This is a genomic window from Kluyvera intermedia (assembly GCF_021440345.1).
Classification (GTDB): Bacteria; Pseudomonadota; Gammaproteobacteria; order Enterobacterales; family Enterobacteriaceae; genus Kluyvera; species Kluyvera intermedia_A.
In genome coordinates this window covers 1-46,894 of record NZ_JAKCNS010000002.1, presented here as the reverse complement: position 1 = coordinate 46,894, position 46,894 = coordinate 1, and the positions used below count along the sequence as shown (strand labels likewise).

Annotated in this window: 44 protein-coding genes; 13 read left to right on the top strand and 31 right to left on the bottom strand. The window is 54.9% G+C overall.

Going from position 1 to position 46,894, the window contains the following annotated elements:
- Positions 1-100: 100 nt before the first annotated feature.
- From hemG to pepQ, 4 genes are read right to left on the bottom strand one after another with little or no spacing between them, the layout of a single operon-like run.
- On the bottom strand, positions 101-634 hold the full coding sequence (hemG, locus tag LZ634_RS00430) for a menaquinone-dependent protoporphyrinogen IX dehydrogenase (protein ID WP_234501789.1): 534 nt from the start codon (positions 632-634) through the stop codon (positions 101-103).
- 12 nt (positions 635-646) lie between these two features.
- The gene (gene trkH, locus LZ634_RS00425) at positions 647-2,098 is read right to left on the bottom strand and encodes a Trk system potassium transporter TrkH (protein ID WP_052283979.1); all 1,452 of its coding nucleotides are present in this window, start codon (positions 2,096-2,098) and stop codon (positions 647-649) included.
- Positions 2,099-2,140: 42 nt separating this feature from the next.
- A complete protein-coding gene (locus LZ634_RS00420; protein ID WP_234501788.1) occupies positions 2,141-2,755 on the bottom strand; it encodes an IMPACT family protein in 615 nt (204 codons plus the stop codon).
- On the bottom strand, positions 2,755-4,086 hold the full coding sequence (gene pepQ, locus LZ634_RS00415; RefSeq protein ID WP_234501787.1) for a Xaa-Pro dipeptidase: 1,332 nt from the start codon (positions 4,084-4,086) through the stop codon (positions 2,755-2,757). Before pepQ ends, LZ634_RS00420 begins: the two co-directional genes overlap by 1 nt.
- A 191-nt stretch (positions 4,087-4,277) precedes the next feature.
- Here pepQ and fadB point away from each other — a divergent pair, with 191 nt between their 5' ends.
- Both fadB and fadA read left to right on the top strand, forming a co-directional pair.
- Positions 4,278-6,467, top strand: coding sequence for a fatty acid oxidation complex subunit alpha FadB (gene fadB / locus LZ634_RS00410; RefSeq protein WP_234501786.1), 2,190 nt, complete (start codon positions 4,278-4,280; stop codon positions 6,465-6,467).
- Between the two features lie 9 nt (positions 6,468-6,476).
- Complete coding sequence (gene fadA, locus LZ634_RS00405) at positions 6,477-7,640, top strand: acetyl-CoA C-acyltransferase FadA (RefSeq protein WP_234501785.1); 1,164 nt, start codon at positions 6,477-6,479, stop codon at positions 7,638-7,640.
- Positions 7,641-7,795: 155 nt separating this feature from the next.
- On the opposite strand, the gene fre is transcribed toward fadA, so the two are convergent.
- The gene (fre, locus tag LZ634_RS00400; RefSeq protein ID WP_234501784.1) at positions 7,796-8,497 is read right to left on the bottom strand and encodes an NAD(P)H-flavin reductase; all 702 of its coding nucleotides are present in this window, start codon (positions 8,495-8,497) and stop codon (positions 7,796-7,798) included.
- Between the two features lie 84 nt (positions 8,498-8,581).
- Positions 8,582-10,060, bottom strand: coding sequence for a 4-hydroxy-3-polyprenylbenzoate decarboxylase (gene ubiD / locus LZ634_RS00395; protein ID WP_234501783.1), 1,479 nt, complete (start codon positions 10,058-10,060; stop codon positions 8,582-8,584).
- Between the two features lie 163 nt (positions 10,061-10,223).
- On the opposite strand from ubiD, the gene rfaH reads away from it, so the two are divergent.
- On the top strand, positions 10,224-10,712 hold the full coding sequence (gene rfaH / locus LZ634_RS00390) for a transcription/translation regulatory transformer protein RfaH (protein WP_234501782.1): 489 nt from the start codon (positions 10,224-10,226) through the stop codon (positions 10,710-10,712).
- A 1-nt stretch (position 10,713) separates the two neighbouring features.
- Here the strand turns inward: rfaH and tatD are convergent, their stop codons facing one another.
- The 9 genes from tatD to udp form a co-directional block, all read right to left on the bottom strand.
- Positions 10,714-11,508, bottom strand: a complete 795-nt coding sequence (gene tatD / locus LZ634_RS00385) for a 3'-5' ssDNA/RNA exonuclease TatD (protein ID WP_234501781.1) — start codon at positions 11,506-11,508, stop codon at positions 10,714-10,716.
- 27 nt (positions 11,509-11,535) lie between these two features.
- Positions 11,536-12,300, bottom strand: coding sequence for a Sec-independent protein translocase subunit TatC (tatC, locus tag LZ634_RS00380; protein WP_234501780.1), 765 nt, complete (start codon positions 12,298-12,300; stop codon positions 11,536-11,538).
- Between the two features lie 2 nt (positions 12,301-12,302).
- Complete coding sequence (gene tatB / locus LZ634_RS00375) at positions 12,303-12,833, bottom strand: Sec-independent protein translocase protein TatB (protein WP_234501779.1); 531 nt, start codon at positions 12,831-12,833, stop codon at positions 12,303-12,305.
- A gap of 3 nt (positions 12,834-12,836) precedes the next feature.
- Complete coding sequence (gene tatA, locus LZ634_RS00370) at positions 12,837-13,091, bottom strand: Sec-independent protein translocase subunit TatA (protein WP_052283968.1); 255 nt, start codon at positions 13,089-13,091, stop codon at positions 12,837-12,839.
- A gap of 76 nt (positions 13,092-13,167) precedes the next feature.
- Positions 13,168-14,808, bottom strand: a complete 1,641-nt coding sequence (gene ubiB / locus LZ634_RS00365; protein WP_234501778.1) for a ubiquinone biosynthesis regulatory protein kinase UbiB — start codon at positions 14,806-14,808, stop codon at positions 13,168-13,170.
- Positions 14,805-15,410 (bottom strand): ubiquinone biosynthesis protein UbiJ, encoded by a 606-nt coding sequence (gene ubiJ / locus LZ634_RS00360; protein ID WP_234501777.1) that lies wholly within the window; start codon positions 15,408-15,410, stop codon positions 14,805-14,807. Before ubiJ ends, ubiB begins: the two co-directional genes overlap by 4 nt.
- Before the next feature lie 13 nt (positions 15,411-15,423).
- On the bottom strand, positions 15,424-16,179 hold the full coding sequence (gene ubiE / locus LZ634_RS00355) for a bifunctional demethylmenaquinone methyltransferase/2-methoxy-6-polyprenyl-1,4-benzoquinol methylase UbiE (RefSeq protein ID WP_234501776.1): 756 nt from the start codon (positions 16,177-16,179) through the stop codon (positions 15,424-15,426).
- A 100-nt stretch (positions 16,180-16,279) separates the two neighbouring features.
- Positions 16,280-17,689 carry a DNA recombination protein RmuC gene (rmuC, locus tag LZ634_RS00350; protein ID WP_234501775.1) on the bottom strand — a complete coding sequence of 470 codons (1,410 nt, stop codon included), beginning with the start codon at positions 17,687-17,689 and terminating at the stop codon, positions 16,280-16,282.
- A 141-nt stretch (positions 17,690-17,830) separates the two neighbouring features.
- Complete coding sequence (gene udp / locus LZ634_RS00345; protein WP_234501774.1) at positions 17,831-18,592, bottom strand: uridine phosphorylase; 762 nt, start codon at positions 18,590-18,592, stop codon at positions 17,831-17,833.
- 237 nt (positions 18,593-18,829) lie between these two features.
- Here udp and LZ634_RS00340 point away from each other — a divergent pair, with 237 nt between their 5' ends.
- A complete protein-coding gene (locus LZ634_RS00340) occupies positions 18,830-19,642 on the top strand; it encodes a dienelactone hydrolase family protein (RefSeq protein ID WP_234501773.1) in 813 nt (270 codons plus the stop codon).
- 43 nt (positions 19,643-19,685) lie between these two features.
- Here the strand turns inward: LZ634_RS00340 and metE are convergent, their stop codons facing one another.
- Positions 19,686-21,947: a 5-methyltetrahydropteroyltriglutamate--homocysteine S-methyltransferase gene (gene metE, locus LZ634_RS00335; RefSeq protein ID WP_234501791.1), complete on the bottom strand. Its 2,262-nt coding sequence runs from the start codon at positions 21,945-21,947 to the stop codon at positions 19,686-19,688.
- A gap of 117 nt (positions 21,948-22,064) precedes the next feature.
- Here metE and metR point away from each other — a divergent pair, with 117 nt between their 5' ends.
- Positions 22,065-23,018 (top strand): HTH-type transcriptional regulator MetR, encoded by a 954-nt coding sequence (metR, locus tag LZ634_RS00330; protein ID WP_234501772.1) that lies wholly within the window; start codon positions 22,065-22,067, stop codon positions 23,016-23,018.
- Here the strand turns inward: metR and LZ634_RS00325 are convergent.
- The 3 genes from LZ634_RS00325 to pldB all read right to left on the bottom strand — a co-directional run bounded on the left by LZ634_RS00325 (position 22,906) and on the right by pldB (position 25,725).
- On the bottom strand, positions 22,906-23,805 hold the full coding sequence (locus LZ634_RS00325) for a carboxylate/amino acid/amine transporter (RefSeq protein WP_234501771.1): 900 nt from the start codon (positions 23,803-23,805) through the stop codon (positions 22,906-22,908). The two genes, metR and LZ634_RS00325, sit on opposite strands and share 113 nt — an antisense overlap.
- Positions 23,806-23,890: 85 nt before the next feature.
- Positions 23,891-24,691 (bottom strand): sugar/pyridoxal phosphate phosphatase YigL, encoded by an 801-nt coding sequence (yigL, locus tag LZ634_RS00320; protein WP_234501770.1) that lies wholly within the window; start codon positions 24,689-24,691, stop codon positions 23,891-23,893.
- Between the two features lie 41 nt (positions 24,692-24,732).
- On the bottom strand, positions 24,733-25,725 hold the full coding sequence (gene pldB, locus LZ634_RS00315; RefSeq protein WP_234501769.1) for a lysophospholipase L2: 993 nt from the start codon (positions 25,723-25,725) through the stop codon (positions 24,733-24,735).
- Between the two features lie 109 nt (positions 25,726-25,834).
- On the opposite strand from pldB, the gene rhtB reads away from it, so the two are divergent.
- Complete coding sequence (gene rhtB, locus LZ634_RS00310) at positions 25,835-26,455, top strand: homoserine/homoserine lactone efflux protein (protein ID WP_234501768.1); 621 nt, start codon at positions 25,835-25,837, stop codon at positions 26,453-26,455.
- Positions 26,456-26,503: 48 nt separating this feature from the next.
- On the opposite strand, the gene rhtC is transcribed toward rhtB, so the two are convergent.
- The 3 genes from rhtC to pldA all read right to left on the bottom strand — a co-directional run bounded on the left by rhtC (position 26,504) and on the right by pldA (position 30,023).
- Positions 26,504-27,127 (bottom strand): threonine export protein RhtC, encoded by a 624-nt coding sequence (rhtC, locus tag LZ634_RS00305; protein WP_234501767.1) that lies wholly within the window; start codon positions 27,125-27,127, stop codon positions 26,504-26,506.
- Between the two features lie 81 nt (positions 27,128-27,208).
- Positions 27,209-29,038 carry an ATP-dependent DNA helicase RecQ gene (gene recQ / locus LZ634_RS00300; RefSeq protein WP_234501766.1) on the bottom strand — a complete coding sequence of 610 codons (1,830 nt, stop codon included), beginning with the start codon at positions 29,036-29,038 and terminating at the stop codon, positions 27,209-27,211.
- Between the two features lie 118 nt (positions 29,039-29,156).
- Positions 29,157-30,023, bottom strand: coding sequence for a phospholipase A (pldA, locus tag LZ634_RS00295; protein WP_234501765.1), 867 nt, complete (start codon positions 30,021-30,023; stop codon positions 29,157-29,159).
- Between the two features lie 160 nt (positions 30,024-30,183).
- On the opposite strand from pldA, the gene yigI reads away from it, so the two are divergent.
- Both yigI and rarD read left to right on the top strand, forming a co-directional pair.
- The gene (gene yigI, locus LZ634_RS00290; protein ID WP_234501764.1) at positions 30,184-30,651 is read left to right on the top strand and encodes an acyl-CoA thioesterase YigI; all 468 of its coding nucleotides are present in this window, start codon (positions 30,184-30,186) and stop codon (positions 30,649-30,651) included.
- Positions 30,652-30,701: 50 nt separating this feature from the next.
- Positions 30,702-31,595, top strand: coding sequence for an EamA family transporter RarD (gene rarD, locus LZ634_RS00285; protein ID WP_234501763.1), 894 nt, complete (start codon positions 30,702-30,704; stop codon positions 31,593-31,595).
- A gap of 75 nt (positions 31,596-31,670) precedes the next feature.
- Here rarD and corA read toward each other — a convergent pair whose 3' ends face one another.
- From corA to lptM, 8 genes are all read right to left on the bottom strand, one after another.
- Positions 31,671-32,621: a magnesium/cobalt transporter CorA gene (gene corA / locus LZ634_RS00280; RefSeq protein ID WP_234501762.1), complete on the bottom strand. Its 951-nt coding sequence runs from the start codon at positions 32,619-32,621 to the stop codon at positions 31,671-31,673.
- 151 nt (positions 32,622-32,772) lie between these two features.
- On the bottom strand, positions 32,773-32,829 hold the full coding sequence (gene ysgD, locus LZ634_RS00275; protein WP_218007475.1) for a YsgD/CorL family protein: 57 nt from the start codon (positions 32,827-32,829) through the stop codon (positions 32,773-32,775).
- Positions 32,830-32,976: 147 nt separating this feature from the next.
- Positions 32,977-35,139 carry a DNA helicase II gene (gene uvrD / locus LZ634_RS00270; RefSeq protein WP_234501761.1) on the bottom strand — a complete coding sequence of 721 codons (2,163 nt, stop codon included), beginning with the start codon at positions 35,137-35,139 and terminating at the stop codon, positions 32,977-32,979.
- 138 nt (positions 35,140-35,277) lie between these two features.
- On the bottom strand, positions 35,278-35,994 hold the full coding sequence (gene yigB, locus LZ634_RS00265; protein WP_234501760.1) for a 5-amino-6-(5-phospho-D-ribitylamino)uracil phosphatase YigB: 717 nt from the start codon (positions 35,992-35,994) through the stop codon (positions 35,278-35,280).
- Entirely contained in the window at positions 35,994-36,896 is a 903-nt protein-coding gene (gene xerC / locus LZ634_RS00260) for a tyrosine recombinase XerC (protein ID WP_234501759.1), read from the bottom strand. The genes yigB and xerC overlap by 1 nt, the downstream gene beginning before the upstream one ends.
- Positions 36,893-37,600 (bottom strand): DUF484 domain-containing protein, encoded by a 708-nt coding sequence (locus LZ634_RS00255; protein ID WP_234501758.1) that lies wholly within the window; start codon positions 37,598-37,600, stop codon positions 36,893-36,895. Before LZ634_RS00255 ends, xerC begins: the two co-directional genes overlap by 4 nt.
- Positions 37,597-38,421 (bottom strand): diaminopimelate epimerase, encoded by an 825-nt coding sequence (dapF, locus tag LZ634_RS00250; RefSeq protein WP_234501790.1) that lies wholly within the window; start codon positions 38,419-38,421, stop codon positions 37,597-37,599. The genes LZ634_RS00255 and dapF overlap by 4 nt, the downstream gene beginning before the upstream one ends.
- Positions 38,422-38,456: 35 nt before the next feature.
- Entirely contained in the window at positions 38,457-38,660 is a 204-nt protein-coding gene (lptM, locus tag LZ634_RS00245) for an LPS translocon maturation chaperone LptM (protein ID WP_234501757.1), read from the bottom strand.
- A gap of 138 nt (positions 38,661-38,798) precedes the next feature.
- Here lptM and cyaY point away from each other — a divergent pair, with 138 nt between their 5' ends.
- Positions 38,799-39,119: an iron donor protein CyaY gene (gene cyaY / locus LZ634_RS00240; RefSeq protein ID WP_234501756.1), complete on the top strand. Its 321-nt coding sequence runs from the start codon at positions 38,799-38,801 to the stop codon at positions 39,117-39,119.
- Positions 39,120-39,178: 59 nt separating this feature from the next.
- Here the strand turns inward: cyaY and cyaA are convergent, their stop codons facing one another.
- Positions 39,179-41,725 (bottom strand): class I adenylate cyclase, encoded by a 2,547-nt coding sequence (cyaA, locus tag LZ634_RS00235; protein WP_112202279.1) that lies wholly within the window; start codon positions 41,723-41,725, stop codon positions 39,179-39,181.
- Between the two features lie 408 nt (positions 41,726-42,133).
- On the opposite strand from cyaA, the gene hemC reads away from it, so the two are divergent.
- Genes hemC through hemY form a run of 4 tightly spaced genes read left to right on the top strand, consistent with a single transcriptional unit; the run spans position 42,134 to position 46,242 of the window.
- Positions 42,134-43,075: a hydroxymethylbilane synthase gene (gene hemC, locus LZ634_RS00230; protein WP_234501755.1), complete on the top strand. Its 942-nt coding sequence runs from the start codon at positions 42,134-42,136 to the stop codon at positions 43,073-43,075.
- Positions 43,072-43,812 (top strand): uroporphyrinogen-III synthase, encoded by a 741-nt coding sequence (gene hemD / locus LZ634_RS00225; protein ID WP_234501754.1) that lies wholly within the window; start codon positions 43,072-43,074, stop codon positions 43,810-43,812. The genes hemC and hemD overlap by 4 nt, the downstream gene beginning before the upstream one ends.
- Positions 43,813-43,833: 21 nt before the next feature.
- Positions 43,834-45,042, top strand: a complete 1,209-nt coding sequence (gene hemX, locus LZ634_RS00220) for a uroporphyrinogen-III C-methyltransferase (protein ID WP_234501753.1) — start codon at positions 43,834-43,836, stop codon at positions 45,040-45,042.
- Between the two features lie 3 nt (positions 45,043-45,045).
- Complete coding sequence (gene hemY / locus LZ634_RS00215; protein ID WP_234501752.1) at positions 45,046-46,242, top strand: protoheme IX biogenesis protein HemY; 1,197 nt, start codon at positions 45,046-45,048, stop codon at positions 46,240-46,242.
- Positions 46,243-46,894: the final 652 nt, after the last annotated feature.

The window sequence follows — 46,894 nt, the reverse complement described above, 5'->3', positions numbered from 1 at the left end:
AGTGGGGCCGCATTATAGGGGGAAATTGAGATCCCGCAAGCATAAATATGAAAAATGTTTTCGTTCGCTCACTTTCCAGGCGATCCGTCGAATTACCGCCCTATTTGCGTGAAAGTTGCGCTATTTCACGGGCGAAATCTGCGACCTGTTGCCAATCGGTATAAACCACCTCTTTACTGGTATCCGTTTCGCCACCGGTCATCTTCATAATAAGACGAATCATAAAGCGGTCGAACCATCCATAACGTGGATAACGTAAAGCTCCCGCAAACACCGCGCAGCTATCCGGTTGCCATGGAGAACGCAGCAAGAACTTGCGCGTGTAGCTATTAGTCTGTGGTGAACGCTTCTCAGGTTTACGTGCTACCAGGTTCACCGAGAAGAACGCACTGGGTACTGCCTGCAACGCCGCGGCATGCTTTTTCACAAAACGGTCGAGCACCGGGTGGAAATGGCCATAACGAATAGAAGCACCAATGATGATTCGATCATACAGCTGCCACTCAATATCATCCGTACGATTCAGATCAATCAGCGCCGTATCCGCACCCAGTTCATGGAGCTGAGAGCAAAGATAGGCGGCAATTTCGCGCGTCTGCCCATCACGGGTAGAAAATAGCATTAATGTTTTCAACGCGGACTCCTGTTATTCGCGCCAGAATGTTGGAGTAAAGAGCACCAACAACGTAAAGACCTCAAGACGACCGAATAGCATATTCGCAATCAGGATCCACTTCGCCACCGGATTCATACTGGCAAAGTTATCCGCCACCACGCCAAGCCCTGGGCCGAGGTTGTTGAGCGTTGCCACAACGGAAGCAAACGCCGAGAAGTCATCTACACCGGTCGCGATGATCGCCAACATACTAATAATAAAGACCAGCGCATAAGCAGAGAAGAATCCCCACACCGCTTCAAGAATTCGTTCCGGTAGCGCGCGGCTGCCCAGCTTAATGCTGTAGACCGCATTCGGGTGGACGAGGCGTTTGAGTTCGCGGTTCCCCTGTTTAAACAACAGCAGAATACGAATCACCTTCAGACCACCGCCCGTCGACCCCGCACAGCCACCGATAAATGCCGAACATAATAGAAGTACCGGCAGGAATAACGGCCAGCGCGCAATACTGTCGGTGGTGAAGCCCGCCGTAGTCGCCATCGAGACAACCTGGAAGAAGGCCTGATTTAGCGTCGTTACCGCAGATGCGTAGATATTGTGGAACCATAGGACCAACGTACAGATAACCACGAGCGTTAGCTGAACACCGATAAACATGCGGAATTCCGGGTCGCGCCAGTAAACCTTCAGGCTTCGCCCACTTAATAAAGAGAAGTGCAGACCGTAGTTACAGCCGGAGATCAGCAAGAAGATAGCAATGATGGTGTTGATGGTCGGGCTATTAAAGAAGCCGACGCTGGCGTCGTGCGTTGAGAAACCGCCGATAGCGATTGTCGCAAAACTGTGGCCGATAGCATCAAACGCCGGCATCCCGGCAAACCATAGCGCCAGCGCGCACGCCACAGTCAGTAGCACATAGATAAGCCATAGCGTTTTGGCCGTTTCGGCGATACGCGGCCGCATTTTGTTGTCTTTCAGCGGCCCTGGCATCTCCGCACGATAAAGCTGCATCCCACCAACGCCGAGGATTGGCAGAATCGCCACTGCCAGCACAATGATCCCCATACCGCCAAACCACTGCAGCATTTGTCGATAAAAGAGGATAGCGTGAGGTAACGAGTCCAGCCCCACCAGCGTCGTCGCCCCAGTGGTGGTTAACCCCGAGAATGACTCAAAGAACGCATCGGTCACCGTCAGGTTCGGTTGCTCGGAGAAGATAAACGGCAGCGCACCCACGCTCCCCAGCACCGTCCAGAACAGGACGACGATCAGGAACCCTTCGCGCGATTTCAGCTCGCCCTTTTCCCGACGGTTCGGCCACCACAGCAGCGAACCAATCGCCAGTGCGACAAAAAAGGTCTGGGTAAATGCGCGCCCGGCGCCATCGCGGTAAATCAAAGCCACCAATCCCGGCAGGATCATTGTCCCCGAGAATAAGATGACCAGAAGTCCAACAATTCGAGTAATGGCACGAAAATGCATTTCCGGCGCGTCCTTTGATATTCAAAAAAGTCAGGAGGGGGATTATTCGTCAATCGCTAATAAATGCAATGAACCACGACTAAAATCGGCCAGTCTTGTGGAAAAATCAGACACCTTAGCCTGAGGAAGCGCCACGCGAAGCTGCACCGCTGCTTGATAATCGCTGGCAACAATGAGGCCCGCATGCTGTTCAACCAACGCTTCGACACCCGCCAACTGTCCGTATTCACATAACAGAGTATATTCCGTTAGCGGTGTCTTAACCTGCGTCGTCAATAGATTGAGCGCCTGCTGCACTCCGCCACCGTAGGCCTTCACCAGACCACCGGTCCCCAATAGAATACCGCCGTAGTAGCGCACCACTACGGCGGTGATTTCGCCGATACCGCTGCCCATCAGCTGGGCAAGCATCGGTTTTCCGGCCGTGCCCGCCGGTTCACCATCGTCCGAGAAGCCAAGCTGTTGTGAATCGTCAGGCCTACCCGCAACCCACGCCACGCAGTGGTGGCGGGCATCAGGGTGTTCCGCACGAACCGACTCAACAAACGCCTTTGCCGCCTCTACCCCGTCGGTATGCGCCAACAGGGTAATAAAACGGCTTTTTTTGATCTCTTCAACAAAGGTGACCGACTCGGCCGGTATTCGCCAGCTATCCATTACGCCAGTTTCAGATCACGCGTCATGTTTTCGATATTGTTCTCGTGGATAACTACGTTATCTTCAATACGAATGCCACCGAACGGCTTCAGCGCTTCAATTTTCTGCCAGTTGAAGTGTTTGCTGAACTGACCTTCACGCCACGGCGCGAGCAGAGACTCAATAAAGTAGATGCCCGGCTCAATGGTCAGGACCATACGCGGCTCCAGCATACGGGTGCAGCGCAGGTACGGATATTTGGACGGAGCCGCCAGATGCGTACCGGTATCATCCTGCATAAAGCCCGCAACATCGTGAACCTGCAGACCCAGCGGATGGCCGATACCGTGCGGCATAAACGGCCCGGTCAGGTCGTTTTCCACCATCGCCTCTTCGCTCATGTCGGTCACGATCTGATGCTTACGCAGCAGTTTGGCAATCCGCTGATGGAACTGAATGTGATAGTCCACATAGCTGGTGCCCGCCTTCATAGTGGCGATAAGCGCCAGCTGTTCGGTGTTCACATCTTTAATCAAATGCGCATAGTCGTTGTCGCTGTGCGCCGCCCAAGTGCGGGTGAGGTCAGCGGCATAACCGTTGTACTCCGCTCCGGCATCAAGCAGGAAGCTGCGAATTTCAGACGGCGCACGGTGATCGAGTTTAGTGTAGTGCAGCACGGAAGCGTGCTCGTTCAGCGCCACGATGTTGCCATAAGGCACATCGGTATCGCGGTGGCCGGTAGCAGTCAGGTAAGCGAGGTTGATGTCAAACTCGCTCATTCCAGAACGGAAGGCTTCTTCCGCCGCGCGATGCCCGTTAACCGCCATCTTCTGCGCTTCACGCATACAGGCCAGTTCATAATCGGTTTTATAGGCGCGATAGTAGTGCAGGTAATCAATCGCTGCTTTCGGGTTGATGTTGTTGGCGGCGATGCCGAGACCCAGCGCACGCTCCGGAACCGGACCGATATAACCGATATTGCCACGGTCAGCCGGCAGCAGGCTGCCAATACCGTCAGCCTTTGGCAGGGCAATGACTTCAACATCTTCCGTCCAGAACGAAGTCGGTAGCGGTTCAACGTTGTGCCAGTAATCGACCGGCAGGTAGAACCACAGCTTAGGTTTATTCACCCCATCAACCAACAGCCAGCAGTTAGGTACCTGAGTCACCGGCACCCAGGCTTTAAACTGTGGGTTGACCTTGAACGGGTACGCGTGGTCATCCAGAAAAACATTCATCAGCTCGCCAGAGTGGATAAGCAGCGCATCAAGCTTAGAACGCTCGAGTGCGTTACGCGCCCGCTCTTGTAAGGTAAGGATATGATTTTTATAAAGTGCGGCCAGTGATTCCATTATTTACCCTTCTGAATTTTTTGCCCTCAAGTCCCCGCATATTAGCACACCTCATTCAGCCTGCGTGATTTACACCGGACGTGATCCGACCAGCAAATATTTAAAGACTCATTTGCATTTATTTAACACAAAATACACACTCGACTTTATCTGGTACGACCAGATCACCTTGCTGGATTCAGGAGACTGACATGCTCTACAAAGGCGACACCCTATATCTCAACTGGCTGGAAGATGGCATTGCCGAACTGGTGTTCGATGCCCCCGGCTCCGTGAACAAACTTGATACCGCGACCGTCGCCAGCCTCGGCCAGGCGCTCGACGTCCTCGAAAAACAAAAAGAGCTGAAAGGGCTGCTGCTGCGCTCTGAAAAAGCGGCCTTTATTGTCGGCGCGGATATCACCGAATTCCTTTCGCTGTTCCTGGTACCTGAAGAACAGTTCAGCCAGTGGCTGCATTTCGCCAATAGCGTCTTTAACCGTCTGGAAGATTTACCGGTCCCAACCCTTTCTGCCATCAATGGCTATGCGCTGGGCGGCGGCTGCGAATGCGTGCTGGCCACCGATTTCCGTCTGGCGACACCGGACCTGCGTATCGGCCTGCCGGAAACAAAACTAGGCATCATGCCAGGCTTTGGCGGCTCCGTGCGTCTGCCACGTCTGCTCGGAGCGGATAGCGCACTGGAAATTATCGCCGCGGGCAAAGATGTTGGCGCCGAACAAGCGTTGAAACTGGGTCTGGTTGACGGTGTAGTTAAGCCGGAGAAACTGTTTGATGGCGCGCTGGCTGTTCTGCGCCAGGCGATTAACGGCGATCTCGACTGGAAAGCCAAGCGTCAACCTAAGCTGGAGCCGCTGAAGCTCAGCAAGATTGAAGCGACCATGAGTTTCACTATCGCTAAAGGCATGGTGATGCAGACGGCGGGTAAACACTACCCGGCGCCGATCACGGCGGTGAAGACCATCGAAGCCGCGGCCCGTTTCGGCCGTGAAGAAGCACTGAATCTGGAAAATAAAAGTTTTGTCCCACTGGCCCATTCTAATGAAGCCCGTGCGCTGGTCGGCATTTTCCTCAACGACCAATTCGTAAAAAGTCAGGCGAAGAAACTGACCAAAAACACCGAACCACCGAAACATGCCGCTGTACTTGGCGCCGGCATCATGGGTGGCGGGATCGCTTACCAGTCCGCCTGGAAAGGCGTGCCGGTTATCATGAAGGATATTAACGAGAAGTCGCTAACGCTTGGCATGAACGAAGCCAGCAAACTGCTCAACAAACAGCTGGAGCGCGGAAAGATTGACGGTCTGAAGCTGGCGGGGGTTATCTCCACCATTCAACCGACCCTCGACTATGCAGGTTTTGACCGCGTTGACGTTGTCGTTGAAGCCGTCGTCGAAAATCCGAAAGTCAAAAAAGCGGTGCTGGCCGAGACCGAACAAAAGGTTCGCCCGGATACTGTGCTGGCCTCCAACACTTCGACTATTCCTATTGGTGAGCTGGCCGATGCGCTTGAACGTCCAGAAAACTTCTGCGGGATGCACTTCTTCAACCCGGTGCACCGTATGCCGCTGGTTGAAATCATCCGCGGTAAGAAGACCTCCGACAGCACCATTGCGAAAGTGGTCAGTTGGGCGAGCAAAATGGGTAAAACCCCGATTGTGGTTAACGACTGCCCAGGCTTCTTCGTCAACCGCGTGCTGTTCCCTTACTTTGCCGGTTTTAGCCAGCTGCTGCGCGATGGCGCCGACTTCCGCAAAGTCGATAAAGTGATGGAAAAAGTCTTCGGCTGGCCAATGGGCCCTGCTTACCTGCTGGATGTGGTCGGTATTGATACCGCGCACCACGCGCAGGCCGTTATGGCCGCTGGCTTCCCACAGCGAATGCACAAAGATTACCGCGATGCTATCGATGCGCTGTTCGATGCCAGCCGCTACGGGCAGAAAAATGGTCTGGGCTTCTGGCGCTATAAAGAAGACAGCAAAGGTAAGCCGAAGAAAGAAGAAGACCCGGCGGTGGACAGCCTGCTGGCCGACGTCAGCCAACCAAAACGTGACTTCAGCGAAGAAGAGATCATCGCCCGTATGATGATCCCGATGGTCAACGAAGTGGTACGTTGTCTGGAAGAAGGCATTATCGCAACCCCAGCTGAAGCCGATATGGCGCTGGTTTACGGTCTCGGCTTCCCTCCGTTCCACGGCGGCGCGTTCCGCTGGCTGGATACGCTCGGCAGCGCGAAGTACCTCGACATGGCGCAGCAGTATCAGCATCTCGGCCCGTTGTATGAAGTTCCGGCCGGTCTGCGCGACAAAGCCCGCCACAACGAAGCGTACTATCCCCCGGTTGAGCCAGCCCGCCCGGTTGGTGAGCTGAAAACGGCTTAAGGAGTCACGATGGAACAGGTTGTTATTGTTGATGCAATTCGTACCCCAATGGGCCGTTCAAAGGGCGGCGCGTTCCGCAACGTGCGCGCGGAGGATCTCTCTGCTCATCTGATGCGTAGCCTGCTGGCGCGTAATCCGGCGCTGGAAGCCGCGGCTATCGACGACATCTATTGGGGCTGCGTGCAGCAGACGCTGGAGCAGGGCTTCAATATTGCTCGTAACGCCTCGCTGCTGGCGGAAATTCCTCATTCGGTTCCGGCGAATACCGTCAACCGTCTGTGTGGTTCTTCCATGCAGGCTCTGCACGACGCGGCGCGAATGATCATGACCGGCGATGCGCAGGTTTGTATGGTCGGCGGCGTTGAACACATGGGCCACGTGCCGATGAGCCATGGCGTCGATTTCCACCCGGGCATGAGCCGTACCGTCGCAAAAGCGGCAGGTATGATGGGCCTCACGGCAGAAATGCTCTCCCGCATGCACGGTATCAGCCGTGAAATGCAGGACGCGTTCGCTGCTCGCTCCCATGCACGTGCCTGGGCTGCGACTCAATCCGGTGCTTTTAAGAATGAAATCATTCCTACCGGCGGCCATGACGCAGACGGCGTGCTGAAACAGTTTAACTACGACGAGGTTATCCGCCCGGAGACCACCGTTGAAGCGCTGTCCACTCTGCGCCCGGCGTTTGATCCGGTCACCGGTACCGTTACGGCAGGTTCTTCTTCTGCCCTCTCCGACGGCGCCTCCGCGATGCTGGTGATGAGCGAAAGCCGCGCGCGCGCGCTGGGCTTAACGCCACACGCCCGTATCCGTTCAATGGCGGTTGTCGGCTGCGACCCTTCGATTATGGGTTACGGCCCGGTTCCGGCGTCAAAGCTGGCGCTGAAAAAAGCGGGGCTTTCGGCAAGCGATATTGATCTGTTTGAGATGAATGAAGCATTTGCCGCGCAGATCCTGCCGTGCATCAAAGATCTGGGGCTGATGGAGCAGATTGACGAGAAGATCAACCTCAACGGCGGTGCGATTGCGCTGGGCCATCCGCTAGGGTGCTCCGGTACGCGTATCACCACCACCTTGCTGAACCTGATGGAACGCAAAGACGCGCAGTTTGGTCTGGCGACTATGTGCATCGGTTTAGGCCAGGGCATCGCGACGGTTATCGAGCGGGTATAAAAAACATGCCCCGGTACCGCATAACGGGACCGGGGCAAGCAATGTGATCGTCCGGATAGAACGCGCCAGCGTCGCTACCCGGCAAGCAACCTTATTACAAAAAAGTTTAGTTGCCGTTCTTCCCGCCTGTCAGGGGCGGGTTTTTTATCCACGTATCAGATAAACGCGAAAGCATCACCAAACAAACGATCTTCACGCGCCTGGCGTTCGTTACAGAACAGGTCACGGGCAATTTTCGCCATTTCAAAGCGGCCAGCGATATAGATATCGTGGTTTGCCAGCGTACCGTAATCCTGCAACACCGCCGTCAGCACGGTACCAGAACGTCCGCGCCAGCCCTCTTCCGGTTGTTCAACCACCGGTTCGACGCGCAGATTTGGATGGTTCACCGATAGCGCTTCCAGCTCGGAGAGATCGTACAGATGCTTCTCTTCACGACCACCCCAGTAAATCGTAACATCGCGATTCGGGTTACGCGCCAGCGCGGTCAGCAAAATAGAACGCACATACGAGAAGCCGGTACCGCCGGCAATCAGCACCAGAGGACGTTCGTCCTCATCGCGCAGCCAGGCTTCGCCGTGTGGGATATCAACAACCACTTCGCGCTCTTTGAGAATTCTGTCCATCACGGCCATCGCATACAGATTCAGCTCTGAGGCGCCGATGTGCAGCTCAATAAACGCTTTTTCGTCCGGCGTAGAGGCCATGGAGAACGGGCGTTTATCGCGCTCATCCATCACCACCATCAGATACTGGCCGGCACGAAATGAGAAGGCAGCTTCGGGTTCTAAACGAACGCGATATACCGTATCGGTAATCGCATCCACCGAGGTCACTTTACAGCTTAAGGTTGTCATGCGCTCCCTCTGTCGGGTCTTCTCCCCCATCATCATCGGCGATACCAGGACGTATGCTCCACTGATGATTTAGGGGGATATTTATCATTTATCGTCGGAAAAAATGGCCAGCTCATCCCAGATTTCATCGATACGCGCCGTAACGGCAGGATCTTTCTTAATCGGGCGGCCCCACTCGCGCTGGGTTTCCCCAGGCCACTTGTTGGTGGCATCCAGCCCCATTTTCGACCCCAACCCGGAAACCGGCGAGGCGAAATCAAGATAATCAATCGGCGTGTTTTCTACCAGCACGGTATCCCTTGCAGGATCCATACGGGTGGTAATCGCCCATATCACATCGTTCCAGTCACGTGCGTTCACGTCATCATCGCAGACAATCACGAACTTTGTGTACATAAATTGCCGTAAAAACGACCATACGCCCATCATCACGCGTTTTGCATGTCCCGCGTACTGTTTTTTCATGGTGACGACGGCAAGGCGATAGGAGCACCCTTCCGGCGGCAGATAGAAATCAACAATCTCCGGGAACTGTTTTTGCAGAATCGGCACGAACACTTCGTTCAGCGCCACGCCCAGCACCGCCGGTTCATCCGGTGGACGACCGGTATAGGTCGAGTGATAAATCGCATCTTCACGCTGGGTAATGTGGGTCACGGTAAAGACCGGGAAGTTATCCACTTCGTTGTAGTAACCGGTATGGTCACCATACGGGCCTTCCGGCGCCATCTCACCGGGCTCAATGTAGCCTTCAAGCACAATCTCGGCGCTGGCCGGAACTTCCAGATCGTTCGAAAGACACTTCACCACTTCGGTTTTGGTACCGCGCAGCAGGCCAGCAAAGGCATACTCGGAAAGGGTGTCCGGTACCGGCGTCACCGCCCCCAGAATAGTGGCAGGATCGGCGCCTAGCGCGACAGACACCGGGAAGCGTTCACCCGGATGCGCCGCGCACCACTCCTGAAAATCAAGCGCGCCGCCGCGATGCGACAGCCAGCGCATAATCAATTTGTTTTTACCAATCACCTGTTGGCGATAAATCCCCAGGTTCTGCCGCTCTTTGTGCGGCCCACGGGTCACCGTCAATCCCCAGGTAATCAGCGGAGCCGCATCTTCTGGCCAGCAGGTCATCACCGGGATACGGGACAGATCGACGTCATCCCCGGAGATAATTTTTTGCTGGCAAGGCGCGCCGCGCAGACGTTTCGTCGGCATGTTTAACACCTGCTTGAACTGCGGCAGCTTATCAAACAGATCGCGAAAGCCCTTCGGCGGCTCAGGCTCTTTCAAAAAGGCTAATAATTTACCCACTTCGCGCAGTGCGCTGACATCTTCCTGCCCCATCCCCATCGCCACACGCTTCGGGGTACCGAACAGGTTACACAGCACCGGCATGGAATAACCAATAGGATTTTCAAACAGTAACGCGGGACCACCGGCACGTAGAGTGCGATCGGCAATTTCGGTAATTTCCAGATGGGGATCAACCGGGAGGCTAATACGCTTAAGCTCACCCTGCTGCTCAAGCTGTGTCAGAAAGTCGCGTAGGTCTTGGTATTTCATGGGGTAATTATTGGCCTCCTGGTAAGCGCCTCATTATACGGCGAATGGTTCCGTGATGCTGTAATTTTGTTAAATTAGCGTAAATTAAAGCAGTAATAATCAACATCGCGATTTGACTGCACTTTTGTTATGCTTTCACGCTAAAGAGCGGAAATGAGTCATTATGCAAGCCTGGTATTTACTGTACTGCAAACGTGGGCAACTTCAGCGCGCCCAGGAACATCTTGAACGACAGGCGGTCAATTGCCTGACGCCGATGATCGCCCTGGAAAAAATGGTGCGCGGTAAACGTACTACCGTCAACGAGCCATTGTTCCCGAACTACCTGTTTGTGGAATTTGACCCGGAAGTGATTCACACTACCACCATTAACGCGACCCGCGGCGTCAGTCATTTTGTCCGCTTTGGCATCCATCCCGCAACGGTTCCGTCTTCAGTCATTCACCAGCTTTCCATCTATCAGCCGGAAGACATCACCGACCCGGAAACCCCTTACCCTGGTGACAGCGTCGTCATCACCGAAGGCGCGTTCGAAGGGTTACAGGCTATCTTTGCTGAACCTGACGGCGAAGCGCGTTCAATGCTGCTGCTCAACCTGCTCAACCAGCAGATCAAGCAGAGCGTTAAAAACACCGACTTCCGTAAAGCCTGAGTTAAAAGTCGATATTAAACAACTGTCTGACGTTGTTGTCTGTGACGCCTTCCAGCCATTGCGCTTCTTCGCCTCGCCATTCGGCGACGCGCGCCAGAATATGCGGAACAAACGCCGGCTCATTGCGTCGTGACGCCGGTTTCGGTGTCATATCACGCGGTAATAAATACGGCGCATCCGTCTCCAGTAACAGGCGTTCTGCCGGGATCATCGGCAGCAACTCGCGCAGCTCAAGCCCCCGGCGTTCATCGCACACCCAGCCAGTAATACCGATAAACAGCCCGTGATCCAGGCACGCCTGCAGTTCGTCCCGCGTGCCGGTAAAACAGTGCAGCACGGCACCCGGCAGATGATCAAGCCAGGGCTCCAGTAGCGCGAAGAAGCGATCGTGCGCATCGCGACAGTGCAGGAATACCGGCATTCCCAGCTCAGCGGCCATTGCCAACTGGGCGCTAAAAGCCGTTTCCTGCTCCGCGGGTGTGGAGAAGTTGCGGTTAAAGTCCAGGCCGCATTCACCCACCGCCACCACTTCCGGTTTATTCACCAACGTATAGATTGCTTCGGCCACTTCCGGTGACCAACTGCTGCTATCGTGCGGATGAACACCTGCGGTAGACCAGCAGCGTTCAAAACGCTCTGCCAGCCGTTGCGCTTCCTCGCTTTCATGACGATTGGTTCCGGTCAACAGCATACCGTGTACGCCTGCCGCACGGGCACGCGCGACAACCTCGTCGCGATCGCGGGAAAACTGCGAGCTGGTGAGATTAACTCCGATATCAAACATCATGGCTCCCATATGACAACCGCCCTGACGGGCGGTTGGTTATTCTTCAGATTCTTCGGCTTCCGCGTCTTCATCACGCGTCGCTCGCTTCCCGGCGTAGAAGCGGGAGAAAAACAGCCCCACTTCAAACAGACAGTACATCGGGATGGCCAGCAGCGTTTGCGAAAACACATCCGGCGGAGTCAGCAGCATGCCAACCACGAAGGCACCCACCAGCACGTACGGACGCTTCTTGCGAAGATCATCCGGCGTGGTCACGCCCACCCAGCACAGCAGCACGATAGCGACCGGCACTTCAAACGACACACCAAACGCGATGAACAACGACATCACGAAATCGAGATAACTCTTGATATCCGTGGATACCAGCACCCCAGCCGGGGCCGCATGCGTCAGGAATCCAAACGCCAGCGGGAACACCACAAAGTAGGCAAACGCCATACCGGTGTAAAACAGCAGGGTGCTGGAGACCAGCAGCGGCATCACCAGGCGACGTTCATGCTTATACAGCGCAGGGGCGACAAACGCCCATACCTGATACAGAATGACCGGCGCGGAGAGGATAAGCGACACCATAAAGGTCAGCTTGATCGGCGTGAAAAACGGCGATGCGACGTCGGTCGCGATCATCGTCGCCCCGTGCGGCAGCTGTTTAATCAGCGGCGCTGACACCAGTTGGTAAATGTCGTTGGCGAAGTAGACCAACGCCAGAAAAATACCGATGACCGCGATGATGCTGTTAAGCAGACGCTTACGCAGCTCAATCAAATGAGCGATCAATGGTTGAGTATCTTCTACGCTCATGTTTACGATTTATCACTCGATGCGGGGGATGAATCAGGAACCGCGGCCGCAGAAATTTTCTCTTTCTCTACCGGTTTGACCGCCTCAGCGGCTGGCGCCGGAGCTTCTACCGGTGGCGAAACGGGTTCGTCAGCATGCACCACCTGCGGATCGGCAGTGGTCGGCTGCGCGGCTTCCTTATCCTTCACCACAGGGTTATGGATAGTATTGGCCTCATCGCTCGCCTTTTCAGGATCGTGCGCAGAGTAAGAACGCTTCATCGACTCAGCCGCTTCGCGCAGCTCGTCCATCGAAGCCTTCAGCTCAGGCGTCAGGCTATCCAGACTCGCTTTCTCCACTTTCTTCAGGCTGTCCTGAAATTCCTGGAGTTTAAGCTCCTGCGTCAGCTCATTTTGTACGGTTGTCGCCAGCGAGCGCAGCGCCCGGATCCAGCCAACAACCGTCTTCACTGCAACCGGTAGACGTTTTGGCCCTAATACGACAAGGCCAATCACAAATACCAGCAGCAGTTCACTGAAACCAATATCAAACACGAATTACACCTGCTCGTTGTCGTGGCGTTTCGCTTCGTCTTTCTTCGCACTTTCCTGCTTATCAGTAATTGATTGCGCAGTGAAATCTGCATCCTGGCTCGGTTTATCTTTCTTCTCGTCTTCATCACCCATGGCTTTCTTAAAGCCTTTGATGGACGCGCCTAAATCCGACCCAAGCGAGCTCAGCTTTTTAGTCCCAAAAAGCAGAACCACGATAACGACGATAATCAGCAACTGCCAAATACTAATACCACCCATACATGTTCCTCTGATAGATGATGAAATAATCAGCGCGCATTATACGTTATGCAGCGCCCTGTTAGCGACGCAAAAATCAGCGCGTCTTTCGCCAGCCTGCGAGCCATACCACCAATCCTCCGGCCATAAGCCATGCGGGTGTCAGGCCCCATTCCGGGCGGTAAACCAGTAATACTGTACCGCTCAGGAGTAAAACCGCGCCTATACCAAAGAGATAACGCGACTGCCCCTGACGAGTGTGATGCGTTGCCATATCCTGCGAAATCTTTGCAAGACTGGCCTGCATCTGCTTGCTTTGGCGCAGGCTGTCGTAAACCAGCTCCGGTAATTCCGGCATTTTTTCAATCCAGAACGGCGCTTTGTCTTTCAATGCACGGAACAGCGCCGGCACACCCACCTGATCCTTAATCCAGGACTCCAGGAACGGTTTTGCCGTCTTCCATAAATCTAACTGAGGATAGAGCTGTCGTCCTACCCCTTCTACGTAAAGTAATGTCTTTTGCAGTAACACCAGCTGTGGCTGAACTTCCATATTGAAGCGGCGCGCGGTGTTAAACAGGTTCAGCAGCACGTGGCCAAACGAGATTTCTGCCAGTGGTTTTTCGAAGATAGGTTCACACACGGTACGAATAGCGAACTCAAACTCTTCGACGTTGGTATCCGCGGGCACCCAACCGGAATCAACGTGCAGCTCAGCCACTTTGCGATAATCGCGGTTGAAGAAAGCGATGAAGTTTTCCGCCAGATAGCGCTTATCGTCTTTATTCAGCGAGCCGACAATACCGCAATCAATCCCGATGTACTGCGGATCATCCGGATGCTCGTAGCTGACAAAGATATTGCCGGGGTGCATGTCAGCATGGAAGAAACTGTCGCGGAATACCTGGGTAAAGAACACCTGTACGCCACGTTCAGCCAGCAGTTGCATGTTGGTATTCTGCTTTTCCAGCGTCTCAATATCGGATACGGGAATACCGTAGATGCGCTCCATCACCAGCATATCGACGCGGCAGTAGTCGGAATACACTTCCGGTACATACAGCATCGGGCTGTTTTCGAAGTTGCGCCGCAGCTGGATGGCATTAGCCGCTTCACGCAGCAGGTTCAGTTCGTCGAGCAGCGTTTTTTCGTAGTCGCGTACCACTTCCAAAGGACGCAGACGACGTCCATCCGGCAACAGGCGAGGCACCCAGCGCGCCAGGCGGTAGATAAGCTTCATATCCGCTTTGATGACCGGCAGGATATCCGGGCGGATGACCTTGATAACCACTTCCTGGCCGTTTTCTTTCAGGCGCGCAGTGTGTACCTGGGCAATCGATGCGGAAGCCAGCGGCTCAATGTCGAAATCATCGAACCAGCTTTCGACAGGAATATCGCCCATCGATTTTTCAATTTGCTGTTTTGCCAGCTTGCCATCAAACGGGGCGACGCGATCCTGCAGCATCACCAGCTGATCGGCGATATTCGGCGGGAAAAGGTCACGGCGGGTGGAAAGCATCTGCCCGAACTTGATCCACACTGGGCCAAGCTCCTGCAAGGCCAGACGCAGGCGTTCACCCAGCGGTTTATTTTTGTGGCGATTTGGCATCCAGAACAGCAGCCGACGCCCGATACGCAGCGGCAGCGTGATTCGCATTTTGGGAATGAGCTCATCAAGCCCGTAGCTCAAAAAGGTGCGGATGATAAAGTACAGGCGCCGTAATTCTCCTGGCGTCATTTCCCCTCCAGTTTTTCCAACCGTTTGGTCAGTGCGGCAAGCTCGCGCTCTACGGCCATTGCTTCTTCAGCAAACCAGGCGATTTCCAATGCACCCGGTGCCAGCCGCCACTCTTCGGTCAGCGTTTCCGCAACATAACGCTGCTGACGAGCCAGCCCATGCTGTACAAACTTCGCCCCGCCGCGCAGCAGTTTACTCACGCCCTCCGCGGCAATATCACCGGTGTAAGGCGCCAGCAGTTCCGCAGGATCAAACTCCGCAAGATCGGCAAGCGACACCAGGTTTTGAACCACCTGGAGATCGCCCTGCACTTCGAGATCGTTATTGCGGATAAGCGCCGTCAGTTGCTGGCGGTTACGCAGCTGCGGTAATACGCTGACGCGAGTGATAACGGTGCAGTCTGCCTCGCCTTCCCACGCACCCAGCACATCAACCTGACGTTCACTGAAAACCAACACCAGCGGCGAGGAGAACTCTTTGAGTTCAATGCGCAGCACTTTGCCAATAAGACGTTGGCGCGCAGGCTTTAAAGCCTTCTCACGCCAAAGCAGCGTATTAATGGCGGTTTCAATGCTGCCGGTTACTAAGGGTTTTAAAGGCATAGCTGCACCTCAATCAGAATTTATAACCGCGATGCAGCGCGACGATCCCGGCCGTCAGGTTGAAGTACTCAACGTTTTCCAGACCAGCATCCTGCATCATCTCTTTCAGGGTGTCCTGATTCGGGTGCATGCGGATGGACTCCGCCAGATAGCGGTAGCTGTCGGCGTCGTTTGCCACCATTTCACCGATACGCGGCAAAATGTGGAATGAATAGGCATCGTAGGCTTTGCTCAGCGGCTCGATAATCGGTTTGGAGAATTCGAGCACCAGCAGACGGCCACCCGGTTTCAGCACGCGGTACATGGAGCGCAGCGCTTTATCTTTGTCGGTGACGTTACGCAGGCCAAAGGAGATGGTGATACAGTCAAAAGTGTTATCAGGGAATGGCAGCGCTTCTGCGTTCGCCTGCACGTATTCAACATTACCAACGACGCCGATGTTACGCAGCTTTTCACGCCCCATCTTCAGCATGGAATCGTTGATATCGGCCAACACCACGCGCCCGGTTTCACCCACCATACGCGAGAATTTCGCCGTCAGGTCGCCGGTGCCGCCCGCCAGATCGAGAACTGTCTGTCCACGGCGCACGCCGCTGCAATCAATGGTAAAACGCTTCCAGAGACGATGAATACCGAATGACATCAGGTCATTCATAACATCGTATTTTGCGGCGACAGAATGGAATACATGCGCCACCATGTCTACCTTCTGATCTTTGGCAATTGTTTGGAAGCCAAAGTGCGTCGTTTCTTGTGAATCCTCAACCATCTCTATGCCTGCTTATCAAGAAAATGTTCATGGAGTGTAACAGATTGGGCTCGATTGCCCTACGATTCCACCCCGTTACGAAATCCGTCCCGTCGCTGGATCAGTGACGCTCTGCCGCCAACGGATTGCCATCATTCAGCTCTTCATCATCGCGCAGCCGGAACTCATCATCCTGCGACGTGGCCTGCTCGACGAGATCTGGATTAATCTCGCGCTTCACCTCAACGCCGAGATGGCGGAATGCTTCCGCCTGCGCCAACAGATTCCCGCGCCCGGAGGTGAGTTTTTTCATCGCCTGGCGGTAGTTATCCTGCGCTTTATCGAGGCTCTGTCCGATCGACGACATATCATCAACGAACAGGCGCATTTTGTCATATAAGCGGCTGGCACGTTCAGCAATATGTTGCGCATTGCGGCTTTGATGCTCATAGCGCCACAGGTTGGCAATGGTGCGTAGCGCCACCAGCAGGGTCGTTGGGCTCACCAGCATAATATTATTTTTTAGCGCTTCGCTTATTAGCTCTGGCTGCCTATCCAGCGCCAGTAAAAAAGCAGGTTCAACAGGGATAAACATCAAAACATAGTCCAGAGAACGCAGCCCCGGCAGCTGCTGGTAGTCTTTACGCCCCAGCAGGCGGATATGGTTACGTACCGCCGCAATGTGCTCCTGCAGCGCCGCTTCGCGGGTATAGTCATCCTCCGCATTGAAATAGCGCTCGTAGGCCACCAGCGTCATTTTGGCATCGACCACCACATCTTTGCGATGCGGCAGACGGACGATAACATCCGGCTGCATACGGGAATTAGCATCCGTATTGATGCTGACCTGGGTTTCGTACTCGTGCCCTTCACGTAGCCCGGAAGCCTCCAGCACACGCGTCAGAACCACTTCACCCCAGTTGCCCTGGGTTTTATTATCGCCTTTCAGCGCCCGGGTCAGGTTGACCGCCTCCTGCGCCATCTGGGCATTCAACTGCTGTAAGTTGCGAATTTCATGCGCCAGAGTATGCCGTTCACGCGCCTCCTGGCCAAAACTGTCCTGAACCTGGCGGCGGAAGCCGTCCAACTGCTCACGCAGCGGCGTCAGAAGACCCTGCAAGCTCTGACGATTCTGCTCATCAACGCGGCGATTACTCTGCTCAAAGATGCGGTTAGCCAGATTTTCAAACTGCTCGCTCAGGCGCTGCTCGCTATTGAGCATCAGGCGATATTTTTCGTCACCGTGCTGGCGGGTGGTTTCCAGCAGCGTCGTCACTTCCCGGAGATCGACCTCCAGAGAGGAGTTGAGTTCCCGCAGGCCGCGCAGCTCGTTATTGAGCAATTCACACTCTTCACGCCAATGGGCATTCTGGGCAATTTGCTGCTTCGCTGCGCTCAGTTCGCCGTACACATCGCGTTCTTCCGCAAGCTGTTCGGCCCGCTGCTGCGCTACGCGATAGCTTGCCGCCAGCCAGCCAATCGCCATGCCTGCCAGCGCTACCAACGCATAAATCACCACGGCAATATCCACAACGCCCCCCGCTTATATCCGTTATCTGCACAAAAATAGAATTGTGCTGTATAAACGTCCAGTTTTAAAGCAGTTTCCTGCGAGGTGCTACGCAAAAAGAAAAAGGCCGAACAAGTCGGCCTTTTACACAAGGAGGGGAAACTACAGCAGACGACGCGCCGCTTCCACCACGATTTTCACCGCATGACTTTCGGTTTTCTTCATGGTTTCAGCGTTAGGAATTTCCTGCTGGGTACGGTTGACGATAACGCCAGCGACCATACCCGCACGCAGACCCTGGCTTGAGCACATGGTCAGCAGGGTGGCAGATTCCATTTCGTAGTTCATCACGCCCATTGACTGCCACTCTTCCATGGAGCCTTTGAAGTTACGCACGACGCGACCAGAGAAGGTGTCATAGCGTTCCTGGCCCGGGTAGAAGGTGTCAGAAGAGGCGGTCACACCCACGTGAGTGGTTGCACCGACGGCTTTCGCCGCTTCCACCAGCGCAGTGGTACAGGCAAAGTCGGCCACCGCTGGATATTCCATCGGCGCAAAGTGCAGGCTCGCACCGTCAAGACGGACGGATGCCGTTGTCACCAGTACGTCGCCAACGTTGATGTTTGGCTGAATTGCGCCAGTGGTACCGACACGCAGGAACGTGCGGATACCCAGCTGCGCCAGTTCTTCCACAGCAATGGAAGTTGATGGGCCACCGATACCGGTTGAGCAGACGATCACTGACTTGCCATCAAGCTCAGCACGCCAGGAGGTGAATTCACGATGAGATGCCAGTTTTACCGGCTTTTCCATCAGCGCGGCGATCTTTTCCACACGCTCCGGGTCACCGGGGACGATAGCCAGCGTAGCCCCTTGTAAATCGTTTTTAGTGAGGCCGAGATGAAAAACATCAGACTTGGACATAAAGAACTCCTCTGTGGTTCAGTTTTGTCAGAAGAAGCAAAAATGTACTTTATAGAAGACCACGACTCTTTTTCGTGATTGCCATCACTAAGGAATAAAAATATTACATTAAATTCCACGCAATTAGTGATTCACATCACATTAACAAGTTATTGTGAATCTCAGCTGCACAAAAATACGCCGTATTGAGGCACTGTGATTCAGCTATGAGTTCATTTCAAGGGTACGGAGAATGCCATGACAATCAACAAACAACCTGGATTTGCACCTGCTGCTTCACCTCATGCCTTGACCACCGTCCATACGCCCGAAGAGGCTATCACGGCGGGAGAAACCTCGATTCCCTCACAGGGGGATACGCTGCCGGCCTATCACGCCCGCCCTAAACATAGCGATGCGCCTCTCCCGGTAATCATCGTAGTGCAGGAGATTTTTGGCGTCCACGAACATATCCGCGATATCTGCCGCCGTCTGGCGCTTGAGGGCTATCTGGCTATCGCACCAGAGCTCTATTTTCGTCAGGGAGATCCGAACGACTATGACGACATCCCATCGCTGTTCAGCGGCCTTGTCACTAAAGTCCCTGACGCTCAAGTGCTGGGCGATCTCGACCATGTTGCCAGTTGGGCTGCACGTAACGGCGGTGACGCCAACCGTCTATTCGTGACCGGCTTCTGCTGGGGTGGGCGCATTGCGTGGCTGTATGCTGCGCATAACCCGCAGCTCAAAGCCGCAGTGGCCTGGTATGGCCGTCTGACAGGCGACAAAACGTTGAACAGCCCGAAACATCCGGTTGATATCGCAGTCGATTTGAGCGCGCCGGTGCTGGGGTTGTACGGCGGCCAGGATACCGGGATCTCGCTTGAATCCGTTGAAACCATGCGCCAGGCGCTGCGTGCGGCAAATGCGAAAGCTGACATTGTCGTCTACCCGGAGGCCGGTCACGCGTTTAATGCGGACTATCGCCCGAGCTATCATGAAGAGTCGGCCAAAGATGGCTGGCAGAGGATGCTGGCATGGTTTGCACAGTATGGCGGGAAAAAGGGCTAACCTTTTAATAAAGTAAAACGGAGGCTTTCGCCTCCGTTTGTTTTTACGCCTCGCGTAAATTCTGCGCCGCTTTCACCATATTCGCCAGCGCCGCGCGGGTTTCCGGCCAACCTCGGGTTTTCAAACCGCAGTCCGGGTTAACCCACAGGCGTTCCGCTGGGATCCGCTGCTCGGCTTTCTTCAGCAAGGCTTCAATCCACTCTACGCTCGGCACGTTCGGGGAGTGAATGTCGTACACGCCCGGCCCGATTTCGTTCGGGTAGTCGAACTCTTCGAACGACTCCAGCAGTTCCATATCGGAACGCGAGGTTTCAATGGTGATCACGTCAGCATCCAGCGCCGCGATGGAATCCATGATGTCGTTGAACTCGCAATAACACATGTGGGTGTGGATCTGCGTTTCGTCTTTCGCCACCGCAGCATTGATGCGGAAGGCTTCCACACCCCACTCGAGATAGGCCGCCCAATCGCTGCGACGCAGCGGCAGACCTTCACGCAGCGCCGGTTCATCAATCTGGATAATACCGATACCGGCGGCTTCTAAATCCGCCACTTCATCACGCAGCGCCAGCGCAATCTGTTTGGCGATGGTTTCGCGAGTCACATCTTCACGTGGGAACGACCAACAAAGAATCGTTACCGGGCCGGTCAGCATGCCTTTCACCGGTTTCTCGGTCAGAGATTGCGCATATTTCGCCCACTCCACGGTAATCGCTTCTGGGCGGCTGACGTCGCCAATCACTACCGGAGGCTTCACGCAGCGGGAGCCGTAGCTCTGTACCCAGCCGTTTTGGGTGAAGATGAAGCCGTCGAGGTGCTCACCGAAGTATTCCACCATGTCGTTACGTTCAGCTTCCCCGTGCACCAGTACATCGAGGCCCAGGCGTTCCTGTTCAATAATCGCCTGCTTGATGTGCTCGGCGATACCCGTACGATAGTTGCCGGCATCGAGATTGCCCTTTTTGAAATCCAGGCGCAGACCGCGAATTTCTGTGGTTTGTGGGAATGAGCCAATAGTGGTGGTTGGCCAGGCCGGTAAATTAAAGCGCGCACGCTGGGCTTCAGCACGCGCCGGATAGGCGCTATTACGCTGGCTGTCGCGTGCAGTAATCGCCGCCAGACGTTTTTCGACCGCCGCATTGTGTACGCGGGTGGAGTGGCGACGAGCCTGAATCGGCGCACTCCATTCGGTAATAGCGTTGGTGTCGCCGCTGTTCAGCGCATCGCGTAGCAGGGCCAGCTCTTCACATTTTTGCAGTGCAAAGGCAAACCAGCTCTTCACTTCCGCGTCCAGACGCGTCTCCACGCTAAGATCGATTGGGCTATGCAGCAGGGAGCAGGAAGATGCCACCCACAGCGCACGTTTGCCAACGATGTCTTTAATCTGCCCATACTTTTCGGTGAGATCGGCACGCCAGACGTTACGACCGTTTACCAACCCCGCCGAGAGCAGCCAGTCGGCAGGTAGACGTTTATGCAGTTCAGCAACGTCATCCTTCCCATGAACAAAGTCAACGTGCAGGCCCTGCACCGGCAGCGCGGTGATGGTACTCAGATTCGGCGTCACGCCTTCAAAATAAGTGGTCAGTAGCAGTTTGACCTGGCCGGTGAGCGCATCGTATGCCGGTTTGAACGCATCCAGCCATTCCTGCGGCAACTCCAGCACCAGCGCTGGTTCATCAATCTGCACCCACTCGATACCGCGTTTTGCCAGCTCCGCCAGTACCTGTTGGTAAACAGGCAGAATATCGTTCAGCAGGCTCAGGCGATCAAACTGTTCACCCTTCACTTTGCCCAGCCACAGATAGGTTACCGGTCCTAAGAGAACAGGTTTCACCTTGTGACCTAGCGCCAGCGCTTCATCCACCTCGTCCAGCAGTTGAGTCCAGGTCAATTTGAACTGCTGGCCTTTGGTGAATTCCGGCACCATGTAGTGATAGTTGGTGTTAAACCATTTGGTCATTTCTGCCGCCGCCGCAGGCTCTCCGGTCGGTGCGCGACCACGGCCAATGCGGAACAGAGTGTCAATATCAACAGAGCCATCCTGATTCTGATGGCGGGCAGGAACGTTGCCCAACAGCAGGCTGGTTGTCAGGACGTGATCGTACCAGGCGAAATCCCCGACCGGCAGCAGATCGATACCCGCTTGTTTCTGCTGTTCCCAGTGGCGAGCGCGCAGTTCACGGCCTGTCGCCAATAATTCTTCACGGGAGGCGTTACCCGCCCAATAGCTCTCTTGCGCTTTTTTCAGCTCACGACGAAGGCCGACGCGAGGGAAACCGAGGGTGTGGTTTTGAATAGTCATCATATGCCTCTCATGGATTTTTGGTATTTTAGCCGTCCAGATGTTTACACATCCATAATCGACAGGTACTGTATATTCCTCAAGCGCAAATTGTTCATGCCGAAGTGAAGGACTTTCATGATCGAGATTAAACACCTGAAAACGCTCCAGGCGTTGCGGAGTAGTGGTTCACTGGCAGCCGCCGCGGCGACGCTGCATCAGACCCAATCCGCCCTTTCTCACCAGTTCAGCGATCTGGAACAACGCCTTGGCTTTCGGCTATTTGTGCGTAAAAGCCAGCCATTACGCTTTACGCCGCAGGGAGAGATCCTGCTGCAGCTGGCAAACCAGATACTGCCGCAAATTGGTCAGGCGCTGCAGGCTTGTAATGAGCCACAGCAGGCCACGCTGCGCATCGCTATTGAATGCCACAGCTGCATTCAGTGGCTGACGCCCGCGCTGGAGAATTTCCACAAGCAGTGGCCGCAGGTTGAGATGGACTTTAAATCTGGTGTCACTTTTGACCCACAGCCGGCCTTGCAGCAGAGCGAGCTGGATATCGTGCTAACCTCCGACATTCTGCCGCGAAGCGGTCTGCACTATTCGCCGATGTTTGATTTCGAGGTGCGTCTGGTGCTGTCTCCCGATCACCCACTGGCGACCAAAGCGCGCATTACGCCGGAAGATTTAGCGTCGGAAACGCTGCTGATTTACCCGGTACAGCGCCAGCGTCTGGATATCTGGCGTCACTTCCTGCTGCCAGCCGGTATCAGCCCACAGCTAAAAAGCGTGGATAACACCCTGTTGCTGATTCAGATGGTATCGGCACGCATGGGGATTGCTGCGCTGCCGCACTGGGTGGTGGAGAGTTTTGAGCGCCAGGGTCTTATCGTCACTAAAACCCTGGGCGAAGGACTGTGGAGCCGGCTGTACGCCGCCGTGCGCGATGGCGAGCAGCGTCAGCCGGTAATGGAAGCGTTTATTCGCTCAGCGCGGAACCACGCTTGCGATCATCTGCCGTTTGTGAAGAATGCGGAGCGACCCAACGCCGATGTACCCACAGTGAGGCCAGGATCACAGCAGCCCCTGTAAGGAAGCTCGGCCAGTGGGGCTGTTGATGCCAGATTGCCAGGTTAACCAACAGCCCCGCAGGCACATGCATGTTGTTCATGATACCTAGCGTGCCTGCGTCCACCTGAGTGGCACCGTAGTTCCACATAAAGTAACCAATCCCCGAAGCCACCACGCCAAGAAACACCAGAATGCCCCACTGCGGCATCGTCTGCGGCATTTTCTGCGCATTCCCCAGAAGCGACCAGGCCACCACCGCCACTAAAAACGCGCCAAGGTAGAACCAGGCAAAAGCGTTGTGCTGTGGCATTGGACGGGTTTCCATCAGGCGCTTGTAACCCACCATCCCGATGGCAAACGTAATATTGGAGAGCTGAACCAGCAGAAGCCCCATCCAGAAATGGCTGGTCACGTGGTCATAGCGAATGATCCCTGCGCCAATCACCGCCAGCAGCGCGCTAAACGCGTAGCTCCAGCGCAGGCGACGCCCGCTCATCAGGTCGTAGATCAAGGTGATGTAGAGCGGTGTCAGCACGGTAAACAGCAGCAGCTCCGAGACGGTCAGGTACAGATAGGCCCGGAAGCTCAGCATATACATGATGCCAAGCTGCATCGCGCCCACCAGCATATACAGGCCGATAGTTTTCAGGCTGTGTCCGCGCGTACGCAGAAACGGCAAAAACACCAGCGCAGCAAGGCCGACGCGCACCAGCACGGCAAAATAGCTGTCAATGTGTCCGGCAAGGTACTCACCGTAAAAGCTAAACGAGAAGGCCCACAGAATCGTGGTAATAATCAGGAGCGCCACAATGAATGTCTCATAGGAAGATGAGCATTCATTGTAGCGGAGATGTAAGTTGACAACTGACCAGTTAATAGCCAGTCGTCAATTTTTAATCAAGATACAGCTTACGCAGGTAGTGCGGCACAGCGTCATCGGCGTTAGAGCCAATCACTTCGAGCTCCGGATGCAGATCTTTCAGGCGCTGGTGAGCACCTTCCATAATGCAGCCTTTACCCGCCATCGACAGCATTTCGGCATCGTTCATACCGTCACCAAAGGCAATGCAGTCTTTGAGCGTATAGCCCATCGCTTTGGCCACTGCTTCCAGCGCGTGACCTTTCGATACACCGCCCGCCATCACTTCCAGGCAGGTCAGCGTCGAGAAACTGACGTTGACGCGATCGCCCCAGCGCGCGTTAATTGCCTGCTCCAGCGGCAGCAACGTTTCATGGTCGTTGCAGGTAAAGAACACCTTGCTGACGCCCTCGGCTTCCAGCATACCCTGCTCATACAGGGTGTAGTTGAAGACCGCTTCTTTGAAGAAACGCATCTCCTCCGGGCGGTGACGGTTCATAAACCACTCATCGTCACGGTAGACGTTGGTGACGATATCGGGGTTTGCATTGACGATGCCAAAGAGATCGGTCGCAATGTCGAGGTCCAGGTTATGGGCGAAGACCTGTTTGCCATCGGCATCGTGCACGCGCGCGCCGTTGGAGGTGATCATATAGGATTTGATCCCAAGATTATCGCGGATCTGCCCGACATCAATGTAGTGACGCCCGGTAGCAAAGACGAAGTTCAGACCGCGCTCGGTCAGCAGCTTCAACGTCTCTTTGGCATACGGCGTTAAGTGGTGGTCAGGGGAGAGTAAGGTGCCATCTAAATCAGACGCAACGACCTGGTACATAAACGAATTTAACCTCTAAACAGTGCGGCGCTGGCGCCGAATTAATGATGTCGATGGAAAAAATCGACAATGGCAGTGAGTGCGACTGATCGCATAGCGTCCTTTTCAAAAAGGATCTCATGGTAGGCGCCCTGTATGACAAGCGGCTTACCGCCATCGCAAGGATTGCCCGCTTCGGCGCGAATATCACAATAACGGTCGTGCATGCGGTTATCAACAACCCGCTCTTCTTCCGCCTGGATCAGCAGGACGGGAAAGGTATCTTTTGCGGCGTTAGCGAGAATGTTCTCCCCGGCCAGAATGCCCTCCCGTACCCAATGATAGGTGGGACCGCCGACGCGCAGCTGCGGCTCATCGGCATAAAAACGAACATTGCGCCGATAGCGCTCGCGGCTGTGAGTCAACACGTTAACGCCAAACGGCAGCGCGTGCCATCGCCCGGTCCCCATCGCATAACCTTCCCGAAGACGCTGATGGCCCTCAGCCCAATCGAGAAGCGGCCGGACAACCCATTCCGGCAAGCGCATGATAATACCGAACATCGGCGCGCAAAGCGCGATAGCATCACAGCCCTGTTGTTTACGCTGTAAAAACTGCGTCGCAATCGCCCCGCCCATCGAATGCGCGAGGATGAACCGCTGACGCCAGCGACCCGGGAGAACCTGTTGCTGCCAGAAGGCTTCAAGATCATCCACATAGTCGCTGAATTTCGCCACGTGGCCGCGGTGCGAGTCCGAAAGCATACGTCCGGAACGCCCCTGGCCCCGGTGGTCGATGATTAATACATCAAACCCACTGCGGAAGAGATCGTACGCCAGCTCAGCGTACTTCACGTAGCTTTCAATGCGCCCAGGACAAACAACGATAACGCGGTCATGCGCAGGCGAACTGAAACGAACAAACCATACTGGAATGCCATCGACGCCGATAAACTCGGCTTCTTCCCGACCGTGCCAGAAATCCATCAATGGACCGGTGGTAAACGCAGCGAACGCGTTTTCTCTTGTATTCCAATCCTTTTGCTGTTGAAACATCGGGCTTCCACCCCAGTTAACCGCTGAAAATTGTTTTTTTGTGACGCCTAACACAGCGCCTATACAATAGCGTATTGTGGCATAAAAACAGACAATCAGGGAGTTTCTCATGACCTTTGAATGGTGGTTCGCCTACCTGCTAACATCCATAATTCTCAGCCTGTCGCCGGGCTCAGGGGCGATCAATACCATGACCACCTCAATCAACCACGGCTACCGCGGTGCGGCAGCGTCAATTGCCGGATTACAAACCAGGCTGGCCATTCATATCGTTCTGGTGGGCGTGGGGCTGGGGACGCTGTTTTCCCGCTCGGTGCTGGCGTTTGAAATTCTGAAGTGGGCCGGCGTGGCCTACCTTATCTGGCTTGGCATTCAACAGTGGCGTGCAGCGGGAGCCATCGACCTCAATACGCTGGCGAAAACCCAGAGCCGCGGCAAACTGTTTCAGCGCGCAGTGTTCGTGAACCTGACCAACCCGAAAAGCATTGTGTTTCTTGCCGCGCTCTTTCCGCAGTTCATCTCACCCGACCAGCCACAGGTCATGCAGTACCTGGTCCTCGGCGTGACCACCATCGTCGTCGATATCATTGTGATGATTGGCTACGCCACCCTGGCGCAGCGCATTGCGGTGTGGATCAAAGGGCCAAAACAGATGAAGGCATTGAATAAGGTGTTTGGTTCGCTGTTTATGCTGGTCGGCGCACTGCTGGCGTCGGCACGCCACGCGTGATGGGATAAGAAAGAAGGGAGCCCACCCGCAAACGGAGTGGGCTAAAACTTAGCGTGAAATAATCAGGTGAATACCGAAACCGGCGAATAGCGTTCCCGCCACGCCGTCAATCCACTTCGCCGCACGCTGATAGCCACGACGCATCGTTGGCAGCGCAAACAGACTCGCCACAACGGTAAACCAGGCCAGCGTTTCGAGAATAATCAGCACGAAGATCCCCCAGCGCTCGCCGGCACCGACGCTATCGCCAACAAACAACGAGAACACGGAGCCAAAATAGATAATCGCTTTTGGGTTAGCGAGGTTAGTCAGCAGGCCTTTCATAAAGCTACGCCCGCCTTGCGCCAGTTCCACCTGCGGTTCTGCTGCTTCGGTTGATTTCTCTTTCTTCAGCGCCCCGCGCAGCATCTGGTAGCCCATCCAGCACAGATATAGACCACCGCCGACCATAATAATGGTATGCAGCCACGCCATTTTTTCGATAATCAGGTGCAGCCCGAGTAGTGCAACGCCCGCCCAGACCATGACGCCGCAGGTAATTCCCAGCACGCCCATCATCGCCTCTTTGCGCGAACGACTGACGGCTGTCTGAGAAACGAAAAAGAAGTCCGGCCCAGGGCTCATCAACGCAATGATGTGCACCAGCGCCACGGTAAGGAACAGCGTTATCATGATAGACCTACCAAACGAGACGATAAAATTGCGGAAAATAGTACAGTGAGTGACTATCCTGACACTTTTTCCGCGCACTGACTACTCTTCATCGTCGCCGTCGACATGGGCGCGGATCAGCGCCAGAAACTCACGACCGAAGCGTTCCAGTTTACGCGTCCCAACGCCGTTCACGCTGAGCATATCGCTCGGTGAAACCGGCATCTGCTCTGCCATCTCAATCAGCGTGGCGTCGTTGAAGACGACATATGGTGGGATATTTTCTTCATCAGCAATGGCTTTACGCAATTTGCGTAATTTGGAGAACAGCTGGCGATCATAGTTGCCTACCGCCGCTTTTTGCATCACGCGCGGCTTCAGCGCCACGATTCGCGGCACCGCAAGCTGAAGCGGTACTTCGCCGCGCAGCACCGGGCGAGATGCGTCGGTCAACTGTAACGCCGAATGCTGGGCGATATTCTGGGTCACGAAGCCGAGGTGGATCAGTTGGCGGATCACGCTCACCCAATGCTCATGGCTCTTCTCACGGCCCATACCGTAGACTTTCAGTTTGTCATGGCCGAACTCGCGAATACGCTGGCTATTGGCACCGCGAATCACTTCCACCACATAGCCCATACCGAAGCGTTGATTAACACGTCCGATGGTCGACAGCGCAATCTGTGCGTCCTGTGCTCCATCATATTGTTTCGGCGGGTCGAGGCAGATATCGCAGTTGCCGCACGGCTCCTGACGCCCCTCGCCAAAGTAGTTAAGCAGCACCAGACGGCGACAGGTCTGCGCCTCAGCAAATGCCCCCATCGCGTTGAGCTTATGGCGCTCAATGTCCAGCAGCATGCCCGCTGGCTTCTCTTCCAGACAGCGGCGCAGCCAGGCCATATCGGCCGGATCGTAAAACAGCATCGCTTCCGCAGGCAGACCGTCACGCCCAGCGCGCCCGGTTTCCTGATAATAAGACTCGATATTGCGCGGAATGTCGAAATGCACCACGAAACGAACGTTCGGTTTGTTGATACCCATACCAAACGCCACGGTGGCGACCACAATCTGCAGGTCGTCGCGCTGGAATTTCTCCTGCACATCGGCACGAACGTGACTCTCAAGCCCGGCGTGATAGGCGCCCGCGCTAATACCACGGCTTTGCAAACGCGCGGCGGTATCTTCCACTTTCGAGCGACTGTTGCAGTAGATAATGCCCGACTTGCCCTTTTGCTCCTGGACATAGCGCATCAGCTGATCGAGAGGCTTAAACTTCTCCATCAGCATGTAACGAATGTTCGGTCGGTCGAAGCTGCTGATCTGGATATAGGGGTCGTTAAGCCCCAGCAGGCGCACGATATCGTTACGGGTGGTGTCGTCCGCAGTCGCGGTGAGCGCCATAAACGGCAGCGCCGGGAAGCGTTGACGCAAATGGCCCAGCGCAGCGTACTCTGGGCGGAAGTCGTGTCCCCACTGGGAGATACAGTGCGCTTCATCGACGGCCAGCATTACCGGGTTCCAGTGCGCCAGATGCTCGAGGAAGTTATCCAGCATCAGGCGTTCCGGGGCGATGTAGAGCAGACGAATCTGCCCGGTGCGGCACCCGGCCATCACCTCTTGCTGCTGTTCGCGGGTTTGCGTCGAGTTGATGCAGGCCGCCGACACGCCGTTCGCCAGCAGTTGATCGACCTGGTCTTTCATCAGGGAGATCAACGGTGAAACGACGACCGTCAGACCATCAAGCACCAGCGCGGGGATCTGATAACACAGCGACTTTCCGCCGCCGGTTGGCATCACGACTAAGCAGTCGCGCCCTTCCAGCACGGTATTGATGATAGTGTCCTGGCCCGGGCGGAATTGCTGATAGCCAAAGGTCTCCTGCAAAACCTGTTTAGCCAGCGATCCCTGATTCAAAACTTCCGCCTGTGCCACATTGACCCCATTCACCGTAAAATAAAAACAGGCGCTATTTTCAGCGCCTGCGTGCCAAACTGCAATGTTTTAGACGAATTCCTTCAGCCATACTCGCAACATACCGACGGTTAGGCTGTTAAAACAGATCGTTAAGCATCACCCCAACGCCAATACGCGTCTGGTTAAAGTTATAGTCGATAAGCGACTCGCCGTACCCGCTGTAGAGCTGAGTATACACGCGCACGTGCCTGGTTAGCGGATAGCTCACTCCCAGCTCCGCGCCACCGTAGCCGGTGTTCCAGTTATATTGCCCCTGCGCGCTCAGTACCGCATCCCCTAACTGATAGCCGATTTTCAGCCGGTAATAGCCCATATATTTGGTGATATCCGGGTTGTCATCGGTTTCACCCACCACATACCAGGGTTTCACTTCCACCAGCCAGTTACCATTTTGCGCCATCAGACGGGTATACAGGCGGTTCCAGCTACGTGATGTTGGGTCGGCTCGGCCATTCGAATCATGGTTATACCCCACTTCAACGTCGCGAAGCGTCCAGCCAGCAAACTGGTAATCGGTAGCAAAACCGAGGAACAGCTGCGGTTCATAGTTCGTTTCACGAAACGGTGCAGACTCACCGCTGTTGGAAAGCTGCCACCAGGATCGCTGCGTATAAGAAGCCGCCAGTACCGAGTTATCGCCGAGGATCCCGCGCCACAGCGGGAACGCCAGGCTAAGCTGGAATTTGACTTCATCTTTACGCGCATTTTCAGCCCAATCGTAGGAACGAATCGCCTCTTTGTTGAGATCGCTGGTCCAGGTGTACAGCAGATAGTTGCTTTCATAAGGGTACAACGTGAACGGATTATCATGCTCTTGCAGCAGGTTGGCGATAATACTGCCGCGCACTGCGGGCACATCGTGCACTTCTTTGATCGTTGCTTCCTGTGCAAACGCTGAGACAGGCAGCAGTAGCGCCAGTAATCCACTCCGTGAGAGCCGCATCGGTCACTTTCCCCTGAGATATATAAAAATAATGAATAGCAAAATGACACGCATTCTACCGGTTTGCACTGTTCTTGCTCATCAAACCTTTCTGAAAGTAGTAATCAACATGCAATAGGCATAAAATCAACATTTCATTAACATGCCAAGCAAGGTCATTATGTCTGCACAACTTACCGCCGAAGCTGCTCTCAAGCTGGTTGGCGAAATTTTTGTCTACCATATGCCGTTTAACCGGGCCCTGAATCTGGAGCTGGAGGTCTACGAAAAGGCCTTTGCGCAGATTAGTTTTAACAATCAACCGATGATGGTAGGCAACTGGGCGCAAAGCATTTTGCACGGCGGGGTGATTGCCTCGGCGCTGGACGTTGCCGCCGGGCTGGTGTGCGTTGGCAGTACGCTGGCGCGCCATGACACCATCAATGAAGACGAGCTGCGCCAACGCCTGTCGCGGATGGGTACCATTGATTTACGCGTAGACTACCTCCGCCCTGGTCGCGGTACGCGGTTTACGGCTACCAGTTCGCTGCTGCGCGCGGGCAACAAGGTTGCCGTTGCTCGCGTTGAGCTGCACAACGAAGAACAAACGCATATCGCCAGCGCGACGGCGACTTATATGGTGGGATAACGGTCATAATCGCGTAAAATTGCGTTACTTTTTTAAAATGGATGTTTCTCATGGATCCCAAACAGACGCGTCAGGGCGTGCTTCTTGCCCTCGCCGCCTATTTTATCTGGGGCATCGCTCCAGCCTACTTTAAGCTGATTTACTACGTTCCTGCCGATGAGATCCTGACCCACCGCGTCATCTGGTCGTTTTTCTTTATGGTGGCGCTGGTGAGCATCAGCCGTCAGTGGTTGCAGGTCAGAACGCTACTCAAGACGCCAAAAAAAGTGTTTTTACTGGCGCTTTCAGCGGTGCTGATCGGCGGCAACTGGCTGCTGTTTATCTGGTCGGTCAATAACCATCACATGCTGGAAGCCAGCCTCGGTTACTTTATAAACCCACTGGTTAATATTGTGTTGGGGATGATTTTCCTCGGCGAGCGCTTCCGCCGTATGCAATGGCTGGCGGTATTCCTGGCGGTTTGCGGCGTGCTGGTACAGCTATGGACCTTCGGTTCGCTGCCGGTTATCGCCTTAGGCCTGGCCTTCAGCTTTGCCTTCTACGGCCTGGTGCGTAAGAAAATCGCCGTCGATGCGCAGACCGGCATGCTGTTTGAAACGCTCTGGCTGCTACCGGTAGCGGCAATTTATCTGTTTGGTATCGCCGATAGTGCAACCAGCCATATGGGGCAAAACGCATGGTCGCTGAATCTACTGCTGATTGCCGCAGGCGTCGTAACCACAATTCCTCTGCTGTGCTTTACCGGCGCGGCGACGCGTCTGCGCCTGTCAACGCTGGGTTTCTTCCAGTATATCGGCCCAACGCTGATGTTCCTGCTGGCGGTGACGTTCTACGGTGAAGTGCCGGGTGCGGACAAAATGGTCACCTTCGCGTTTATTTGGGTCGCGCTGGCGATTTTTGTGATGGATGCGATTTATACCCAGCGACGGACCCGCCGCGGGTAGAAAGACGCCGGAGGGCGCTGCGCTTATCCGCCTACGCGTAGGTCGAAAAAGCGTAGCCGCTCTCCGGTAAAGATCTTACAGCCAGTTCTTGCGCTTAAAGTAGAGATACGGCGCAAGCCCCGCCAGAATCATAAAGATGATTGCGCCCGGGTAACCAAAACTCCAGCGCAGCTCCGGCATAAACTCAAAGTTCATCCCATAGCTGGACGCCACCAGCGTCGGCGGCAGGAACACCACCGAAACCACCGAGAAGATCTTAATGATGCGGTTCTGCTCGATGTTGATAAAGCCCATCGCCGCCTGCATCAGGAAGTTCACCTTCTGGAACAGCGATTCGTTGTGCGGCAGCAGGGATTCGATATCTCGCAGGATCTCACGCGCCTGCTCCAGTTGGCTGGCCGGTAAGCGCGCCTTGCGTACCAGGAAGTTCAGCGCGCGCTGGGTATCCATCAGACACAGACGAACCTTCCAGCCGATATCTTCTAGCTCTGCCAGCGTGGAAAGCGCTTCGTCATACTCGTCGCCCTGACGCCCTTCCATAATCACACGGCTGAGCTTTTCCAGGTCGCTGTAGATGTTTTCAATTTCATCCGCCAGCTGTTCGATTTTAGTTTCGAACAGATCGAGCAGCAGTTCGTAGGCGTTGCCATCCACCATCAGCTGGCTGCGGGCGCGCATACGATACAGACGGAACGCCGGCAATTCACGCTCGCGCAGGGTAAACAGACGCCCTTCACGGATGGTAAATGCTACGGTCGAGTTACCGGCATGATCGTCCGCATCTTCATAAAAGAAGAAGGAGTGAATATGCAGACCGTCTTCGTCTTCAAAAAAACGTGCGGATGCTTCGATGTCTTCCAGTTCAGGGCGCGTGGCCAGGTTCTGGCCCAAATCCTTTTGCACACGGTTTCGTTCATCGTCATCCGGCTCGACTAAGTCAACCCAAACCGAACTGGCCAGGTGCTCAATCTCGTCCGCTTCAAGACGCGTTAAACGATTATTTTCCAGTTGAAATGCGCTCAGCATGACCGGGACTCCCAATGCAAAAAATTATCGGACAGCCGGTGGGCACACAGAAACTACAGGGGTTTCAGACCATTAAACAGCCTGACTCAATGCGACGGGATAAATACGGGTCGCTGACAACCGCTAAGGCTATCAGCATAAGAGGATAGCCTTAGGAGTTGTTCCTGGATGACAGGAAGGTGAGCCAGCATCTACTGGGTGTGTCCAAGGCTTTGTCCTCTTAGCGTAATCGTGCGCGCATGTTACGCCAGCAAAAAAACGGCGTCAACACGCAACGAAACGCTAACCGGCATTAATTACCTTCAGTTCAGTAAGGCTAGCAGATCGTTACAAAATAATGATATTTTTCTGAATGTTATACGGCTTCCAGTCTGGCGTAGGCTGCTACCAGCCATTTAATCCCCTGCCCCTGGAATGCAACCTGCAGACGGCTATGTTCGCCGCTGCCTTCCAGATTAACAATGGTACCTTCGCCAAACTTGGCGTGGCGAACACGCTGGCCAAGCTTGTAGCCGGTATCGTTCTCCGCCATCGGCGTACCCATGCGCTGATGGTTCACCGGGCGGCTCACCGTCGCACGCAGGCGCACTTCTTCCACGCACGCTTCTGGCAATTCACCAATAAAGCGTGATGGGCGGTGATAAACCTCTTTGCCATACAGGCGTCGCGTTTCCGCATAGGTCAGCGTCAGCTTCTGCATCGCGCGGGTTACGCCAACGTAGGCCAGGCGACGCTCTTCTTCCAGACGGCCGCCTTCATCCAGCGACATCTGGCTTGGGAACATCCCCTCTTCCATACCGACGATAAACACCTGCGGGAACTCCAGACCTTTGGCCGAGTGGAGGGTCATTAACTGCACCGCGTCCTGCCAGGTATCGGCCTGACCTTCGCCCGCCTCCAGCGCCGCGTGGGAGAGGAATGCCTGCAGCGGCAGTAAATCCTCTTCTTCTTCGTTGTAGCTGAACTGGCGCGTCGCCGTCACCAGTTCGTCTAAGTTCTCAATACGCGTCTGGCCTTTCTCACCTTTTTCCTGCTCGTACATCATGCGCAGGCCGGAGTCTTTCACCACCCGGTCAGTCTGCACGTGCAGCGGCATATCGGCGGTTTCCTGCGCCAGAGCGTCAATCAGCTCCATAAAACGCTGTAATGCGCTGGCGGCGCGCCCGGCGAGCGCTTTCTCTTGCAGCAGTTCGCGGCAGGCCTGCCATAGCGTGAGCTGGCGGTCGCGCGAAGTCTGACGCACCACGTCCAACGTACGATCGCCGATGCCACGCGTTGGCGTATTCACCACGCGTTCAAAGGCCGCGTCGTCGTTGCGATTGGAGATAAGGCGCAGGTAAGAGAGCGCATCTTTAATTTCCTGACGTTCGAAGAAGCGCATACCACCGTAAATACGGTACGGCATGCTGACCTGCAACAGCGCCTCTTCCAGCACGCGCGACTGGGCGTTGCTGCGATAGAGAATCGCGCACTGCTCGAGCGCGCCGCCGTTGTCCTGCCAGGTTTTGATACGGTTCACCACGAAGCGAGCTTCGTCGAGTTCGTTGAATGCGCAGTAGAGCGAAATCGGTTCACCATCGACGCCGTCGGTCCACAGTTTTTTGCCCAGACGCCCGTTGTTGTTTTCAATCAGGGCGTTGGCAGCGCTCAGGATATTGCTGGTCGAACGGTAGTTTTGCTCAAGACGAATGGTTTCGGCACCGGGGAAATCGTTCAGGAATCGCTGGATATTTTCCACCTGCGCCCCGCGCCAGCCGTAAATCGACTGGTCATCATCGCCGACGATCATCACCTTGCCGGTATCGCCCGCCAGCAGGCGGATCCACGCGTACTGGATGTTGTTGGTATCCTGGAATTCATCCACCAGAATATTGGTAAAACGTTCGCGATAGTGCTGAAGAATATGCGGCTTGTTGAGCCACAGCTCGTGAGCGCGCAGCAGCAGCTCGGCGAAATCCACCAGCCCGGCGCGGTCGCAGGCTTCCTGATAGGCCTGATAAACCTTCTGCCAGGTCTGCTCAACCGGGTTGCCATAGCTTTGCAGATGATGCGGGCGCAGCCCTTCGTCTTTCTGGCTGTTGATAAACCACATGGCCTGACGCGGCGGCCACTGCTTCTCATCAAGGTTCATCGCCTTGATCAGACGCTTCAGTAAACGCAGCTGATCTTCGCTGTCGAGAATCTGAAAATCCTGCGGCAGATTGGCATCCAGATGGTGCGCGCGCAGCAGTCGGTGCGCCAACCCGTGGAACGTCCCAACCCACATGCCGCCCTGAGACGTGCCCATCAGCTGCGCGATACGGTGGCGCATTTCCGCCGCCGCTTTGTTGGTGAAGGTCACCGCCATAATCGAGTATGGCGAGCAATTTTCCACGCTTTGCAGCCAGGCGATACGGTGTACCAGCACGCGCGTCTTACCACTACCAGCCCCGGCGAGCACCAGCATATTGGTACGCTTTGCCGCGACGGCTTCGCGCTGTTTATCATTGAGGCTGTCGAGCAGGTAAGAAACGTCCATTGGCACCGCCGCGTAGTAATCAGGAAAAAAACGGAACGCCCGCTGGCGCTTCGCTTACCGGGCCTACGTCATCGTAGGGCGGATAAGCATAGCGCTATCCGCCAAAAACCCTGGAATTTTATACAGAACTACCGGGAATTATATCAGCGAGGTCAGAGATGCCAACCGCGAAATCTCAACATGTGGTAACAAACGGCTGTCGGCGGTCTGCATCAGGTCGGCATTTTGCGGCTTAATCCAGCAAGCCTGCATGCCGCAGCGGATTGCGCCCGCGACGTCAGTGGTCAGGTCATCGCCGACGTGCAGGATCTCGCCAAGCGGGACGTTGAGCTTATCCGCCGCCAGATGATACATGTCGGCGTAAGGCTTCGAGCGCCCATCAGGGCCCGCGCGCAGCACGAACTCGAAATAGCCGCTCAGACCGAACAGCTCCGGCTGGGCGTTACCGTTGGTAATCGCCACCAGCGGCCATTTCTGCGCCAGCTTGGTTAGGGTGTCGTGGGTTTCCTGCGGAACATCAATCCGGCTGCGCCACTGGGCAAAATTGGCCATCGCCGCATCCGCGCCCGCAATAGCCTCTTGCGCCGTCAGTCCCGCTTTACGCAGGCCGTGCTCCAGCGCGCGCCAACGCCATTCTGTAACGTCGTGGTAGATTTCCGGCTCGCTTTGCAGCAGCTCATCGCGCCAGCTTTGCAGCATTCGCGCATCGAAGTTCACCAGCGCCGGATGGTAGCCGCGCACAAAATTCAGCGACTCCTGCATCGTCCGGTCAATCACCGGGCGGTTATCGTAAAGGGTATCGTCAAGGTCAAACGTCAACGCGGCAATGGTGCCCAGCGGTCGATAAAAACGCATTATTTCTCCCGTTTGGCGCGTGGATGCGCCGCATCGTACACCGTAGCAAGGTGTTGAAAATCAAGGTGGGTATAGATTTGGGTAGTCGATAGATTGGCGTGGCCCAGCAGTTCCTGCACGCCGCGCAAATCACCGCTCGACTCCAGCATATGGGTGGCAAAGGAGTGGCGCAGCTTGTGCGGGTTAACGTGACTGTTCAGCCCCTGCTTGATGCCCCATTCGGCAAAACGCTTTTGCACGTTACGCGCTGAAATACGCTTGCCCAGTTTCGACAGAAACAGCGCATAGTCATCGCCGCCGAACAGCCCGCGCAGATCGAGCCAGTGTTCAATCCACGTCACGGCGTTGCGGCCAATCGGCAGACGGCGTTCTTTGCTCCCTTTGCCGAGCACCCACACTTCGCCAGTGTCGAGATCGAGATGTTTGATATCCAGCCCAACCAGCTCTGACAAACGCAGGCCAGCACCGTACATCACTTCCAGCATTGCGCGATCGCGCACCGCCAGCGGATCGTTGAGATCGATATCCAGCAGCCGATTCACATCGTCGACGTCGATATTCTTTGGCAGATGGCGCGGGGCTTTCGGCGCCGCAACGCCTTTCGCCGGGTTTGCCGGCAGTTCGCCCTGGCTCACCATCCAGTCAAAGAAGCTGCGCAGCGCGGAGAGGCGGAGCGCCAGACTTGCTGCACCAAGCCCCTTACGGCGGCTGCGAGTGGCAAAACTGCGCACCATCGCAGCATCACATTGTTGCCAATTCTGCAGGCCCATTGCGCTGGCCATTTCAATAACGGCATCAAGCTGACGCTGATAATTCAATAAGGTAATCGGGCTAAGCTGCCTCTCCACGCCAAGATAACGTAAGAAACGCGTCACGGCGGGCGTCAGCGAGGTATCGCTCATACGCGTTCAATCCATCGTTCCAGCAGGCCCGGCAGCATCAGGGCAATTTCCTGCAAGAGCTGCGTTCCCTGCCCAGCTTGATAATGGTGCGGGTCGCGGCTGCTAAACAGAATCACCCCGAGATCGCCATCGCTGCCCATCATCGATACTGCCACCGAACCCACCGCTTTCGCTTCAGGTAACAGTAGCAGCAGCTCAGGGCCATTCAGGGTGCCCAGATAATGATTTTCTTGCCCTAAACGCTGTATGCGTAGGGGTTCGAATGACTGACGCGAGAGAACCAGATGGGTATATTTTGAAGGCGCTCCGAGTCGCCAGCGATCGGAGAATAGACGAAGCGATGCGCCCGCCAGCCCTAGCTCACGGGCCCAGCGGTGAAACCGCAGCAGCAAATCGTCGAGACTTTCCGCACAGGCCAGTCGATTTTGCAGATGCAGCAGGCGATAGAACAGTCCTTCGTTGGCTGCCGCCTGATCCATCAGCTGATCCATGTTCTCTTCGAGCATCGCGATGTAGTTACGCGAACGCGCCATGTGCCACTCAACCAGTGACACCATACCCCGCACCGGGTGCGGGACGCGCATTTGCTCAACCACGGCGGCATTACGAATAAAAAATTCAGGATGTTGCAACAGATAGTCCGCCACTGCGTGGTCATTTAGCGCAGTGGCTACATCCTGTTGTTCTTCCCCGACGTGTTTCATAGGTGAATAAATCCGTCATAGACATGTGCCGCCGGGCCAGTCATAAACAACGGTTGGCCCGGGCCCTTCCAGGCGATATCAAGACGCCCGCCCGGTAATTCCACGCGCACTTCTTCCGCCAGCAAACCTTGTTGAATACCGACGGCGACCGCCGCACAGGCTCCGCTTCCGCATGCCTGCGTTTCACCCGCACCGCGTTCATAGACGCGCAGACGGATGTGTTCGCGCTTCACAATCTGCATAAAACCAATATTCGCGCGCTCAGGGAAACGTTCATGGCTTTCCATCAACGGGCCCAGCGTTTCAACCGTGGCCGTATCGACGTCATCAACCTGAATCACGCAGTGCGGGTTCCCCATGGAGACCACGCCGCACAATACTGTCTGTTCGGCCACACGCATAATATAGGTCTTTTCCGCTTTGTTAGCGCGGAACGGCACTTGCGATGGCTCAAAGTTAGGCTCACCCATGTTGACGCGAACCAACTCATCGTCCGTGACGGTTAATACCATACGACCATTCGCCGTACTCACGCGGATCTCACGTTTATTGGTCAGGCCTTTCAGGCGCACAAAACGCGCGAAGCAGCGCGCGCCGTTACCACATTGCGAAACTTCGCTGCCATCGGCGTTGAAAATGCGATAGTGGAAATCCAGATCGGGATCGTAAGGCGGTTCAACAACCAATAGCTGGTCGAAGCCCACGCCGTGATGCCTGTCGGCCAGGCGACGAATCAGCTCTGGCGAGAAAAAAACATTCTGCGTTACCGCGTCGACAACCATGAAATCGTTGCCGAGGCCATGCATTTTAGAAAACTGCATCATCTACTCCAGTTGCGCGGAACAGAACGTATTAATTAGTAGTTAACCTGCGTCGGGCCGCCGTTATCACCGCGGTCGTTGCGATCCGGAGTATCACTTTGCACCGGAGGCGTCACCGATTTGGTCGGCGGCGGTGCCGTTTTATCAGCCGGAGGGAAAAATAGCGGGCCTTTCAGGCCACAGCCTGCAAGGATAAACAAGGCGAGTAACACCGCCAGCGGTCGAAAAATCTTATTCATTCTTAAGATGCCTGTAGTTCAATGCTTTCTATTTTCTATCATCGCAGGAGAAGGCGCAAAAGCAAGCGTTAAGCGCCTGACTGCAACGTGATTTGTTTCACGCTATACTGCCGAATCACTAAAAAACGGGAAACGACAATGAACGACAGTGAATTTCATCGCCTGGCCGATACCCTGTGGCTGACCATTGAAGAACGTCTGGACGATTGGGACGGCGACAGCGATATCGACTGCGAAATCAACGGCGGCGTACTGACTATCAGCTTTGAAAACGGCAGTAAAATTATTATTAACCGCCAGGAGCCATTGCACCAGGTGTGGCTAGCCACCAAGCAGGGCGGCTACCACTTTGACCTGAAGGGCGACGAGTGGATCTGCGACCGCAGCGGCGAAAATTTCTGGGATTTACTGGAACAAGCGGCTACGCATCAGTCGGGCGAAACGGTGAAATTCCGTTAAGATTTATTGCCGGATAACGGTGTAAACCGCCGTATCCGGCATTTCGAACGATGCTGTTTTTACGAAAAATACTGCTGCAACAGCGGCGTATTATCGTTGTCGTGATGAGACGGCGGCGGCGTCAGCGCCTGGCTACGGAATGGAATCACCTGCGCACGGCCATCAACCTTCACAATCTGATAGAACTGCGGCAGGTTGAAGTTGATAAAGCTGGAGCCGTAGGTGAAGCGATCGTGTGATGACGAGTAGAACCGGCTGACATCGCGCACCAGCTCTTCTTTGCTGCCCTCACAGTGGTGATACACCTCTGCACGGTTGCTCTCATCCAGAATATAGATATTAAAGCCCTGTTCTTCACCTGACTCTTCAAAGAAGAACTGGATGATCCCTTCGCTGGCGAAGCCGTCAACCACCTGCGGCAATTCGACGTGATTGGTCTCAACCTGCACAGACAGGCCGTGCAGCTTGTTGTGCGAGATAGCGCCGTAAAATTCGATGGCGTTTTCCAGCTTCTGCACCGACACATTCAGACGTTCAAAGAACAGTCCCCATGTCTGCCCGGAGACGCGCAGCGCTTTAAAGCGGCCAGTTTCCTGACGGGTGCTGGAGAGACGCAGTTCAATACACTCAGAAACCAGCTGCTGCACGCGAGTACGGATTAAACCGCGCAGATGCTGGCTGTAGCAGAACACTTCAACGCTGTCCGGCGGCGCGGCGTCCTGGTGCATTTTGCCGAGAATGGTTTTCAGCGCTTCAATCATCGCCTGCTCGCCGTTGAAATGCAGCGTACGCACTTCGTTCCACGAGTTGCGGTACAGCAGGTCAACGCTGCCAACCAGGCATTTCTGATCTTCGCCAAAGCTGAAGGTATCGAGCTTACGGAAATCGAAATGTACCACCTGATTGCGGAAGGCCGCGGTTGGGTCGTATTCCAGGTTGACGATAATGGCCAGGTGGCGAATTTCGCACGGGCTGTACAAGGCTTTAGGCGTCGGCGCCGGCAGGCGCAGCGGGAAGTGGTGCGAAACATCGGCCACCATCTCCTGCAGTTTCGCCAGATCGACGATCTCATTGCCTTTAATAAACAGGCGCGTGCGCGAAGTCAGCAGGCCGTTAAACCACGCCCAGGCCACCAGCTTATTGAGATAGCGGTTATATTCCAGCGGCTGATGGCTGATGATGGATTCCATGTTCGGCGCGCGGTTGTAGAGATACCAACCCGTACGGTTGGCACGTCCCGGCGGAACATAGATAAAGGTCAGATTCGGTTCGGACAGATCCGGGGAGATTTGCGGGTTAACCAGCGTCACCTTGCCCGGCAGCGCTTCAAACGCCGCGTACAGTTTACGCGTCAGCACGCCGATATCCTGCGGGCTGGCCGAAACGCTCAGGTTGTTGCGGCGCGCGAAACGGATCAGGTTACGATAGCTCTGCATCATCGCATCGAGCAGTTCGTTATGCGCTTCGCGCACCTGATCAATTTTCCAGTTAGCGCGATTGTCGAGCATCGCCAGACGCTCTTCGCTCCAACCCCACTCTTTCACCAATTGCCCCACCACTTCACGACGCCAGCCAACGCAGGCGCGTTCACGGCTGAGCTTTTCGCATACTTTGAGGTAGAAGCAGCGGCGAACGAGGTCGAGACGTGTTTCGTCTTCAATCGCCTTCAGATACTCGGTAACGCGTTCTAGCATCATGCAGTAGGCGTCGAGACCGAAGGAGACGATCTCGCCGTCATGCAGGCGCTGTTTAATGTCTTTTGCCAACAGATGCGTGTTGGGGTATTCCCAGGAGTAGGCCTCCAGCAGCAGAGTTTTCAACACCGCTTTATATGGGGAGTCGATACTTTTGTAGAGCTGCCAGAGACTGGCGCCAAAGTACTCTTCAGCGGAGAGCGAGCTCAATCCGCCGAGATCGAGCCATTCGTTTGGCGTCAGTACACCCTGAGCGTACAGCGTCATGACGTAATCGTCGTAGTGCTCTTCTTCCTCGCACGGCACCATATTCCACAGAATACGTTTGCCCGCCAGGCGCACCGCCGTACGGTAAAATTCGTCGAGCAGTAAAATATGCTGCGTTGAGCCACAGTCTTCACCGCCGAGGCTACCACTTTCATTGTGGCGGAAGCGGTTCTCATCGATTAGGAAAAAACTGACTTCAACGCCCAGCGATGCCGCCCAGCTTTCCAACAGGCTACATTTGCGCTGTAATAATTGGCGTTCATCATTATCGAGCCACGACTGATGGCAAACCCAGATATCGAGATCGGAAGAGCAGCTCTGGCCGACGGACGAGGTGCTGCCCATCGAGTAGATGCCGGTGATCGGCAGCTCGCCCTTCGCAGAAGTCTGCGGCGGCATACCGCGATGCAGCTCGAGTTCGTCGAGATAATGACGTTGGGTTTCATCAGGCGTGTAGAGGCAGATGCCCTTGGGAACGTTACCGTCAAGGTAACCCGGCATCAGCGGATGATGATAATGTAATAATGTCGGCAGTAGACTGTATACCTGCTGGAAAGCAGGGCCCATGGCTGCAAGCGCGCGATCTACACGCAGTTGGTTGATGGCATCCAGTCTCTGTTTTAGCGTCTCAATATAGAGGTACAAGACATATCGCCTGATGTTCAAAACCGCGGCGTATCGTAAAAGTGCAGATACGGAGGTTTTTAATATTTCAACAAGAAGAACCGTTACCGTTTCTCGTCCGCCGTTGTGATTATCAAAATTCGGACAAAAATCGGTTTAAAACGTGATCAATCTAACACCTTGCCGGTTGACCGTAAAGAATGTTGCACTACAACAAGTGTAGCATTGAATGCTGCTGTAAACCCCGGCATACGATCAAGACAGTGCCAGTAATAAACGGTAAACACAACCCCGTTTATCCCTGCCATCATTTACGCAACAGGCACATTTCCTGCATTGCGATTTGATCAGGGTATGAAACCCTGAAAACTAACATCATTAAGTCAACAATGTTACGATGAACAACGGACGATAATGACGGTAACAAGCATGTTAGACAAAGTTTTGAGAATTGCCACACGCCAAAGTCCGCTCGCTCTCTGGCAAGCGCACTATGTAAAAGAACGCCTGATGGCCTGCCATCCTGGGCTAACGGTGACGCTTGTCCCGATGGTCACCCGCGGCGATATTATCCTTGATACTCCGCTGGCTAAGGTGGGCGGCAAAGGGCTGTTTGTTAAAGAGCTTGAGCTGGCATTGCTTGAAGACCGTGCCGATATCGCCGTGCATTCCATGAAAGATGTCCCGGTCGAGTTCCCTCAGGGGCTGGGGCTCGTCACCATCTGCGAACGCGAAGATCCGCGTGACGCCTTCGTTTCGAATCATTACGCCTGTATGGATGATCTCCCGGCAGGCAGCATCGTCGGCACCTCCAGCCTGCGTCGCCAGTGCCAGATTGCCCAGCGCCGCCCGGATCTGGTGATCCGCTCGTTGCGCGGCAACGTCGGCACTCGCCTCAGCAAACTCGATAACGGCGATTACGATGCCATTATCCTGGCCGTTGCCGGCCTAAAACGCCTTGAGCTGGATGCGCGTATCCGCCAGCCGATGCCGCCAGAAGAGTCGCTCCCGGCCGTTGGCCAGGGTGCAGTCGGTATTGAATGCCGCCTGGATGATGCACAAACGCGTGCACTGCTCGCGCCGTTGAACCACGATGAAACAGCCATTCGTGTATGCGCTGAACGCGCCATGAACATGCGTCTGGAAGGCGGCTGCCAGGTCCCTATCGGCAGCTATGCCGAATTGGTCGATGGCGAGCTGTGGCTACGCGCGCTGGTTGGCTCGCCTGATGGCCGCGAAACGGTCCGTGGCGAACGCCGTGGCAAGCCGGAAAACGCCGAGAAAATGGGCATTGAACTGGCTGATGAACTCCTCGATAACGGTGCCCGTGAAATTCTGGCCGCCGTTTACGACGGGGACGCGGCCATATGACCATTCTGGTAACTCGCCCCTCTTTGCAAGGTGAAGAGTTAGTCAGCCGTTTGCGCGCGCTGGGGCAAGTTGCCTGGAGTTTCCCACTCATTGAATTTACCCCCGGGCGGGAGCTAAGCACGCTCAGCCAAAGGCTACAGACGTTGGGCGATGGTGATTTGGTCTTCGCACTGTCGCAGCACGCCGTTAGCTTCGCTCACGCCCAACTCCAGCAGCAACACCTTCTCTGGCCTACCGCGCCCCGCTATTTTGCCATAGGCCGTACCACGGCATTAGCGCTGCATCAGGTCAGCGGTCTTGACGTTCGCTACCCATTAGATCGGGAAATCAGCGAAGTGTTGCTACAATTACCTGAATTGCAAACTATTGCCGGTAAGAAAGCGCTCATCCTTCGCGGTAACGGCGGCCGGGAACTGCTGGCCGAAACGCTCACCGAGCGCGGTGCAACAGTCACGCTGTGTGAATGCTATCAGCGCTGCCCTGTTCACTATGATGGCGCCGAAGAAGCCATGCGTTGGCAGGCCCGTGAAGTCACCACGCTGGTCGTCACCAGCGGTGAAATGCTGCAACAACTTTGGACGCTTATTCCCCTCTGGTACCGGGAGAGCTGGTTGCTCAAATGCCGATTACTGGTCGTGAGTGAACGTATTGCAAAACTGGCCCGGGAGATGGGCTGGCAGGATATTCAGGTTGCCGATAGCGCAGACAACGATGCGCTGCTGCGCGCATTACAATAACTTTCAAAATTGGAAGCCATAATGACGGAACAAAAAGAAAACTCCGCCGTGGTTGAAGAGTCCGGGGATGCCGTGAACATCACGCCGCAGCCCGAATCTAGTCAGCCCGCAAATGCTGGGAAGAAAAATAACAGCGGAAAAACGAGCCTCGTACTGAGCGCAGTCGCCATTGCCATAGCACTGGCAGCAGGCGTGGGCCTGTACGGCTGGGGCAAACAGCAGGCCGTCAATCAAACCACCACCAGCGATACCCTCGCTAATCAGCTCATTGCGCTGCAAAAAGCGCAGGATGCGCAAAAAGAGGCGCTGGAAACGACCATCAAACAGCAGGCAACCCAGTTGGATGAGGCGAAAGCCCAGCAGGGTGAAATGGCCAAACAGCTGGATGAAGTGCAGCAAAAAGTGGCCGCAATCTCCGGCACCGATGCCAAAACCTGGCTTCTTTCACAGTCTGATTTTCTCGTTAAGCTGGCCGGTCGCAAACTGTGGAGCGATCAGGACGTAACCACTGCTGCCGCGCTGTTAAAAAGCGCTGACGCCAGCCTTGCCGACATGAACGATCCCAGTTTAATCACCGCGCGCCGCGCGCTGACTGAAGATATTGCCAGCCTCGCGGCAATCTCACAGGTGGACTACGACGGCATCATTCTCAAGGTTAACCAACTGGCAAATCAGGTAGATAACCTGCGTCTGGCCGACAACAACAACGATGATTCACCGATGGACAACGACGACGGTGAGCTGTCGGCATCGCTCAGCGAATGGCGCGTCAATCTGCAGAAAAGCTGGCAGAGCTTTATGGACAGCTTTATCACTATCCGCCGCCGCGATGAAACCGCCGTGCCGCTGTTGGCACCAAACCAGGATATCTACCTGCGGGAAAATATTCGCTCGCAACTGTTAGCCGCCGTACAAGCGGTACCTCGTCATCAGGATGAGACCTACAAACAGGCGCTGGATAACGTGTCCACCTGGGTTCGTGCCTACTACGACACGGAAGACGCCACCACCAAGGCGTTCCTCGACGATATCGAAAAACTCAGCCAGCAAAGCATCAGCATGGACGTACCAGAAACCCTGCAAAGCCAGCCGATTCTGGAAAAGCTGATGCAAACTCGCGTGCGTAACCTGATGGCACAGCCTGCCATTGCACAGCCCGCTGACGCGCAACCTGCCGTGACGGAGCCTGCACCAGAGCAGCCAGCCGCCGCCGCGCCGCAAGGAGAATAATCGATGCTGAAAGTTCTCTTACTCTTCGCACTGCTGATTGCGGGCATTGTTGTTGGCCCGATGATCGCAGGCCATCAGGGCTATGTCCTGATTCAGACGGACAATTACAACATTGAGACTAGCGTAACCGGGCTGGTCATCATCATGATTCTGGTGATGGTGGTGCTGTTCGCGCTGGAGTGGATTCTACGCCGCATTTTCCGTACCGGTGCCCATACTCGCGGCTGGTTTGTCGGACGTAAACGTCGCCGTGCGCGTAAGCAAACGGAACAGGCGCTGTTGAAACTGGCGGAAGGCGATTATCAGCAGGTTGAAAAGCTGATGTCGAAAAATGCCGATCACGCAGAGCAGCCGGTGGTGAACTACCTGCTGGCAGCAGAAGCGGCACAGCAGCGCGGTGACGAAGCGCGTGCCAACCAACATCTGCAGCGCGCGGCGGAAAACGCTGGCAACGATCTGATCCCAGTCGAAATCACCCGCGTTCGCCTGCAGCTTGCACGTGGCGAAACCCACGCGGCGCGCCACGGTGTCGATAAGCTGTTGGAAATCACTCCGCGTCATCCGGAAGTGCTGCGTCTGGCCGAGCAGGCCTACATTCAGACCGGAGCATGGAGTTCGCTGCTGGATATCATCCCATCGATGGCGAAAGCCCACGTCGGCGACGATGCTCACCGCGCCGCACTGGAGCAACAGGCGTGGATTGGTCTAATGGATCAAGCTCGCGCCGATCAGGGTAGCGAAGGGCTGCGTGACTGGTGGAAAAACCAGAGCCGCAAAACCCGCCATCAGGTCGCCCTGCAGGTCGCCATAGCCGATCACTTGATTGAATGTGACGATCATGACACCGCCCAGCAGATCATCATCGACGGCCTGAAGCGCCAGTATGACGATCGTCTGGTCATGCTGATACCGCGCCTGAACACCAACAATCCGGAGCAGATGGAAAAACTGCTGCGCCAGCAGATTAAAACGGTGGGCGATCGTCCGCTGCTATGGAGCACGCTGGGTCAGTCGCTGATGAAACACGGTGAATGGCAGGAAGCAAGCCTGGCGTTCCGCGCGGCACTCAAGCAGCGTCCGGATGCGTTCGACTATGCCTGGCTGGCCGATGTGCTCGACCGCCTGAAGCAGCCGGAAGAAGCCGCGACAATGCGTCGGGATGGGCTGATGCTAACGTTACAGAACAACCCGCCAGCGTAAAGACAGCAAAATGAGTAAAGGGGACCGCAAGGTCCCCTTTTTGTTGGCTAAAAGGTCTCTCCCGCGACCTTTGCCCCATAAAAAAACGCCTGCTCGTTTAGGAGCAGGCGTTAAACAGGTTTAATTCGACAACATAATGGGTGCTTCACTCAACGTTATGTCCATGGTGTCTGATGAGGCTAAAGCGACATCTGTCAGTGGACGATAAGCACCGTAAACGGCTCTGCGTCATTCCTGGGTTTATGAAGCCGTAAGGCGAGCATAAGAGATGGAATGAGCATCTACGCGGCGCATTATGTCACAGGATCCTAGGGGATAAAACCTCCTGTTACAGAAAAATCTTTCGTTTCTTCTGGATAATCATTATTCCCATAGCGACTTCACCCTCACCAAATAAAAAAAGTGAATAAAATAATTAAAATAGATAATTACGAACTGCATATATATTATTTTTATATTTAAAAACAAGTAACAATTTATATTATGTCCCTATCCGCATATCCCCACTCCTTATATTTACAGTAGAGAAATAGAGAGTGTAAGATCCCAGCCACGACGAGTTCGTGGCGCTGCTCATTTCATATATATTCATAAATATTATAGTGTTATAAAACACATTCATCATTGAGCAGCCTCAGAAATAAAAACACTA

Excerpts from the sequence above, each read along its gene's own strand:
- trkH (WP_052283979.1), bottom strand. The coding sequence starts at position 2,098 with ATGCATTTTCGTGCCATTACTCGAATTGTTGGACTTCTGGTCATCTTA.
- LZ634_RS00420 (WP_234501788.1), bottom strand. The coding sequence starts at position 2,755 with ATGGATAGCTGGCGAATACCGGCCGAGTCGGTCACCTTTGTTGAAGAG.
- pepQ (WP_234501787.1), bottom strand. The coding sequence starts at position 4,086 with ATGGAATCACTGGCCGCACTTTATAAAAATCATATCCTTACCTTACAA.
- fadB (WP_234501786.1), top strand. The coding sequence starts at position 4,278 with ATGCTCTACAAAGGCGACACCCTATATCTCAACTGGCTGGAAGATGGC.
- fadA (WP_234501785.1), top strand. The coding sequence starts at position 6,477 with ATGGAACAGGTTGTTATTGTTGATGCAATTCGTACCCCAATGGGCCGT.
- fre (WP_234501784.1), bottom strand. The coding sequence starts at position 8,497 with ATGACAACCTTAAGCTGTAAAGTGACCTCGGTGGATGCGATTACCGAT.
- ubiD (WP_234501783.1), bottom strand. The coding sequence starts at position 10,060 with ATGAAATACCAAGACCTACGCGACTTTCTGACACAGCTTGAGCAGCAG.
- rfaH (WP_234501782.1), top strand. The coding sequence starts at position 10,224 with ATGCAAGCCTGGTATTTACTGTACTGCAAACGTGGGCAACTTCAGCGC.
- tatD (WP_234501781.1), bottom strand. The coding sequence starts at position 11,508 with ATGGGAGCCATGATGTTTGATATCGGAGTTAATCTCACCAGCTCGCAG.
- tatC (WP_234501780.1), bottom strand. The coding sequence starts at position 12,300 with ATGAGCGTAGAAGATACTCAACCATTGATCGCTCATTTGATTGAGCTG.
- tatA (WP_052283968.1), bottom strand. The coding sequence starts at position 13,091 with ATGGGTGGTATTAGTATTTGGCAGTTGCTGATTATCGTCGTTATCGTG.
- ubiB (WP_234501778.1), bottom strand. The coding sequence starts at position 14,808 with ATGACGCCAGGAGAATTACGGCGCCTGTACTTTATCATCCGCACCTTT.
- ubiJ (WP_234501777.1), bottom strand. The coding sequence starts at position 15,410 with ATGCCTTTAAAACCCTTAGTAACCGGCAGCATTGAAACCGCCATTAAT.
- ubiE (WP_234501776.1), bottom strand. The coding sequence starts at position 16,179 with ATGGTTGAGGATTCACAAGAAACGACGCACTTTGGCTTCCAAACAATT.
- udp (WP_234501774.1), bottom strand. The coding sequence starts at position 18,592 with ATGTCCAAGTCTGATGTTTTTCATCTCGGCCTCACTAAAAACGATTTA.
- LZ634_RS00340 (WP_234501773.1), top strand. The coding sequence starts at position 18,830 with ATGACAATCAACAAACAACCTGGATTTGCACCTGCTGCTTCACCTCAT.
- metE (WP_234501791.1), bottom strand. The coding sequence starts at position 21,947 with ATGACTATTCAAAACCACACCCTCGGTTTCCCTCGCGTCGGCCTTCGT.
- metR (WP_234501772.1), top strand. The coding sequence starts at position 22,065 with ATGATCGAGATTAAACACCTGAAAACGCTCCAGGCGTTGCGGAGTAGT.
- yigL (WP_234501770.1), bottom strand. The coding sequence starts at position 24,691 with ATGTACCAGGTCGTTGCGTCTGATTTAGATGGCACCTTACTCTCCCCT.
- pldB (WP_234501769.1), bottom strand. The coding sequence starts at position 25,725 with ATGTTTCAACAGCAAAAGGATTGGAATACAAGAGAAAACGCGTTCGCT.
- rhtB (WP_234501768.1), top strand. The coding sequence starts at position 25,835 with ATGACCTTTGAATGGTGGTTCGCCTACCTGCTAACATCCATAATTCTC.
- rhtC (WP_234501767.1), bottom strand. The coding sequence starts at position 27,127 with ATGATAACGCTGTTCCTTACCGTGGCGCTGGTGCACATCATTGCGTTG.
- pldA (WP_234501765.1), bottom strand. The coding sequence starts at position 30,023 with ATGCGGCTCTCACGGAGTGGATTACTGGCGCTACTGCTGCCTGTCTCA.
- yigI (WP_234501764.1), top strand. The coding sequence starts at position 30,184 with ATGTCTGCACAACTTACCGCCGAAGCTGCTCTCAAGCTGGTTGGCGAA.
- rarD (WP_234501763.1), top strand. The coding sequence starts at position 30,702 with ATGGATCCCAAACAGACGCGTCAGGGCGTGCTTCTTGCCCTCGCCGCC.
- corA (WP_234501762.1), bottom strand. The coding sequence starts at position 32,621 with ATGCTGAGCGCATTTCAACTGGAAAATAATCGTTTAACGCGTCTTGAA.
- uvrD (WP_234501761.1), bottom strand. The coding sequence starts at position 35,139 with ATGGACGTTTCTTACCTGCTCGACAGCCTCAATGATAAACAGCGCGAA.
- yigB (WP_234501760.1), bottom strand. The coding sequence starts at position 35,994 with ATGCGTTTTTATCGACCGCTGGGCACCATTGCCGCGTTGACGTTTGAC.
- xerC (WP_234501759.1), bottom strand. The coding sequence starts at position 36,896 with ATGAGCGATACCTCGCTGACGCCCGCCGTGACGCGTTTCTTACGTTAT.
- LZ634_RS00255 (WP_234501758.1), bottom strand. The coding sequence starts at position 37,600 with ATGAAACACGTCGGGGAAGAACAACAGGATGTAGCCACTGCGCTAAAT.
- dapF (WP_234501790.1), bottom strand. The coding sequence starts at position 38,421 with ATGCAGTTTTCTAAAATGCATGGCCTCGGCAACGATTTCATGGTTGTC.
- lptM (WP_234501757.1), bottom strand. The coding sequence starts at position 38,660 with ATGAATAAGATTTTTCGACCGCTGGCGGTGTTACTCGCCTTGTTTATC.
- cyaY (WP_234501756.1), top strand. The coding sequence starts at position 38,799 with ATGAACGACAGTGAATTTCATCGCCTGGCCGATACCCTGTGGCTGACC.
- hemC (WP_234501755.1), top strand. The coding sequence starts at position 42,134 with ATGTTAGACAAAGTTTTGAGAATTGCCACACGCCAAAGTCCGCTCGCT.
- hemD (WP_234501754.1), top strand. The coding sequence starts at position 43,072 with ATGACCATTCTGGTAACTCGCCCCTCTTTGCAAGGTGAAGAGTTAGTC.
- hemX (WP_234501753.1), top strand. The coding sequence starts at position 43,834 with ATGACGGAACAAAAAGAAAACTCCGCCGTGGTTGAAGAGTCCGGGGAT.
- hemY (WP_234501752.1), top strand. The coding sequence starts at position 45,046 with ATGCTGAAAGTTCTCTTACTCTTCGCACTGCTGATTGCGGGCATTGTT.